54 protein-coding genes and 2 pseudogenes (1 of these 56 running past the window's edge) are annotated in these 57,671 nt (G+C 40.2%); 19 read left to right on the top strand and 37 right to left on the bottom strand.

Annotated features, from left to right (window positions below):
* The 6 genes from ACERCF_RS06170 to rbsD all read right to left on the bottom strand — a co-directional run.
* A protein-coding gene (locus tag ACERCF_RS06170) for a substrate-binding domain-containing protein (RefSeq protein WP_373624993.1) crosses the window boundary here: on the bottom strand, positions 1-985 show its 5' portion. The gene continues 26 nt to the left of window position 1, outside the view; only the first 985 of its 1,011 coding nucleotides appear in the window; it begins with the start codon at positions 983-985; the stop codon falls past the left edge of the window.
* Positions 986-1,016: 31 nt separating this feature from the next.
* Positions 1,017-1,934: a ribokinase gene (gene rbsK, locus ACERCF_RS06165; protein WP_373624992.1), complete on the bottom strand. Its 918-nt coding sequence runs from the start codon at positions 1,932-1,934 to the stop codon at positions 1,017-1,019.
* Positions 1,935-2,027: 93 nt separating this feature from the next.
* Positions 2,028-2,906, bottom strand: a complete 879-nt coding sequence (gene rbsB, locus ACERCF_RS06160; RefSeq protein ID WP_373611151.1) for a ribose ABC transporter substrate-binding protein RbsB — start codon at positions 2,904-2,906, stop codon at positions 2,028-2,030.
* Positions 2,907-2,928: 22 nt separating this feature from the next.
* Positions 2,929-3,897 carry a ribose ABC transporter permease gene (gene rbsC / locus ACERCF_RS06155; protein WP_373611152.1) on the bottom strand — a complete coding sequence of 323 codons (969 nt, stop codon included), beginning with the start codon at positions 3,895-3,897 and terminating at the stop codon, positions 2,929-2,931.
* A 9-nt stretch (positions 3,898-3,906) separates the two neighbouring features.
* A complete protein-coding gene (gene rbsA / locus ACERCF_RS06150; protein WP_373611153.1) occupies positions 3,907-5,403 on the bottom strand; it encodes a ribose ABC transporter ATP-binding protein RbsA in 1,497 nt (498 codons plus the stop codon).
* A 9-nt stretch (positions 5,404-5,412) separates the two neighbouring features.
* Positions 5,413-5,832 (bottom strand): D-ribose pyranase, encoded by a 420-nt coding sequence (rbsD, locus tag ACERCF_RS06145; protein WP_373624991.1) that lies wholly within the window; start codon positions 5,830-5,832, stop codon positions 5,413-5,415.
* 231 nt (positions 5,833-6,063) lie between these two features.
* Here rbsD and ACERCF_RS06140 point away from each other — a divergent pair, with 231 nt between their 5' ends.
* Complete coding sequence (locus ACERCF_RS06140) at positions 6,064-6,324, top strand: YfhL family 4Fe-4S dicluster ferredoxin (protein ID WP_334255928.1); 261 nt, start codon at positions 6,064-6,066, stop codon at positions 6,322-6,324.
* A 30-nt stretch (positions 6,325-6,354) separates the two neighbouring features.
* Here ACERCF_RS06140 and ygfZ read toward each other — a convergent pair whose 3' ends face one another.
* Together ygfZ and ACERCF_RS06130 are read right to left on the bottom strand one after the other, a co-directional pair.
* Positions 6,355-7,245, bottom strand: a complete 891-nt coding sequence (gene ygfZ / locus ACERCF_RS06135) for a CAF17-like 4Fe-4S cluster assembly/insertion protein YgfZ (RefSeq protein ID WP_373611155.1) — start codon at positions 7,243-7,245, stop codon at positions 6,355-6,357.
* A gap of 8 nt (positions 7,246-7,253) precedes the next feature.
* The gene (locus tag ACERCF_RS06130) at positions 7,254-8,117 is read right to left on the bottom strand and encodes a YicC/YloC family endoribonuclease (protein ID WP_373624990.1); all 864 of its coding nucleotides are present in this window, start codon (positions 8,115-8,117) and stop codon (positions 7,254-7,256) included.
* Between the two features lie 273 nt (positions 8,118-8,390).
* Here ACERCF_RS06130 and rph point away from each other — a divergent pair, with 273 nt between their 5' ends.
* Both rph and ACERCF_RS06120 read left to right on the top strand, forming a co-directional pair.
* Positions 8,391-9,107, top strand: coding sequence for a ribonuclease PH (gene rph / locus ACERCF_RS06125; RefSeq protein WP_373611157.1), 717 nt, complete (start codon positions 8,391-8,393; stop codon positions 9,105-9,107).
* 184 nt (positions 9,108-9,291) lie between these two features.
* Complete coding sequence (locus ACERCF_RS06120) at positions 9,292-11,592, top strand: TonB-dependent receptor (RefSeq protein WP_373624989.1); 2,301 nt, start codon at positions 9,292-9,294, stop codon at positions 11,590-11,592.
* Positions 11,593-11,744: 152 nt separating this feature from the next.
* Here ACERCF_RS06120 and ACERCF_RS06115 read toward each other — a convergent pair whose 3' ends face one another.
* The 4 genes from ACERCF_RS06115 to ACERCF_RS06100 form a co-directional block, all read right to left on the bottom strand.
* Complete coding sequence (locus ACERCF_RS06115; protein ID WP_373611159.1) at positions 11,745-12,446, bottom strand: LutC/YkgG family protein; 702 nt, start codon at positions 12,444-12,446, stop codon at positions 11,745-11,747.
* Between the two features lie 13 nt (positions 12,447-12,459).
* Complete coding sequence (locus tag ACERCF_RS06110) at positions 12,460-13,869, bottom strand: LutB/LldF family L-lactate oxidation iron-sulfur protein (RefSeq protein ID WP_373611160.1); 1,410 nt, start codon at positions 13,867-13,869, stop codon at positions 12,460-12,462.
* A gap of 1 nt (position 13,870) precedes the next feature.
* Complete coding sequence (locus ACERCF_RS06105; protein WP_373611161.1) at positions 13,871-14,602, bottom strand: (Fe-S)-binding protein; 732 nt, start codon at positions 14,600-14,602, stop codon at positions 13,871-13,873.
* Positions 14,603-14,739: 137 nt separating this feature from the next.
* On the bottom strand, positions 14,740-16,344 hold the full coding sequence (locus ACERCF_RS06100; protein WP_373624988.1) for an L-lactate permease: 1,605 nt from the start codon (positions 16,342-16,344) through the stop codon (positions 14,740-14,742).
* Between the two features lie 290 nt (positions 16,345-16,634).
* Here ACERCF_RS06100 and ACERCF_RS06095 point away from each other — a divergent pair, with 290 nt between their 5' ends.
* Positions 16,635-17,390, top strand: a complete 756-nt coding sequence (locus ACERCF_RS06095; protein WP_373624987.1) for an SIMPL domain-containing protein — start codon at positions 16,635-16,637, stop codon at positions 17,388-17,390.
* Positions 17,391-17,431: 41 nt separating this feature from the next.
* Here ACERCF_RS06095 and ychF read toward each other — a convergent pair whose 3' ends face one another.
* The 3 genes from ychF to ACERCF_RS06080 all read right to left on the bottom strand — a co-directional run bounded on the left by ychF (position 17,432) and on the right by ACERCF_RS06080 (position 20,176).
* Positions 17,432-18,523, bottom strand: a complete 1,092-nt coding sequence (gene ychF / locus ACERCF_RS06090) for a redox-regulated ATPase YchF (protein WP_373611165.1) — start codon at positions 18,521-18,523, stop codon at positions 17,432-17,434.
* Positions 18,524-18,636: 113 nt separating this feature from the next.
* Positions 18,637-19,221 carry an aminoacyl-tRNA hydrolase gene (pth, locus tag ACERCF_RS06085; RefSeq protein ID WP_373611166.1) on the bottom strand — a complete coding sequence of 195 codons (585 nt, stop codon included), beginning with the start codon at positions 19,219-19,221 and terminating at the stop codon, positions 18,637-18,639.
* An 85-nt stretch (positions 19,222-19,306) separates the two neighbouring features.
* Positions 19,307-20,176 carry a D-alanyl-D-alanine carboxypeptidase family protein gene (locus tag ACERCF_RS06080; protein WP_373624986.1) on the bottom strand — a complete coding sequence of 290 codons (870 nt, stop codon included), beginning with the start codon at positions 20,174-20,176 and terminating at the stop codon, positions 19,307-19,309.
* Between the two features lie 220 nt (positions 20,177-20,396).
* Between ACERCF_RS06080 and prfC the strand changes: the two genes are divergently transcribed.
* The 9 genes and pseudogenes from prfC to ACERCF_RS06040 all read left to right on the top strand — a co-directional run bounded on the left by prfC (position 20,397) and on the right by ACERCF_RS06040 (position 28,651).
* Complete coding sequence (prfC, locus tag ACERCF_RS06075; RefSeq protein WP_373624985.1) at positions 20,397-21,977, top strand: peptide chain release factor 3; 1,581 nt, start codon at positions 20,397-20,399, stop codon at positions 21,975-21,977.
* A gap of 104 nt (positions 21,978-22,081) precedes the next feature.
* Complete coding sequence (locus ACERCF_RS06070; RefSeq protein WP_373624984.1) at positions 22,082-22,342, top strand: type II toxin-antitoxin system Phd/YefM family antitoxin; 261 nt, start codon at positions 22,082-22,084, stop codon at positions 22,340-22,342.
* Complete coding sequence (locus ACERCF_RS06065) at positions 22,339-22,734, top strand: type II toxin-antitoxin system VapC family toxin (RefSeq protein WP_373611171.1); 396 nt, start codon at positions 22,339-22,341, stop codon at positions 22,732-22,734. Before ACERCF_RS06070 ends, ACERCF_RS06065 begins: the two co-directional genes overlap by 4 nt.
* An 11-nt stretch (positions 22,735-22,745) precedes the next feature.
* The gene (locus tag ACERCF_RS06060) at positions 22,746-23,507 is read left to right on the top strand and encodes a phosphodiester glycosidase family protein (protein ID WP_373611172.1); all 762 of its coding nucleotides are present in this window, start codon (positions 22,746-22,748) and stop codon (positions 23,505-23,507) included.
* A gap of 134 nt (positions 23,508-23,641) precedes the next feature.
* A complete protein-coding gene (locus ACERCF_RS06055; protein ID WP_373624983.1) occupies positions 23,642-25,228 on the top strand; it encodes an ABC transporter substrate-binding protein in 1,587 nt (528 codons plus the stop codon).
* 110 nt (positions 25,229-25,338) lie between these two features.
* On the top strand, positions 25,339-26,271 hold the full coding sequence (locus ACERCF_RS06050; RefSeq protein WP_373624982.1) for an ABC transporter permease: 933 nt from the start codon (positions 25,339-25,341) through the stop codon (positions 26,269-26,271).
* Positions 26,272-26,279: 8 nt separating this feature from the next.
* Entirely contained in the window at positions 26,280-27,062 is a 783-nt protein-coding gene (locus ACERCF_RS06045) for an ABC transporter permease (RefSeq protein WP_373624981.1), read from the top strand.
* 5 nt (positions 27,063-27,067) lie between these two features.
* Positions 27,068-27,148 (top strand): annotated as a pseudogene (locus tag ACERCF_RS12525) (ABC transporter permease); the annotation flags it as partial.
* A gap of 90 nt (positions 27,149-27,238) precedes the next feature.
* The gene (locus ACERCF_RS06040) at positions 27,239-28,651 is read left to right on the top strand and encodes an ABC transporter ATP-binding protein (RefSeq protein WP_373624979.1); all 1,413 of its coding nucleotides are present in this window, start codon (positions 27,239-27,241) and stop codon (positions 28,649-28,651) included.
* Between the two features lie 103 nt (positions 28,652-28,754).
* Here ACERCF_RS06040 and rlmB read toward each other — a convergent pair whose 3' ends face one another.
* The 6 genes from rlmB to ribF form a co-directional block, all read right to left on the bottom strand.
* Complete coding sequence (rlmB, locus tag ACERCF_RS06035; RefSeq protein ID WP_373624978.1) at positions 28,755-29,495, bottom strand: 23S rRNA (guanosine(2251)-2'-O)-methyltransferase RlmB; 741 nt, start codon at positions 29,493-29,495, stop codon at positions 28,755-28,757.
* A 53-nt stretch (positions 29,496-29,548) separates the two neighbouring features.
* Positions 29,549-30,916 (bottom strand): CDP-diacylglycerol--serine O-phosphatidyltransferase, encoded by a 1,368-nt coding sequence (pssA, locus tag ACERCF_RS06030; protein WP_373624977.1) that lies wholly within the window; start codon positions 30,914-30,916, stop codon positions 29,549-29,551.
* 68 nt (positions 30,917-30,984) lie between these two features.
* Entirely contained in the window at positions 30,985-31,383 is a 399-nt protein-coding gene (locus tag ACERCF_RS06025; protein ID WP_373625002.1) for a tannase/feruloyl esterase family alpha/beta hydrolase, read from the bottom strand.
* Between the two features lie 18 nt (positions 31,384-31,401).
* On the bottom strand, positions 31,402-31,917 hold the full coding sequence (locus ACERCF_RS06020; protein ID WP_373624976.1) for an alpha/beta hydrolase family protein: 516 nt from the start codon (positions 31,915-31,917) through the stop codon (positions 31,402-31,404).
* 259 nt (positions 31,918-32,176) lie between these two features.
* Complete coding sequence (gene ileS, locus ACERCF_RS06015) at positions 32,177-34,987, bottom strand: isoleucine--tRNA ligase (protein ID WP_373624975.1); 2,811 nt, start codon at positions 34,985-34,987, stop codon at positions 32,177-32,179.
* Positions 34,988-35,086: 99 nt separating this feature from the next.
* On the bottom strand, positions 35,087-36,049 hold the full coding sequence (gene ribF / locus ACERCF_RS06010; protein ID WP_373624974.1) for a bifunctional riboflavin kinase/FAD synthetase: 963 nt from the start codon (positions 36,047-36,049) through the stop codon (positions 35,087-35,089).
* A gap of 189 nt (positions 36,050-36,238) precedes the next feature.
* On the opposite strand from ribF, the gene nadR reads away from it, so the two are divergent.
* The 4 genes from nadR (at position 36,239) to ACERCF_RS05990 (ending at position 39,602) form a co-directional block, all read left to right on the top strand.
* Positions 36,239-37,513 carry a multifunctional transcriptional regulator/nicotinamide-nucleotide adenylyltransferase/ribosylnicotinamide kinase NadR gene (gene nadR / locus ACERCF_RS06005; protein WP_373611184.1) on the top strand — a complete coding sequence of 425 codons (1,275 nt, stop codon included), beginning with the start codon at positions 36,239-36,241 and terminating at the stop codon, positions 37,511-37,513.
* Between the two features lie 11 nt (positions 37,514-37,524).
* Complete coding sequence (locus tag ACERCF_RS06000; protein ID WP_373611185.1) at positions 37,525-38,229, top strand: metallophosphoesterase family protein; 705 nt, start codon at positions 37,525-37,527, stop codon at positions 38,227-38,229.
* A 119-nt stretch (positions 38,230-38,348) separates the two neighbouring features.
* A complete protein-coding gene (arcA, locus tag ACERCF_RS05995) occupies positions 38,349-39,065 on the top strand; it encodes a two-component system response regulator ArcA (RefSeq protein ID WP_373611186.1) in 717 nt (238 codons plus the stop codon).
* A gap of 18 nt (positions 39,066-39,083) precedes the next feature.
* Positions 39,084-39,602 carry a porin family protein gene (locus ACERCF_RS05990; protein ID WP_373611187.1) on the top strand — a complete coding sequence of 173 codons (519 nt, stop codon included), beginning with the start codon at positions 39,084-39,086 and terminating at the stop codon, positions 39,600-39,602.
* 87 nt (positions 39,603-39,689) lie between these two features.
* On the opposite strand, the gene serA is transcribed toward ACERCF_RS05990, so the two are convergent.
* The 9 genes from serA to tsaA form a co-directional block, all read right to left on the bottom strand.
* Positions 39,690-40,919: a phosphoglycerate dehydrogenase gene (gene serA, locus ACERCF_RS05985; protein WP_373624973.1), complete on the bottom strand. Its 1,230-nt coding sequence runs from the start codon at positions 40,917-40,919 to the stop codon at positions 39,690-39,692.
* A 36-nt stretch (positions 40,920-40,955) separates the two neighbouring features.
* The gene (gene rpiA / locus ACERCF_RS05980; RefSeq protein WP_334253744.1) at positions 40,956-41,615 is read right to left on the bottom strand and encodes a ribose-5-phosphate isomerase RpiA; all 660 of its coding nucleotides are present in this window, start codon (positions 41,613-41,615) and stop codon (positions 40,956-40,958) included.
* A 146-nt stretch (positions 41,616-41,761) separates the two neighbouring features.
* Entirely contained in the window at positions 41,762-43,096 is a 1,335-nt protein-coding gene (gene glmM / locus ACERCF_RS05975; RefSeq protein WP_373624972.1) for a phosphoglucosamine mutase, read from the bottom strand.
* A gap of 15 nt (positions 43,097-43,111) precedes the next feature.
* Positions 43,112-44,638 (bottom strand): threonine ammonia-lyase, biosynthetic, encoded by a 1,527-nt coding sequence (gene ilvA / locus ACERCF_RS05970; RefSeq protein WP_373611190.1) that lies wholly within the window; start codon positions 44,636-44,638, stop codon positions 43,112-43,114.
* 136 nt (positions 44,639-44,774) lie between these two features.
* Positions 44,775-45,323, bottom strand: a complete 549-nt coding sequence (slyD, locus tag ACERCF_RS05965) for a peptidylprolyl isomerase (RefSeq protein WP_373611191.1) — start codon at positions 45,321-45,323, stop codon at positions 44,775-44,777.
* Between the two features lie 104 nt (positions 45,324-45,427).
* Entirely contained in the window at positions 45,428-45,568 is a 141-nt protein-coding gene (locus tag ACERCF_RS05960; protein WP_373611192.1) for a hypothetical protein, read from the bottom strand.
* Positions 45,569-45,639: 71 nt separating this feature from the next.
* On the bottom strand, positions 45,640-46,095 hold the full coding sequence (locus ACERCF_RS05955) for an aquaporin (protein ID WP_373625001.1): 456 nt from the start codon (positions 46,093-46,095) through the stop codon (positions 45,640-45,642).
* A gap of 183 nt (positions 46,096-46,278) precedes the next feature.
* On the bottom strand, positions 46,279-47,034 hold the full coding sequence (locus ACERCF_RS05950; RefSeq protein WP_373624971.1) for an SIMPL domain-containing protein: 756 nt from the start codon (positions 47,032-47,034) through the stop codon (positions 46,279-46,281).
* A 60-nt stretch (positions 47,035-47,094) separates the two neighbouring features.
* The gene (gene tsaA, locus ACERCF_RS05945) at positions 47,095-47,832 is read right to left on the bottom strand and encodes a tRNA (N6-threonylcarbamoyladenosine(37)-N6)-methyltransferase TrmO (protein WP_373624970.1); all 738 of its coding nucleotides are present in this window, start codon (positions 47,830-47,832) and stop codon (positions 47,095-47,097) included.
* Positions 47,833-47,891: 59 nt separating this feature from the next.
* Between tsaA and ACERCF_RS05940 the strand changes: the two genes are divergently transcribed.
* Positions 47,892-48,800, top strand: coding sequence for a 1,4-dihydroxy-2-naphthoate polyprenyltransferase (locus tag ACERCF_RS05940; RefSeq protein WP_373624969.1), 909 nt, complete (start codon positions 47,892-47,894; stop codon positions 48,798-48,800).
* 74 nt (positions 48,801-48,874) lie between these two features.
* Here the strand turns inward: ACERCF_RS05940 and ACERCF_RS05935 are convergent, their stop codons facing one another.
* The 4 genes from ACERCF_RS05935 to rpsU all read right to left on the bottom strand — a co-directional run bounded on the left by ACERCF_RS05935 (position 48,875) and on the right by rpsU (position 54,159).
* Positions 48,875-49,864 (bottom strand): DUF3298 domain-containing protein, encoded by a 990-nt coding sequence (locus ACERCF_RS05935; protein ID WP_373624968.1) that lies wholly within the window; start codon positions 49,862-49,864, stop codon positions 48,875-48,877.
* Positions 49,865-49,958: 94 nt separating this feature from the next.
* Positions 49,959-51,833 carry an RNA polymerase sigma factor RpoD gene (rpoD, locus tag ACERCF_RS05930; protein ID WP_373624967.1) on the bottom strand — a complete coding sequence of 625 codons (1,875 nt, stop codon included), beginning with the start codon at positions 51,831-51,833 and terminating at the stop codon, positions 49,959-49,961.
* Between the two features lie 208 nt (positions 51,834-52,041).
* A complete protein-coding gene (dnaG, locus tag ACERCF_RS05925; RefSeq protein ID WP_373624966.1) occupies positions 52,042-53,790 on the bottom strand; it encodes a DNA primase in 1,749 nt (582 codons plus the stop codon).
* Between the two features lie 153 nt (positions 53,791-53,943).
* Positions 53,944-54,159, bottom strand: a complete 216-nt coding sequence (gene rpsU, locus ACERCF_RS05920; RefSeq protein WP_006252283.1) for a 30S ribosomal protein S21 — start codon at positions 54,157-54,159, stop codon at positions 53,944-53,946.
* A 241-nt stretch (positions 54,160-54,400) separates the two neighbouring features.
* On the opposite strand from rpsU, the gene ACERCF_RS05915 reads away from it, so the two are divergent.
* Positions 54,401-55,654 (top strand): O-antigen ligase family protein, encoded by a 1,254-nt coding sequence (locus tag ACERCF_RS05915; protein WP_373624965.1) that lies wholly within the window; start codon positions 54,401-54,403, stop codon positions 55,652-55,654.
* A gap of 319 nt (positions 55,655-55,973) precedes the next feature.
* On the opposite strand, the gene rfbB is transcribed toward ACERCF_RS05915, so the two are convergent.
* From rfbB to ACERCF_RS05900, 3 genes and pseudogenes are all read right to left on the bottom strand, one after another.
* Positions 55,974-57,047, bottom strand: coding sequence for a dTDP-glucose 4,6-dehydratase (gene rfbB, locus ACERCF_RS05910; RefSeq protein WP_373624964.1), 1,074 nt, complete (start codon positions 57,045-57,047; stop codon positions 55,974-55,976).
* A 249-nt stretch (positions 57,048-57,296) separates the two neighbouring features.
* On the bottom strand, positions 57,297-57,515 hold the full coding sequence (locus ACERCF_RS05905) for a hypothetical protein (RefSeq protein ID WP_373624963.1): 219 nt from the start codon (positions 57,513-57,515) through the stop codon (positions 57,297-57,299).
* Between the two features lie 57 nt (positions 57,516-57,572).
* Positions 57,573-57,671, bottom strand: a pseudogene (locus ACERCF_RS05900) (IS1595 family transposase); the annotation flags it as partial.

Below are 57,671 nucleotides of genomic sequence, written 5' to 3'. Positions count from 1 at the left end.
GAATAGAATTCCGTAACACCAATTCTGGCTCTAGCATTATGGTTTGGAAATCCGTTGTTTGAGAGCGTATCCGCTTTAACAAGGTTTCAACCGCAAGTTGCCCTAATTCCGCTTTAGGCTGGCTGATGGTAGACAGCGGTGGTGAGAGATATTTTGCAAGTTCAATATCATCATAGCCAATAATTGAAATATCTGTCGGCACACTTAAACCGTGCTGCCAAATGGCCTGGTAAGCACCCAGAGCGATGGTATCACTACAGGCAAAAACTGCCGTTGGTTTTTCGGGCTGAGCAAGCAACTTATTCATTCCTTCCACACCACCTGCAAAATCAAAATGGCTTTCAATAATCCAATTTGGATTAAGCGGAATATTCGCTTCCGCTAGAGCTTTTTTGTAGCCCTCTAAACGATTTTTTGCCAATGATTTTTTTAGGCTTCCTGTAATAATCGCAATTTTAGAATGCCCTACATCAATTAAGGTTTTTGTGGCAAGATAACCACCAGATGTTGAATTTTCAAAGATTTTATCCGCATTTAATTCAGTAAACCACCAATCTAAAACCACTGTTGGCAGTGGAATATTGAGGCTTTCATCAACATTTAACCTTGCATCGCCACACATTAAGAGCAAACCATCCACTTTACGTTGAATGAACGTTTGCAAATGGTGTTGTAAACGTTCCGCATCGCCATTGGTGGTAGCAATAATCAGATTATAGTGATTTTGCTGGCAATAACGCTCAACACCTGCCATCACTTCCGCGAAGAATGGGTTGCTCGTTGCGGTAACTAGCATACCGATGGTTTTAGTTTCATTCACTTTCAGGCTGCGAGCCAAGGCAGAGGGCGTATAATTGAGCTCTTTGACTACCCTCTGCACTTTTTGCCGAATTTCCTCACTTACAAATCGACTATTATTGATAACGTGAGAAACGGTCGAAGTTGAAACCTGTGCAAGCCGTGCAATATCTTTCATTGTTGCCATTTGCAAAATTTCCCTAAAAGACGACCGCTTGTTACTGCTTACTCAAAAAATCTAAGGTTTCTTGACGAGTAGGAATTGATGGCTGAGCCCCTTTTCGGGTGACGCTAATTGCGGCTGCTGCGTGTGCAAAACGAATTGCCTCATTAAGCGGTTTATCTTCCAACATTGCAGTGACTAATGCACCATTAAAAGTATCGCCTGCTGCGGTGGTATCAACGGCATTTACACGAAAACCTGCCACAATTTCCCCTTGCTCACTTTCGCTCACAAAAACGCCTTTTGAGCCGAGTGTAATTAGCACTTTTTCAATGCCTTTTTGATGGAAGGCTTGAGCGGCTTGTTTTGCACTTTCTTCATCCACGACTTTCACGCCCGTTAAAATTTCCGCCTCAGTTTCATTTGGGGTAATCATATCTAACAGACTTAATAATTTATCAGGTAATTCTCTAGCTGGTGCAGGGTTCAACACAACTTGTGTATTATTTTCTTTGGCTATTTTTGCTGCTTGAATAATCGCTGGTAAAGGGGTTTCTAGCTGCATTAATAAGCAATCTGCTTGAGCAATTTCCGATTGAAATTCCGCCACAACAGCTTCATCTAAATGTCCATTTGCTCCGGCTGAAATCACAATGCTATTTTCGCCAGATTCTGCCACTTGGATCATTGCAATGCCTGTCATTTCATTTGCTACAGATTTGATCGGTTGAGTGTTAATACCATCTTTCTCAAAAGCGGTTTTCATTGCTTTGCCGATGTCATCATCGCCAATACAGCCAATAAAAGAAACCTTCGCCCCAAGTCGAGCCGCTGCAACGGCTTGATTTGCACCTTTTCCACCATAAGCAATGTGGTAGCTATGCCCTGTTAAGGTTTCGCCCGGTTTAGCAAAATAGGGAACGGAAATAACGTGATCAGCGTTAATGCTGCCGAGAACGGTTAGGTTTTTCATATTATATCCTTGATATATGTAGGGGAGGGTCTTGTTCCCTCCCAAACAATATAACTACTACGGACAGGCACAGGACCTGTCCCTACGCTATAATTATTTTGAAATTACTTTTAAATCTACGGGGATTTTTGCTTCTACTTTTTCGCCTTTAATGACTTTATCCGCAGTTTCCACACCTAATGAACCGATTAATTCTGGTTGTTGTGCGATAGTTGCACCTAATTTGCCACTTTCAACCGCTTTTACGCCGTCATCAGTGCCATCAAAACCAACGATTAATACCTCTTTCTTCACTGCCCCCACTGCACGCAATGCACCTAATGCCATTTCATCATTTTGTGCGAAAATCGCTTGTACATCGCCTTTGCTTGATAATAAATTTTCCGTTACATTCAAGCCTTTTGTACGATCAAAATCAGCGGGTTGAGATGCTAATACATTGAATTTATGCGCATCAATCGCTTGTTTAAAGCCCTCTCCACGCTCACGTGCAGCTGATGTACCCGCAATTCCTTCTAATTGGATAACTTTTGCGCCTGCACCCAATTTTTGTGCGATGAAATCACCCGCCATTTTACCACCAGCTACGTTATCTGATGCGATGTGGCTGACTACTTCTCCTTTGGCTGCACCACGATCTAATGTAATTACAGGGATGTTATTACGATTTGCAATTCTCACTGCATTTCCAACCGCTTCTGAATCTGTTGGGTTAATCAATAACACTTTAGCCCCACGCACGGTTAAATCTTCCACGTTAGAAAGCTCTTTTGCTGGGTCATTTTGAGAATCTAGCACCACTAATGTGTAGCCTAATTCATCCGCTTTCTTTTGAGCCCCATCTTTAAGGCTCACGAAAAATGGATTATCTAAAGTTGATACCGCTAATGCGATTGTCTCTTTCGCTGAAGCAGTTGCCGCTACAGAGAAACTCAACATAATAGCTGAAGCGAGAGTTGTTAATTTTTTCATAGAAAATCTCCTTTGAAGATGATTATACTTTTTTAGTGCCTAAATAATTATCAGCTAATACTGCTGCTAAAATCACTAACGCTTTAGCAATCATCTGATAATATGAAGAAATATCCAATAAGTTAAGGGCGTTGTTTAAGAAACCAATGATTAATGCCCCAACTAATGTACCCATTACACGTCCTTTACCGCCCATTAAGCTCGTACCACCTACCACTACTGCGGCGATTGCATCAAGCTCATAAGAAACACCTGCTGTTGGCTGTGCAGAAGAAAGACGCGAAGTGATAATTAAGCCTGCTAGTGCAGATAAGAAACCACTTACAGCAAATACGAAAATCTTGATTTTATTTACATTAATGCCTGAAAGGCGGGTTGCAGATTCATTACCGCCTAAAGCGTAAATATAGCGACCTATCGGTGTGTGTTTTAAAATATACCAAGCCACAGTAAATACAACTGCCATAATCCAAATAGGAAAAGGAATGCCAAATAAATACCCTGTGCCAATGAAAGAAAACGCGTCTGCTTGGTCAGAAAAACCGGTGCTGATTGGTCGTCCGTCAGTATAAACCATTGTTAAACCACGTAATAACGTCATTGTCACTAAGGTAGCAATAAAGGCTTGCACTTTGCCTTTTGCCACAATCACGCCACTCATACCGCCAAAGGCTGTTCCTAGTAATAAAACTAATGGAATGACAAGGAAAATCGGCATTTCCGACCCCACTAATGAGGCTGCCACTGCACCTGTTAATGCCAAAACCGAACCTACTGATAAATCAATCCCTGCAATTAAGATGACAAACGTCATTCCCACTGCAATAATCGCATTCACCGAAGTTTGGCGTAGAATATTTAAAATATTATCCACGCTGAAAAAATCAGGGTTAATCATTGAAACAATAATGATCAAAATAAATAAGGCAACAAAAGAGCGTTGCTCTATTAAAAATCTGCCTAGTTGAAATTTATTTGCTTGAGTTGTCATAAGAACACCTTAATTTAATACTGTATTTTTACCGATAGCTGCTGCCAGTAATTTTTCTTGAGTCGCTTCTTCACGAGAAAATTCTGCACTAATTCTGCCTTCGTGCATTACTAATATGCGATCACTCATTCCAAGCACTTCCGGCATATCAGACGAAACCATCAAAATACTTAATCCATCTTTTTTAAACTCATTGATTAATTGGTAAATCTCTTTTTTCGCCCCAACATCAACACCACGAGTCGGCTCGTCTAAAATCAACACATTCGGGCGGGTCATCAACCCTTTGGCGATTGCCACTTTTTGCTGATTACCACCGGAAAGCAGCCCGATTTGTTGCTCCCGATTCGGGGTTTTGATGTTAAACATCTCAATAAAATCATCGACCGCCAGTCTTTCTGCATCGTGTCTGATTGACCCACCTTTTGAGAAATGATCGAGAGAGGTCAAAGACATATTCTCTTTTACCGACATTCCTAAAATCAGCCCATCGCCTTTACGATCTTCTGAAATATACACAATGCCGTTATCCAATCCATCTTGCGGGCATTTATTGGAAATTGCTTTTCCTTTTAGCTCAATCGTGCCAGCCGTTTTCGGTAACGCACCATAAAGCACTTTCATTAACTCAGTACGCCCTGCTCCCATTAAGCCAGAAATGCCTACAATCTCGCCTTTGTGTAACTGGAACGATACATCATTTACACCGCTTCCACTTACATTTTTTACATCAAGAAGAAGTTCACCACGCTCTTGCTGCAAATGAGGGTATTGCTCTTCTAAGCGGCGACCAACCATCATTTCAATCAATTTATCTTCATCAATATCCGCAATCACTTGCTCGCCAATAAATTGACCATCACGAAGCACAGTAACATCGTCGCAAATTTGGAAAATCTCTTTTAGGCGGTGTGAAATATACACAATGCCTCGATTTTCCGCTTTCAGCTCGTGAATTACCTTAAATAAGGCTTCGGTTTCGGTATCCGTTAAGGCATCAGTTGGCTCGTCCATAATAATCACTTTAGACTCAAAACTGAGTGCTTTAGCAATTTCTACCATTTGCTGTTCGCCAATCGATAATTCAGAACAGAGCTGATGACTGCTATGTTTCACACCAAGTCTAGCAAGCAATTTATCTGCCTCTGCGTACATTTTTTTCCAATCAATCGATCCCCAAGCGGTTCTAAATTCACGTCCAAGAAAAATGTTTTCCGCAATGGTTAAGTTACCGACTAAGTTAAGCTCTTGGTGAATAATGCTAATGCCTGCTTCTTGAGAATGTTTCGGGCCTTTAAAAGTAACTTCTTGACCTAAATAAGTGATTGAGCCTGCATCTTTACTGTAAATGCCCGTCAATACTTTCATTAAAGTCGATTTACCTGCACCATTCTCACCCATTAATGCCATTACTCGCCCTGCATACACAGATAAGCAAGCATTACTGAGAGCTTTAACGCCCGGGAAAGATTTATCAATCCCATTCATTTTTAATAAGGTTTCCATCATTCCACCTTAAAACGGTACACCTGAATATAAAATAATGTTGGCATAAGGTGAGCATTCGCCTGTACGCACAACCGCTTTGCTATAGTGTGTTTGCTCTTTGAAAATTTCGTGATTTACATAATCTACTTGAATTTTATTCTGTTGAAATTGCTCAAGTTGAGCTAAACGCTCTAACAAATCCGCTAAAATCTGCGGATTTTTTTGCTTAATTTCTTCTGCAATCAGCACTCGCTCAACAAATAATTCACTAACTACCACATCAAATGTCTGTAAAAAACTCGGTACACCTGCGGTTAAAGCTAAATCTATTCTCTCCACTTCATTTGGAATAGGCAATCCTGCATCACAAATCGTCAAACTATCTGTATGACCAAGTGTGGCAATGTTGTGTGAAAGTTTTGCATTAAGATTTGTTGTTTTTTTCATCTCAATTTCCCTTTATCTCGCTTCATTATATTTGGAAAACACTCCATCGAAACGTTTCGATGAGATCATAAAAAATTTTCTGCTAACGATAAACAACCAAATTGCAAAAATGTGAAGTAGTTCAAATTATTTTGCTTTATAATAGGCAAAATCTAGTTACAAGCGGTCGGTTTTGTAAATTTTTTTGCAAATCTAACCGCTTGTTTAATTTTATTTTCTCAACACAAACTTATGGCTTTATTAATTACTCACAAATGTACTAACTGCGATATGTGCTTACCCGAATGCCCGAATGATGCGATTTCGGTGGGCGATGATATCTATGTGATCGACCCTGTATTATGTACAGAGTGTGTTGGGCATTACGACAAGCCAACCTGCCAAAAAGTTTGTCCGATTACTAACTGCATTATTACCGACCCTGATCATATTGAAACCGAAGAGCAACTTTGGGAACGCTTTGTGATGATCCATCACCCTGATAAGATATAAAAAACGGTCATATTACTATGACCGTTTCTTTTACTCGCTTTCTTCCAAACTATACGGCAGTTTTGCAATCTGTAAACTCACGCCGTTTACTCTAAATTGAGCATCAAGTTCTACATCTTTGTTTAGCACAACTTGCACCCATAGCGTGTTGTCATGCGTTGAGCTGGCTAATACTGTGCCTGTGCTTTTCCAGTTTTCGCCCAGTTGCATTTCTACTGCGGAACTTGGTTCTGGTAGAGCAACTTCGCCTTCAAATTTGCCAGCAAGGGTAAATAACGCTCGTTTATTTGCCCCACGATATTTAGCTCGGGCTACGGTTTCTTGTCCGATGTAGCAACCTTTAGTGAAAGAAATCGCATTTTCCAGTAGCTGTAAATTTGCAGCCTGTGGAATCAGCTCAAATTGGTTGGCTTTCAATAAGACAGGAACGCCGTCTTGAATGTCCATTAACGTCCAAAGGTTCTCATCAGCTGTTGTTTCAAGCACTTCGCCCCAGACAATCGCTCGAGACTGCCCTGTAGTTAAACGTAAAGCGGTCGAATTTTCGCTTAATTTTGCAAATGCTGCTTCACCTGCCATACCATAAAGTGGGTTGTCTAATTCCGTGAAGGTCACTTTTGAAAACACCGCATATTTTTTAAGTTGGGTCAAGGCTTCAGGCAATAAACTGCGGTGAATGACCGCCATAAATTTCTCATTTTCTGCACGATACAAACGCAGTAACGCACTCATTTTGCCTTTCGGATCACAATGGCTGGTTAGCGTATGTTCGCCCACCGAAATTTTTGCCACATCGCAGGTTAATTGCCCTTGCAGATATTTCTCAGCATCTACCCCTGCGATTTCAATTAAACGATACTGAGAAAGCGGCACGCAGAGATTTGGGTAGCCCTGGCTCACTTGCTTGAAATTCATTGCCATAATCTGTCCTATTCTAAATTCTGAATTTGCTCACGCATTTGCTCAATGAGCACTTTGAGTTCCACTGCAGAATTGGTTACTTCCGCATTAATTGATTTTGAGGCAAGCGTGTTCGATTCACGGTTCAGCTCTTGCATCATAAAATCAAGTTTACGCCCAACCGCACCACCTTTTTTCAGGATATTGGTGGTTTCTTTCACGTGCAGTTGCAAGCGGTCTAATTCCTCCGCCACATCAACACGTTGGGCGAGCAGTACCATTTCTTGCTCTAAACGTTGTGGATCGAGCTGTAAATTCAACTCATCAAAACGCTGTTGTAAGCGATCTTTCTGCCATTGCAAAATCTCAGGCATTAGCGCCTGTACTTTCGCCGCTTCAACCGAAATTGCCTCTAAACGCTGTTGAATTAAGGCTTGTACATTTTCGCCCTCTCTCGCACGCATTGCGATAAAGTCCGCTAAAATCTGCTCAAATCCCTCTAATAGATCTTGAGCGATTTGGTTTAAATCTTGGCTTTCATTATCCACTACACCCGGAAAACGTAATACATCAACGAGGTTGATTTCGCCTTCATTCGCCGTCTCTTTTAACCATTTTAATGATTGAACCACTTGCGTTGCGTAGTCTTTGTTTAATGCAATTTCACTGTTTTGTGTTTTGCTTAAATCAATGCGTAAACTGCACTCTACTTTGCCACGAGTTAAGGCTGAACGCAGACGTTCACGCAAGGTCATTTCAAGGTTTCGAAACTGCTCTGGCAGGCGAAAATAGGTTTCTAAAAAACGTTGATTTACCGAGCGAATTTCCCACACCGCATTGCCCCACTCTTTCTTGATTTCTAAATGGGCAAAGGCTGTCATACTATAAATCATTGGTATTCCTCATATTATTGTAACCCTCTCCCCTTTGTGGGAGAGGGACAGATTTTTATTCGTTCAGAAGAAAAATCAGAGAGAGAGAGGAATTTGCAAAAAATTTCATAAAATCAACCGCTTGTTACCCCTCTCTCTGCTCGTTTCACTGAACGCTTCAACAAGCGCGCTCTCCCACAAGAGGAGAGAGCAAAATAGACTTGATAAAGAAAACTCACATTCTACTGTTTTCTTTGTTAAAATGGTAAAAATTTTAGCAAAAAGGAAAAGGAAATGCGTCCAAATAATCGAGCAAATAACCAAGTGAGAGAGATTAAAATTACCCGCAACTACACTCGTTACGCTGAAGGTTCAGTCTTAATTGAATTTGGTGAAACCAAAGTGCTATGTAACGCAACGGTGGAGGAAACTGTTCCTCGCTTTTTGAAAGGTCAGCAACAAGGTTGGATAACAGCTGAATATGGAATGTTACCTCGTGCGACCCACTCTCGCACACAGCGTGAAGCCGCAAAAGGCAAACAAGGCGGACGCACAATGGAAATTCAACGCTTAATCGCCCGTTCTTTACGTGCGGTAGTAGATTTAAAAGCCTTAGGCGAACGTACTGTAACGGTAGATTGTGATGTAATCCAAGCCGATGGCGGCACTCGCACCGCCTCTATCACTGGAGCTTGCGTGGCGTTATATGATGCAATGAATAAATTAGTGGCAGACGGCATACTTAAAACCAATCCGATGAAAGGCTTGGTAGCAGCAATTTCGGTGGGGATTGTAGAAGGCGAAGCGGTGTGCGATTTAGAATATGTGGAAGATTCCAACGCTGAAACCGATATGAACGTGGTAATGGTAGAAGATGGTCGCTTAGTCGAAGTGCAAGGCACAGCCGAAGGCGAGCCATTCTCTCACGAAGAGTTACTCACTTTATTAGATTTAGCAAAACAAGGAATTAACCAGTTGGTTGATGCACAGCGTAAAGCGTTGACTGAATAATCTCTTCCCTATTAATCTTACTAAAGAATCTACATTAGGCGTAATTGCCTGATGTAGATTTTTTTATTCCCCTTACTCTTAAATAACCATTATTTTTTTATAGATATATTGCCTTCTTTTAAAAATCAATGTAAATTTCGTTTTCCATTATTTATTTATGGTTTTTACTTTTGAGGTTTGAAAAATGTTTAAGAAAAATAATCTTGCGGCTGCAGTATTTATTGCAATTAGTGGGATCAGTTATGCAAATGAAGCTGTATTGGAGACAATCAATGTTGATGGCAGCATACCTTCAACAAAAGGAAAATTACTCGGCGATGAGTTAAATAGCAATGAAGCTATTGTTGATGAAAAAAGACTAAAACAAGGTGGCGTTACCTTAGGTAATGCCCTTTCTGGTGAATTAGGGATTCACTCTAGCCAATTTGGGGGTGGAGCAAGCACGCCAATTATTCGTGGGCAAGAGAGCAAAAGAGCGAAGATCTTACAAAATAACGGTGAAAATTTAGATATGTCGGGAATGTCACCCGATCATGCAGTTACCGTTGATGCCTTACTAGCTAAACGCATTGAAATTTTACGTGGCCCAACAACCCTGCTTTATAGTGCAGGAAATACCGCTGGTGTGATTAATGTTATTGATAACAAAATTCCAACAGCCATTCCGGAAAAAGGCTATGAAGGGCAATTTGGTGTACGCTTTGGTTCAGCGAGTAAAGAGCGTTTAACCTACGGCGGTTCAACCTTTGCACTGGGTAACAATCTTGCACTGCGTGTACAAGGTATGTATAACAAAGCCTCTGCATATTATGCTCCGAATTTTACCATTGAAGGAAAACCATATCACCGAGTGCCAGACAGCGATGTGCAGTCCCAAACAGGTACAATCGGGCTTTCTTGGATTGGCGAACGTGGGCATATTGGTTTAGCCTACACCGACCGCAAGGATAAATATGGATTGGTTGGGCATACGCATAAATATGATCACCACACCATCAGTATTATTCGCCAAGCAGTAATGTTTGCGAAAGGCTATTTACGCTTCTACCCACACTTAGCAGAAGAAGGCGATATTGATTACAACAACCCGGGCATTCGTTTACTTCACACCCATATTCCTGGTGGTTCGCACTATGGGCAAGATAACCACGAGCACGGTAAACCTTGGATTGATATGCGTTCCAAACGATTTGATCTTGATGGAAGTTTAAAAAATCCACTGCCGGGCTTTGAAACATTAAAAATCTCAGGAAACTATGTTGATTACTATCACGATGAAAAAGATGGCAAACGGGTAGAGAACTACTTCAAAAATAAAGGTAAAAACTTACGCCTTGAGCTTGTGCATAAAGAATGGAATGGCTTGAAAGGGGCTGTTGGTGTGCAATACACCGACCAATTAACCTCCGCATTAGCCCTTGAAGCCTCACGAGCAGCAAGAGTGTTTAATAAGCAACCTTTACTTAATAACCCAAAAACAAAATTGTGGAGTGTGTTTGCGATTGAACGCTTAAACTTAGGCGATTTCACCTTTGAATTAAGTGGGCGAGCGGAACGCCAAAAAATTTCAATGGATTATGATGTGAAATTAATTGACCGTTGGTTAGGTTTCAACACTCCAATGCCAAATCTAGATCCGCACAAAGATAAGGGTTACTCCTACGGATTTGCAACCCATTGGTATTTTGCCCCGAACCATAAACTTACGTTAAATGCCGCTCATCAAGAGCGTTTACCGAATGCACAAGAACTCTATGCTCACGGTAAACATATTGCCTTAAATGCCTTTGAAGCAGGCAATAAAAACTTAACAAAAGAACGTTCTAACCAAGTTGAGCTTTCATTAGCCTATGTTGGTGATAAATGGGATTACAAATTTAATGTATTCCACACTCGTTACGGTAACTATATTTACCCATTAACCCTTAACGATAATCGTGGGCCGAAGTCCTTTACCGATGAATATAACTTAAAAGTAAATCGTTACTATCAAGGAGAAGCACGCTTTAGCGGCGTTGAAGGAGAAATTGGTTATCTATTTACACCAAATTATCGCTTAGCCGTATTCGGGGACTATGTTCGTGGAAAGTTAGTCAACTTACCTAATATTGCAATGAGCTACAATATTTGGACAGGTGAAGTTGACAAATGGGCATCTCAGCCGGATATTTCTGCACCTCGTATACCACCATTACGTTTAGGAGCAAGATTTAATGCAAGCTTCAACCAAAACTGGTCTGGAATGCTTGAGTATTACCGTGTTTTCGATCAAAACAAGGTTTCAAAATATGAACAGCCAACAAAAGGTCATCACCAAGTTAATCTCGGTGTAACTTACAGCAATCAGTTTAATCAGACGGATTACCAAGTTTTCCTGAAAGTGGATAATCTGCTCAATCAGAAAATGTACCAGCACGCCTCTTATCTACCACATATCCCACAAATGGGTAGAAATGCAATGCTTGGTTTAAATGTAAACTTCTAATTGCAAATTTTTGGCAAAAATTATTCACAATTCTTGTAAGGATTGTTCACAGCTTTGCTGCCGTAGGCTTTGCCAACGTTCAAAAGCGATGCTTTTTGTAACCGCTTGTAAAGACTAATTACAAGCGGTTATTTTTCTACATTTTTTACCAATTACAGATCGTCGATCACCAGATAAATTTTATTCACCGGGCCGTGTACACCAACAACTTTAATCAACTCAATATCTGCAGTAGCAGAGGGACCTGAGATAATGTTCACACAAGATGGCATTCTTTCACCTCGTTGTGCTTTTTCATGCAGGATTTGAGCTAATTGTGCCACACGAGGTAGCACTGTGCTTTTGCGTAATACCACCACCGATTTTTCAGGCAGTAAGCTCACCGAACGACCGAACTCTTTATCAGAGAATAACACTATACCGCCAGACTCCGCCAATCCATATTCGCCATATACCACACCTATATTTGCATTTTGTGCTTTCTCGAAGTTAGTTTCTGATTGGTTGAAATCCCAAATATAGCTGTCTTCGTACTTCGCTTGAATAGCTGAAGTGATACCCAGATCTTTTAAACGTTGATCGTTATTGATGATCACACTTGCTCCCCCATATTTTTCACAGATCTCGATGATCAATTTAGGTACATCTGCTTCTTTCGTCTCTATAACATCTGCCATCATTACTCGAGCAAAGTCAATAAACTCTTGGCAAAGTTGTGGTTGAACAAGATCAGTTAAACGTGTAATAGCGTGGTTATTTTCCAACACAGGCATTGGTTCAGGCACATTCTGGCGTGGTCTACCCATACGCTGTGCTAATTTATTTAAGAAATTTTCACGATTTTGTAAATCCATCTTAATTTTCCTCTTAACCTCTGTTGTTGAACCAATCACGGAAGCTCTCTCCCTCAGGTTGAGGTAAATCACGGGCTTTTGTCCATTCGCCTAATGCACCAAAATTCACAGGAGCTTTACCGTTTTTAATGAATTTGCTTGCGACTTTTGCCCCTACATTCATACCTACTTTCCAAAGTGCCGGGTGTGAATTAGCAAAATTGAAGCCGAAAATAGATAAGCGTTCTGCCATTGGCGTTAAACCTGCCTCGGCAATTTTCTCACGGTGTTTTAAGATTAACTGTGCAAGTGGGATTTTCACTGGACAAACACTGTTACAAGCGGTACAGAGTGAACAAGCATACGGTAGTTCTTTAAACTCTTCGTAACCACCTAATAGTGGTGAGATTACCGAACCAATCGGGCCCGGATAGATTGAGCCGTAGCCGTGTCCGCCAATTTGGCGATAAGCTGGGCAAGTGTTCAAACACGCACCACAGCGGATACAGCGTAAAACCTCTTGGAATTCACTTTCTAAGATTTTTGAACGGCCATTATCCACAATCACTAAATGGAACTCTTCAGGACCATCTGTTTCGCCTTCAAGGCGAGGACCGGTTAGCCAAGTGTTGTAAGCCGTTAATTTTGCCCCTACCGCACTGCGGGCAAGCATTGTAATTAACACATCAACTTCCTTGAAAGTTGGTGCAATACGCTCCATACCCATTACCGCGATGTGTGTTTTTGGCACGGTGGTTGCCATACGCAAGTTACCTTCATTGGTAACTAAACAAACAGAACCTGTTTCCGGCACCGCAAAGTTACAACCTGAAATACCAATATCCGCTTCTAAAAAATCTTCACGAATTTTTTGGCGAACGAATGCTGTCATCTCTTCTGGGGTTTCAGAGCCTTCATAGCCTAATACATCGTGCATTTCTTGGCGGATTCTATAACGGTCTTTGTGGATTGCTGGCACAACAATATGAGAAGGTTTATCTCCCACAATTTGTAGTAAATATTCGCCTAAATCGGTTTCAACTATTTTGATGCCTTCAGATTCTAAAACGTGGTTCATACCGATTTCTTCGGTAACCATTGATTTTGATTTTACGATTTTCTTCGCATTTTTAGCCTTTGCCACGTTTTTGATGTAATCGGTGGCTTCTTCGGCAGTCTCGGCAAAGAAGACGTGTCCGCCGTTTTGGGTGACTTTTTCACTTAATTGGTAGAGATAAGCATCAAGGTTCGCTAAAACGTGATTACGGATTGCTTTCGCATCATCACGCCACTCTTCCCAGTTACCAAGTTCATCAACCATACGCTGACGGTTTGCACCGATAGTTTCTTGAGCTTTCACTAAGGCTTTACGAACAATTTCGTTATTTACTTGTTGCTCAACACGTTGCTTGAACGGCAGGGTATTAGTTTGTAAATAAGACATATTATTTTCCTCCCTGCATTAACACTTCGGAAATGTGCATTACTTTGATCTCTTTACCTTCACGGCTTAAGCGACCACCAATGTTCATCAAGCAACTCACATCAGCCCCGATTAAATAATCAGGCTCGTCTGTATCAATATTTGCGACTTTCTCTTTTACCATTTCGCCCGAAATTTCCGCCATTTTTACCGAGAATGTACCACCAAAACCACAGCAAGTTTCTTGGTTTTTGATTGGTAATAACTCCAAACCTTTCACATTTTGTAATAAGGCGATCGGTTCGTCTTTAATGCCTAATTTACGGAATAAGCTACAAGACGGATGATACACGGCTTTACCAGGTAAGTAAGCACCTACATCAGTAACACCTAATTTATTGACGATAAAATCGGTTAAATCGTGAAAACGATCTGCCACTTTCTGTGCACGGGCAACCCATTCTGATTCACCAAAACGCTCAAAATGCTCAGGGTAAGTTTTAATCGCATAAACACAAGAACCTGCAGGGGCAACGATCGGATAATCATTCGCTTCAAAGGTTTCTATCAAGTTTTTCATACCCGATAGGGCTTGTTTGGTATAGCCGCTATTAATTGCAGGTTGCCCACAGCAACCTTGTTTTTCTAAGAAAGTGATTTTGCAACCTAATTTCTCTAATAAAAGCACAGTGTTTTTTGCAACTCCTGCTTTCATCACATCTGCAATGCAGGTAACGTAAAAATTAACGTTCATAGAGAACTCCCACAATAAAAATAAGAATTAAACTCAGACTGCCCTATTTAAGACAGAGAAAGGAAGGGGGATTTGCAAAATATTCGCAAAATCTGACCGCTTCCTTTTTTATTCACTAAATACTAATTGTCTAGTTATTACACAGTATAGAAGAGTGGCACAATAAATAGTGCTGCAACTGCTGCAATAACACCATACACAATCATAGGTACAACTGTTTTCTTAATGATGTTACCTTCTTGTTTCTCAATACCTGTTACAGAACATACTGCTACGATATTATTGATACACACCATATTACCCATTGCACCACCAACTGATTGTAATGCAAGAATTAAGGTTACTGATAAACCAACTTGTTGGGCTGTTGCGTATTGTACTGTACCGAAGGTTAAGTTAGATACCGTGTTAGAACCCGAGAAGAACGCACCGATTGCACCTAAGAATGACGCAAATAATGTCCAAGATTGACCTGTAAATTCTGCGAAACTTCTACCGATAACTTGTACCATTGACTCTGAACCGCCAATTAACATTAATTTTACCATAATAATCGCACCTAAAAGGGCTAAGAATGGCTTTTTAACTTGGTTAAATGATGTGCCGAAAATATCTTTGGTATTTTTACCTGATACCGAGAAAATCGGTAAACAGATTAATACCGTAATCACGAACGGAATTAACGCCGGTACATAAAGTAATTTATAGCTGGTTGCAACATTCGTGCCTAAGATATTTTTCAATGCGAAAATTAAACCTTGGCTGATTTCAAAGTTAGCAAAGCCTACTGAACTTGTAATCCAAGTTGTTGCATCATTTAACCAAGTTTTAAACGGAATTTGTTGAATACGGGTAATCACTAAGATAAAAATTAACAAACCTGTTGGTAATAATGCTTTCGCAACTTCACCTGTTGTGGCTTTTTCACCGGCTAAATTATTCTCTACTTTAGCCAAGCCGATCCCTGCATTTGCCACAAATACAGACACCAATAAACCAATTGCACCCGCCACTAATGAAGGGAATTCATAGTTAAATTGAGCAATAATGATATAAGGAACAACACAAGCTAAAATACTAATGTAGATAAACACGATATTCTGACGAATTTCTTTCCAGCTCACGATTAAACGTAGTGCCATAATCGGAATAATTAATGCCGCAATAGCGTGAATTAATGCTGTCATAGAACCAATTTCAAGCACTTGAGCATCTGTCAATAAGCCATCTTTTAATAATGGACCCATACCGAACCACGTTGGTGTACCTACTGCCCCGAATGATACCGGTACAGAGTTCATCACAAGCGCCAACATTGCCACTTGTAATGGTTTAAAACCTAAACCAACTAAGATAGGCGCAGCGATAGCTGCCGGCGTTCCGAAACCTGACGCACCTTCAATCATAAACGCAAATGCCCAACTGATAATCATTAATTGTGCGATTGGATTTGGATTAATTGCCCCTAACCATTTACGGATTGTATTGGTTGCACCTGATACTTCAGAGAAGCGGTTAAATAAAATTGCACCAAAAATAACCGTAATTGGCGTTAATACATCGCCTAAACCTGCAATAATATTTGCAAAGATTAAGGTAGTATCATTACCAAAATAGGTAAGTTGAAGAATAAAAATGAGTAATGCGGTTAGTGGAAGAGCCACATAAGATGGCAACGCATTGCGTTTTACCATTAAATAAATAAGTAAAACAATCGGAAAGACGCTCAGAAATAGAGCCATAGAACACCTCTTTTATGATTATAAAATGACCTTACTGGTCTGACAGGTGCGCATTTTACTCCTAAAGCAATCTAATGTAACTTGGTTGTTACAAATTTGTGATCTAATTCAAATTTTTAAGGTTCGTATGATTAAAAAAAAGACTAATTTTTTTATGAATAACCCCCAATAGTTATTCATTTTTGGAGTTTATTTTGCAAAAATTTTATAAAAATTGACCGCTTGTTATCTATTTTTAAATTCAATCAAATATAATAAGTCAAAATTATTTTATTCTTTAAGGAAGTGTTATGTCTTTAACCTCTAACAACCGCTATCTTGCCATTTTTGGCGTTATTTTGGCTATCGGCTTAATGGCAGCCGCCTTTATTCTCGGGCATCAATTCAAAAACTTACAGCAAACAGGCGTTATTACCGTAAAAGGTCTTGCCGAAGCTGAACATAAAGCCACGCTAGGTACTTGGCGAGTGTCTATTTTTGGTTGGGGTTTAACCTATAACGATGCAATGAAAGCCAATCAGCAAAACTTAAATCAAGCAGTGAAGTTTTTGAAAGAGCAAGGCTTTTTGGATACGGAGCGTGAAATTACCGAGCTTTCAGTAAATGAAAGAACCGAATATTATGTGGACGAATTTGGTAAAGATCGTTCTCGCAAAAACGGCTATAACGCGACACGTTCAATCGTTCTCTCTACCAAAGATTTAGTCAAACTACAAAACGCCTTATCAAAAATCCAATTCTTACGAGCGGAAAATGAAGCGATTGATTTTAGCCAGCCCGATTATTATTTAGAGAATTTGGAAGGAATCAAACGTGATTTAATCGCAAAAGCAACACAAGATGCCTATGTACGAGCAGAAGAATTTGCCAAAACCAGTAATGTAAAGGTTGGCTTACTACGTTCAGCTTCACAAGGTTCTTTTGATATTAAATCCAGCCGCCCGAACACAGAAGATAGTGATGATAGCTATGGCGGAAGTTACGATACTTCAACTATCGATAAAAAAGTACGTTTAGTCGTAACCATTCAATACGCAATTAACTAACAAAAAAAGACCGCTTACGAGCGGTCTTTTTTCGGAAAATTTTACACATTGAAACGGAAGTGCATTACATCTCCATCTTGAACGATATACTCTTTTCCTTCTAAACGCCATTTACCTGCTTCTTTTGCTCCAGCTTCGCCTTTGTGGTCGATAAAATCTTGGTAAGCAATTACTTCCGCACGGATAAAGCCTTTCTCAAAATCGGTGTGGATAACTGCTGCTGCTTTTGGTGCGGTTGCCCCTACTGAAACCGTCCACGCACGCACTTCTTTCACGCCTGCAGTAAAGTAGGTTTGTAGGTTAAGTAAGCGGTAGCCCGCACGAATTACACGGTTTAAACCCGGCTCTTCAATGCCTAAATCTTGTAAAAACTCGACTTTTTCTTCGTCATCAAGTTCTGCAATTTCAGATTCAATTGCTGCACACACAGGCACAACCACCGCTCCTTCTTTTTCAGCAATTTCACGCACACGATCAAGATATGGGTTATTCTCAAAACCGTCTTCGTTTACATTTGCGATATACATCGTTGGTTTTAGGGTTAAGAAGTTGTAACCTTTAATCGCGTGAAGTTCGTCTTTATCTAAATCGACCGAGCGAATCATTCCAGCATTTTCAAGCACAGGTAAGATTTTCTCCATAATCGATAATTCAAATTTTGCCTCTTTATCGCCGCCTTTTGCACGTTTTTGTAAACGCTGAATGGCACGCTCGCAGCTGTCTAAGTCAGCTAATGCTAGCTCGGTATTGATGATTTCAATATCATCGGCTGGGTCAATTTTACCTGCAACGTGAACAATATCATCATTTTCAAAGCAACGTACAACGTGCCCGATTGCATCTGTTTCACGAATGTTGGCTAAGAATTTGTTACCTAAGCCTTCGCCTTTACTTGCCCCTGCCACTAAACCTGCAATATCCACAAATTCCATTGTGGTTGGTAATACACGCTCTGGTTTTACAATTTCTGCTAATGCGTCTAAACGCGGATCAGGCATTGGCACAACACCTGTGTTTGGCTCGATGGTACAGAACGGATAGTTCGCCGCTTCAATACCCGCTTTTGTTAATGCGTTGAAAAGAGTTGATTTACCCACGTTTGGTAAACCGACAATACCACATTTAAATCCCATTTTTTGTTCCTTTAAATTACAAAATTTTGTGTAAATTTGACCGCTTGTAGAGGCAAATTGCAATTTGCCCATCAATCGAGTGAATTGGGCGAATTACAATTCGCTCCTACATTCTATGCTTTAAAACTATTTAAACGATTTGTTGCTTTGACTATGCCGTCTTTCAGCAAAATGTCAGTACAGCGAGCTGCTTCATCAACCACCGCATTAATCAGATCTTTTTCTGCTGGAGCGGGCTTGCCTAGCACATAAGAGGCTACCATATCTTTATGTCCCGGGTGTCCGATGCCAATTCGCACACGGTAAAACTCTTTGTTATTGCCAAGAGCTGCAATAATATCTTTCAAGCCGTTATGCCCGCCGTGTCCGCCGCCTTTTTTTAACTTAACCGAACCAGGCGGTAAATCAAGTTCATCGTGAGCCACTAAAATTTCTTCAGGCTTAATACGATAAAAATTAGCTAATGCCCCTACCGCTTTTCCACTTAAATTCATAAAAGTGGTTGGCACTAATAAACGTATTTCGCCTTGAGGAGTATTAATTTTAGCCACTTTGCCAAAATATTTGGCTTCTTCTTTGAGGCTTACATTATACATTCGAGCAAGTTCATTAATTAGCCACTCACCAGCGTTGTGGCGAGTCTCTTCATATTTTGCTCCAGGGTTGGCAAGCCCGACAATCAATTTAATTTCTGACACAATCTTGTCTCAATTCTCTAAATTAAAAAGCAATAGTTAAAAGGCGATATTGTAGAGAAAAACCGCTGTTTTCTCAAGGTAGCCATTAATCATACTGCCTGTACGGGTTTGGTATACATTGATATTTCGCCAACATCGACTCGGTAAAATCAGAGCGTGATGAGGCATTGCTATTATTCAAGCTCACTACGCCAATTTGTTTCCCTCTACAATCGCCTTTTGCAATAAAGGCTAAATTATAACCCGCTTCACGAGTGTAACCCGTTTTGCTGACTAAGGCTTGGTATGATTGAGAACGAACCATACTGTTAGTGTTCCTCATTGACAAATAGCGACCACCTGCATACACACTCACTAATGGTGAGTTAGAAAGCTGCTGAATTTCAGGTTTACTTGCTGCATAGCCTGCTAATTTTGCGAGATCGACTGCCGTTGAAACATTATTAGGAGACAATCCCGAACTATCGCCAAAGTAGGTTTGCGTCATACCAATTTCTCTTGCTTTGCTGTTCATTCTAGCTAAAAACTGAGCTTTATTTAAATGCGTGGCGTGAGCCAGTGCATGTGCAGCATAGTTATCTGAGCGGACTAACATCGCTTTTAATAATTCGCTACAAGCAATGTTGGTATTTTTGGGTAAAGGGCTAGTTGTGCCTTTAATAAAATCTGCATCAGAAGGCAAAATTTGTGTTTGGCAGCTTGATCCGTAACGATTTTCTTCTAAAAACACCACTGCGGTCATCAATTTAGTGACAGAGGCAATCGGGCGAACTAAGTTAAAGTTCTTTCCTTCCAAAAATTTTTTCTGCTTTAAGTCAAACACCACATAAGCTGAATTTTCAGTTGGGATATAAGCCGCTTTCGCTTTAATACGAGGGCTTGGCTTCTTTGCCGGCTGGGAGGAACAAGCACTCAGCACCAAAGCTGCAAGAATAACGGGAATAAATTTTTTCATAAAAGATTCGTCGAAATAATAAAGTCAAAGTTTGGTATTTTACTCGCTTTCTTGCGTTGTGCCATAGCAAGCGGTCGATTTTTACAAAATTTTTGCAAATGCTATTTGCAAAATTCTCTCAAAATTTAACCGCTTGCCCTCTTCCCTCAAATCAGCGAAAATATCAGCGAATTTTCGGCGGACTTTCCGCCCTTTTTATTTTTTAGTTATCGAGAACAAAATGTCATATCCACAAGAAATTAATAAACGTCGCACCTTTGCGATTATTTCCCACCCCGATGCGGGTAAAACCACCATTACCGAAAAAGTATTGCTTTACGGAAATGCCATTCAAACCGCAGGTTCGGTAAAAGGTAAAGGCTCGGCACAACACGCAAAATCGGACTGGATGGAGATGGAAAAGCAGCGTGGTATCTCCATTACCACCTCTGTAATGCAATTCCCTTACAATGATTGCTTGGTAAACCTGTTAGATACGCCCGGACACGAAGACTTCTCGGAAGATACTTACCGTACTTTAACCGCTGTAGATAGCTGCTTAATGGTTATCGACTCGGCAAAAGGGGTTGAGGAACGTACCATCAAATTGATGGAGGTTACCCGCCTGCGTGATACGCCAATCTTGACCTTTATGAACAAGCTCGACCGTGATATTCGTGATCCAATGGAGTTATTGGACGAAGTAGAAAGCGTTCTGAAAATCAACTGTGCACCTATTACTTGGCCGATTGGCTGCGGTAAGTTATTCAAAGGGGTTTATCATATTTATAAAGATGAAACCTACCTTTACCAAACAGGTCAAGGGCATACTATTCAAGAAGTTCGCATTATTAAAGGCTTAGATAACCCAGAGTTAGACCAAGCCGTTGGCGATGATCTAGCCCAACAACTGCGTGATGAATTGGAGTTAGTACAAGGTGCTTCTCACGAATTTGATCACGATGCCTTCATCAAAGGCGAATTAACGCCAGTATTCTTCGGAACGGCATTGGGTAACTTCGGGGTAAATCACTTCTTAGATGGTTTAACCGAATGGGCTCCTGCGCCACAATCTCGTGAGTCAGACAGCCGCACTGTTGAGTCAAGCGAAGAAAAATTTAGCGGTTTCGTATTCAAAATCCAAGCGAATATGGATCCAAAGCACCGCGACCGTGTTGCCTTTATGCGTGTTGTTTCAGGCAAATATGAAAAAGGAATGAAGTTAAAGCACATCCGTATTGGTAAAGATGTAGTGATTTCTGATGCTCTTACCTTTATGGCTGGCGACCGCTCACACGCAGAAGAGGCTTACGCAGGCGATATTATCGGCTTACACAATCACGGCACAATCCAGATTGGCGATACCTTTACGCAAGGCGAAAACTTGAAATTTACTGGTATTCCAAACTTCGCACCAGAATTGTTCCGCCGCATTCGCTTGAAAGATCCACTTAAGCAAAAGCAGTTACTAAAAGGCTTGGTGCAACTTTCGGAAGAAGGAGCGGTGCAAGTATTCCGTCCACTCATTAATAACGATTTAATCGTAGGTGCGGTGGGTGTGCTACAGTTTGACGTGGTGGTTTCACGCCTAAAATCGGAATATAACGTAGAGGCGATTTACGAAACCGTAAACGTGGCAACCGCTCGTTGGGTAGAATGCTCTGATGCGAAAAAATTCGAAGAATTTAAACGCAAAAATGAGGCAAACTTAGCCCTAGATGGTGGCGATAACCTCACTTACATCGCTCCAACAATGGTAAATCTAAACCTTGCACAAGAACGTTATCCAGATGTAACTTTCTTTAAAACAAGGGAGCATTAATCATAAAAGCTCGGCACTAAAAGTCGAGCTTATTTTTTGCTCAAAATTTGACTAAACTAGAAAATAAAACTAAACTAAGAAATCAAACTAAGGAGAATAATAAGATGCACGCACCGATTGAAACTATCAATATACACGAAGCCAAAACCCATCTTTCTCGCATTGTAGAAGAGGTGAAGAAATTTGGTAAGCCGATGATTATCGCCAAATCAGGTAAAGCTCAGGTAAAAATTGTCCCTTTAGATGACAATACTCCACAAAAACGTTTTGGTTTTATGAAGCAATCAACTTGCAAAATCCCTGATAATTTTGACCGCTTGTATGAAAATGAAATAGCAGCAATGTTTGGTGGGGAAAACGAATGAAAATCTTGTTAGATACCCATATCTTACTTTGGATGGCTTGGGATAAAAAAGACAAATTTTCGTCACAAGTGCTTGAATTATTAGAAGACCCGAATAACGAGCTCTATTTTAGTTTAGCGAGTTTATGGGAAATTTCGATTAAATCTTCGCTTGGTAAGCCTGATTTTGATGTTGATGTATCGGCATTCGAAAATGGTTTAGTTAATGCTGGTTTTCGCACTTTACCCATCACGTTAGCACATATTTTAAAGCAATCAGAGTTACCGCTAATTCATCGAGATCCTTTTGATAGAATGCTTATCGCTCAAGCAGAAATTGAAAGGCTCTTCTTTTTAACTGCAGATAATATCATTTTACAATATCACAAGCCTTTTATAATGAATGCCAGCTAATCTATTTTGCTATGAAAAAATATTTCCTCCCCTTATCACTCTTTCTAGCGAGCTTTTGCTACGCCGAAAACCAATGTATTGAGTACTCAAACCAATCTCCTGTTCATATTACACGAGTGGATCTCAACTGCGGCAATATTCAACTGATTGGCTCACAGAAAAGTGATAGTGAATCTACCGTATCTCAATTCGCTCAGAAATATGAAACTGATGTTGCGATTAATGCCAATTTTTATTGGAAAGATTACACCCCTATTGGTTTAGTCGTAACTCAAGGCAAACGCTGGTCAAAATATAACGATGTGAGAAATCGAGTGATTTTTGCGTGTGATAAAGCAAATAAATGCTTAATTGAAGATAAAAATAAAGCGACTCCCCACAACCCAAAATGGCAAGTTGCTATTAGCGGCTGGCATTGGTACAACGCAAAAAGTAAAAAGTTTGAGTGTGCCGATACCGACAAAGTAGGTTGTGTTCAAAGTATTTTTCACGATAAACACCCTCGCACCCTGCTTGGTTTGAACGACGAGAAAAACTGGCTCTATCTTGTTGTGGTTGAAGGAAGACAGTTTGCCTTCGGAGGCGTAACCCTAAATGAGCTAGCAGAAGCCGCTCATAAACTTGAACTCACAAGGGCAATCAACCTTGACGGTGGCGGAAGTTCAACGATGGTAATTGGTAACAAGCGGGTAAATTCACTGCCTGTTTTACAAAAGGAAGAACGTAAAGTTGCCAATCATTTTGGGATAAAAATTCTTCCTGTGCAAAAATAAAATTCACTTCACACTCTTGATCATTAAATAACCAATTAAAATACTCAACTAAAAATAGCTCCACTTTTTTTATGGAAATATGCTAAAGTTCCGCCGTTATAGTAATCCCTTATTTTTTTATGGAGACAAATAGAATGAAAAAATGGTTAATTCCATTAACAATGGCGGCATTTTGCGTTGCAGCTTGTGATGATAAGAATAATGCACAAGCAAAAGTAGAGCAACCAGTGGCACAACCTGAGCAATCGAAAAAAAATCCAGAAACTTTACCGCTTGTAACTATTGTTGCTCCTTGGGAATTAAATAGCTTAGATTTAAACCAATCTGGCGTGATTTTCCAACGTATGAATATTGCTGAAACCTTAGTTGAAGCCAACCTTGAAGGGCAATTAGTAGAAGGTTTAGCAACTAAGTGGGAAAGTAATGCTGATGCTACAGTTTGGACATTCTCTCTGCGTACTGCAAAATTCCATAACGGCAAGCCTTTAACCGCACAAGCGGTCGAAAAATCATTAAAAATTGCACTTTCAAAACCGGGTGTTTTGCAAAAAGCCTTTATCAAAGAGATCAAAGCGCTTGATAACAACCAAATTCAATTTGAATTAACGAAATCTTTTGTGCCGTTCCCTTCTTTCTTAACCCACTACACCACCTTAATTTTGACGGAAGAAAGTTTTGATGAAAAAGGCGATGTGGCACAGGTAATCGGTACTGGTGCATTCAAAGCAACGAAAATTGAACCCCCACAAAAATTAGAAAGCATTCGTTTTGATGAATATTGGGGCAGTAAACCACAACTTCAGCAAGCGAATTACTTGGCAAGCAGCCGCAGCGAAACCCGTACTTTAATGGCACAGAGCGATAAAACCTCGTTAGTCTTCAACTTAGATAAAGCGAGCGTGGCACGTCTAAAAGCTGATCCAAATTTACAGTTGATTAACACCTCTATTGCTCGTACCACTCAGCTCAAAATGGACGTTGCAAAGCCGTTCTTTAATGACTTAGCCATTCGCCAAGCCTTATCGCAAGCAATTAACCGTAAAGCGATTGCCGAGCAGATCTTAAAAATTCAAGATGGAATGGCAGACCAAATTTTACCGAAAGCGTTTGCTGACTGGCGTGTTGCAACAACTGAACCAACCTTAAGCCACGATGAGACAATTGCAAAAATTAAGGAAAACTTGACCGCTTCCGGTTATGAATATAATGCAGAAGGCAAATTAACCAAAGAGGGCAAACCGTTTAGCTTCACATTGAGAACCTATTCAGATCGCCCTGAATTGCCGATTATTGCGACTATTTTACAAGCTGAATGGAAGAAAATCGGGGTTGATGTGAATGTATCTGTCGGTAACTTCAGTGAAATTCCGCTAGGGCATCAAAATGGTACTTTAGAGATGGCTCTTTATGCGTTCAACTATGCGAAAACCCTCGATCCGTTCGCCTTATTAGTGCAAGACTTTGCTAATGGTGGAAGCGATTGGGGAACAATGAACTGGCGTAATGAAACGCTAGATCAAGCCCTAAAACAACTTGAAACAGAAATCGATCCTGCAAAATCGAAGCAATCAAAGCAACAAGTGAGCCAAATTATTCACGATGAATTGCCGATTATTCCGATTGTGTACGACCAACAAACAGTTGTAGGGCATCAAGGTATTAATGGCTTGACACTTGATCCGTTTGAAAGACGTTTTTATTTGGAAAAGTTAAGTAAATAATTTGCGTAGGGACGCACTGCGTGCGTCCATAACGTCATATTTTCTATATTTGCGGACACACGCAGTGTGTCCCTACATCAAAAATCATTACCTTTTAAACTATAAAACAAATGCTAAAAATCCTCCTCCGCCGTCTTACCCAACTTTTATTAGTGATTTGGTCTGTCGGCACATTAACTTTCATTATTACCCGCCAACTGTCGGGCGATATGGCATACCGTATTGCCGCTAGCCGCTATGGTTATGACCAAGCGGATAGTATGGCAGCCGAAGCGGTGCGTGCCGAGCTTGCCTTAGATCAGCCTTGGTGGCAGAGCTATTTCAGCTGGTTAGGCGATTTATTACAGTTCAATTTAGGCAAATCGTTGGTAACTGGCGATTCTGTCTGGTCTGAAATTCAGCACCAATTCGGGCATACCTTAAGCCTTGCGGTTGTGGCACTTATCTTAGCAATCCTGATCGGTCCGACACTTGGGTTACTCGCCGCTCGCAAACCAAACGGATTTTTTGACCGCTTGACGTTGGTATTCAGCACATTATTCCGCTCTGTGCCAGCCTTTATAATCGCTATCGGTTTAATTACGCTTTTTTCAGCACAGCTTAAATGGTTACCTGCGGGCGGATACGGTAGTTGGCAGCATTTTATCTTACCAGCTTTAACTCTTGCCATTGGCTTGAGTGCAGTTTCGGTGCGAGTTACTCGTTCTGCGATGGTGCAGGTAAAAAATGCCGAGTTCTACCAATTCTCGCAATTAAAAGGACTAAGCCGTTGGAAAACCTTTGTGCGACACGGTTTACCCAACATTGCCGTGCCTGTTATTGCTTACCACGCAGTACAGCTTGTCTATTTAATTGAAGGGGTTGTGGTGGTAGAAAGTTTATTCGCTTGGCCGGGCAGCGGACACGCATTGGTTCACGCCATTATTGCCCGTGATGTACCGATGATTCAAGGCACAACCTTAGTAATGGGCGGATTATTTGTTGTATTAAACACTCTTGCTGATCTACTCAGTGCTTGGATTGACCCACGAATTAAGCGATAGGACAGAAAATGAAAATTTCAACTTCACAATATTTAGGCGGCGCAATCCTATTGATTATGCTCGGGTTCGCCTTCTTACAACCTTATTTTTATCCGATGGATATCGGCTTTCAAGATTTAACCAATACGCTTTCTAATCCAAATGAATTAGCGTGGTTCGGCACAGATCATCTTGGTAGAGATATGCTCGCTCGCCTTTCCTCTGCGATTCGCCTCTCTTTTGGTTTATCGCTCTTTAGCGTGTTTTGTGCTTTAGTAGCAGGCTTGATTACGGGCATTATGGCAGGCTTTTTTGGCGGTTGGATTGACCGTATTTTCAGCTTTATTTGTGATTTAGTGATGGCTCTGCCGGGCTTACTATTAGTGCTACTCTTTGCTGCCCTCTCTCCAGGTTCGTTCTGGACACTTTACTTAGGGATTTCTCTGGTAATGTGGGTGGAGTTTTTCCGTGTGATCCGCTCAATCAGTTCAACAATGGCAAGCAGCTCAGAAATTCAAGCCTCTCTCTTAATGGGAATGGGCTGGCTTTACAGCTTCAAACGCCATTTATTACCACGTTTATTACCAATGATTGCAACCTTATCTGCATTCTCGCTCGGCAATGCGATTTTAGCCCTCGCAACACTCGGCTTTGTGAGCGTAGGATTACGCCCACCAACAGCAGAGTTAGGCCTGATGATGACAGAATTATTCCCTTATTACTATGAAGCTCCGATTATCTTTTTACAGCCTGTCGTGGCGGTGTTTTTAATGGTACTTAGCCTACAATTATTGTCTGGGAAAGTTAAATAATTANTCCGATTATCTTTTTACAGCCTGTCGTGGCGGTGTTTTTAATGGTACTTAGCCTACAATTATTGTCTGGGAAAGTTAAATAATTACGTAGGGGCGGGTCCTGTGCCTGCCCGAAAACTCCTATTATATTTATGGGCGGGCACAGGACTCGCCCCTACAGTAATAAAATAAAGATGAAACTACTCAATACCCAAAATCTCTCTGTTAAAACTACAAGTGGTTTAGAACTTGTTAAACCAATCAGTTTACAATTAGAAACAGGTAAAAATATTACAATCTTAGGCGAAACTGGTTCTGGCAAAAGTTTACTCATTCAAGCCATTATGGGTTCTCTTCCTGAGGGGCTAATTGCAAGCGGTGAAATTTCTGTCGAAAATTGCAAAATTTCTGCTGAACCTGACCGCTTGCAAACGCTTTGGGGCAAAACCTTAGTAATGCTGCCACAAGAGCCACGCCGCTCGCTCAATCCAATTATGGCAATCGGCAAACAGTTATGGGAAAGTTTTCACTATGTGGCAGGGAAATCATCTCCCCAAGCGAAAACGGAAAGCCAAACCTATTTAGCCAAACTCGGCTTGAAAGAGTCGGTGGAAAGCTATCCCCACCAGCTTTCCGGTGGTATGGCACAACGAGCTTCTTTTGCTATTGCAACCGCTGCTGGGGGAAAAATTTTACTTGCCGATGAGCCGACCAAAGGGCTTGATCCAACGAGCAAAGGTAAAGTAATTGAGCTGTTGAAATCCGCTTACCAAAACGGTGGCGGCTTATTAACTATAACTCACGATATTGAAGTTGCCGAGCAACTTGGAGGCTACATTCTGGTAATGAAAAAAGGCGAATTGTTGGAACAAGGTGAGGCGGAAGCACTATTAAGCAATCCTCAGCACGCTTATACCAAAGCCTTAATTGCAGCAGATCCAAAACATTGGCAACCCTTGCAAGATTTGCAAAATTTGAGCCAAAAACAACCGCTTGTATCGGTTAAAAATCTGAGTGTCGCTCGTGGCAAGAAAACCCTGTTTAACAATCTCTCCTTTGATTTGCACAAAGGCGAAGTGCTAGGCATTATCGGGCATAGTGGCATTGGTAAAAGCTCTCTTGCTGATGTATTGTGTGGTTTGCTAAAACCAAAATCGGGAGAAGTAAAATGGCACAGCCAAAGCCACAAAAAGCACCAAGTGTTAAAGCTCTACCAAGATCCACCGGAAGCCTTTGCTCCGAATGTCAGCCTACAAACTTTGCTTGATGATGTGATCAACAAACATCACTTAGATCGTAAACCAATCCCAAGCTTGTTAGAGCAACTCTCACTTAACCCTGAGATTTTGCAACGCAATGCGGAAAATGTCTCCGGTGGCGAGCTACAACGGGTGGCGATTTTACGAACGTTATTGCTCGACCCTGTATTGTTGTTTGCTGATGAGGTAACTTCTCGACTTGACCCAATCACGCAACAAGAAACCATTGAATTGCTGATAAACCAATGCCGTGCCAGAAATTGCAGCTTGATTTTAGTCAGCCACGATCCTTATCTAATTGAAAAATCGTGCGATAAGGTGATTAATTTGGAAGAGTATGTAGGGTAACAAGCGGTTCAATTTCTGAGATTTTTTGCGTCTCTACAAACAAAAATGCGAAGACACTATTTTGTTACATTAGTTCTTCGCATTTTTCCTTACTTATTCTTTATTATAGAGCCAGTTTCTGCCGCACAATTTCAAACAAGCAAACGCCTGTTGCAACCGATACATTCAATGATGATACCGAGCCTGCCATTGGAATGCTGATGAGTTGGTCACAATGCTCACGGGTAAGGCGACGCATTCCGTCACCTTCTGCCCCCATAACTAACGCAATCGAGCCGGTTAATTTTGCCTCATAAATGCCCGATGTCGCTTCGCCTGCAGTCCCTACAATCCAGACATTATGCCGTTCTTGTAAATCTCGCATTGTGCGAGCCAGGTTGGTTACACGAATAAGCGGCATTACCTCTGCCGCCCCACAAGCGACTTTGCGAGCGGTTGGTGTAAGCTGAGCAGATTTATCTTTCGGCACAATAACCGCATCAACCCCTGCTGCATCAGCGGTACGCAAACAAGCCCCTAGGTTGTGAGGGTCAGTTACACCATCTAAAATCAATAAGAGCGGGTTTTGCTTTTGGCTTAAGATTTGCTCTAAATCGTGTTCATTCAGCTCTTTTTGTGGCACAACTCTAGCAATAATGCCTTGATGTACTTCGCCTTGCGATTTGTTATCTAACGTTTGGCGATTAACCTGCTGAACCGAAACACCTAAGCGTTGTAGCTCGTTTAATAACGGCATTAAACGTTTATCCTCACGCCCTTTCAGCACCAGCACTTCAATTAAACGCTCCGGGGCATTGTCTAAAAAGGCTTTCACGGCGTGAATGCCATAAATTTGTTCACTCATAATTTTCCTTAATAATCGGGCGAACACATCGGTTCGCCCCTAAAGTAAATACTTTACAACAACATCTTCACAATTTTATCGAGTTTTACTCTGCCAAATTTTTTCAGCAATTTACGCACATTTTCAGGGTAATCTGCTAACACTTCTAAATCGCTATAGTGGCTTAAAATCTGTGTGTGTTGGCGAATTTGGCTCAGTTCCATTTCCGCTTTTTCGCTGAGTTCAGCTTTTGGATCAGAAATTAAAATCGCATTTTCAGCATCTAATCGCCACGCACGAGGGTTTAAGTTATTGCCTGTGAGCAAAATATAGCGGTTATCAACCCATACACCTTTAAGATGATAGCTATTTTCGCCATCTTTCCATAAACGAATAGTAAGCTGCCCATTTTGAATATAAAAATTTAATCGCTTAGCGAAAGCCCGTAAATTCTTTTCATACAAATAAGGCAGAGCTGATGCCATCGTAAATTTTTCATCAGGTTTGGTGTAGAAATCATTAGCGGTTTTGTCGCCCACAATAATTTCAACCGATTTACCATTTGCCAGTAACCATTCAATGCGGGTTCTTAACGAAAGCGGGAAATTGAAATAAGGCGTACAAATCGTTAATTTTTGTTCTGTTTGGTAGAACAACGCCTCAATCACTTTGTTAAGCTGATTTCTACGGCGACCTAAGCCAAATAATGGTGAAACGAGCAAGTCGTCACTTTTCGTAATACCATTAAATTGATATTGCTCACGGCTTAGCTGTTTACGAAAAGCCTTAATCTGTGTGCGAATATCAACCGTCTTAGCACGATTTGTTTGATCTAAATGTTTGACTGCTTCATTCGGTAAAATATGTTGCTGAATAAAACCTACCCAACTATCTGCAAGTGCTTTATTTTCAATAACGTGGTAGCGGTCGTAACGGTAGCGATCTAACTGATGTAAATAAACGTTATTAATGCTTGCTCCGCTATACAAAATCGTATCGTCAAACACGAAACCTTTTAAATGCAACACGCCAAACACTTCTCTCCCGTTAATCGGCACGCCATAGAACTCAATTTCTTGATCTTGAGGCAAATCTTGCTCAGATTTAAATTTTGTGTACCAATCGGCATTCGAGAGACTTTCCACTTCACCAATACGTCCACGTTGGGCTCTGTGCCAATCAACCAAGATTTTAATTTCTAAATTTGGGTTGCTTCGTTTCGCATCATAAAGAGCGGTTAAGATCTCTTGCCCAGCTTCATCTTTTTCAAAATAGAGAGCGGTTAAATAAATGCGTTCTTTCGCCGCTTGAATCAGCTGTAAAATTTGCTGTTTAAACGCTTGGCTTGACTTAAGAAAATCCACTTGTTCTGCCGTTTGTGGCAAGAACGGTAAACTTTCTATCAGCTTTTCGGCTTTGCGTTGTTTATTCAAAATTAACATTAATGATTCCCGATTTTTAATAACTGCCCGCTATTTTACACCGAAACAATTAATAAAGCGATTTTACATTAACGGCACTCGTAGCTTTCGGGGTTGTTTGGCTCGCCTTTGGTGTAATAAGCCGCTTTCGGGTAAGGACAAAGTCGGATCTGTTTTGCCTTATTCGGATATAATTCGCCTGCTTTGGCAATGATTTGCTCTGGAGATTTACCCTTCTCCACCCAATTTTCAAGAGCGGTGAGCATATCAAAATCATTCACTGTTGCCCCTCGCCCACAATGGTTCATTGCAGGCACAAAAAACAATTTTGCAAAATTTTGCGGATTTTCGACCGCTTGTTGTAGGCTCTGATACCAATCTCGCAAATCAACCGCCGAAAAAATCGGGTCTGAAACGCCTTGATAAATCAGCATTTTTCCGCCTCTTTGCTCAAAAGTTGAAAAATCTAATTTATCCGCATCGTGAATACCGCCAACCGATTTTACTTACTCGCTGGCAAGATCTAAATCCACTTCAAGTGGGTCAAAATTAGGCTGGCGAGGCGTTAAATAGTAATGAGTTAAACTTTTTAGCCCCATTTTAAAGCTGATGCTATTTGGTTCAGCGGTTTTGCTATCGCCTAATTTCCAATCCCGCCAGCCTTTTGCATTCACACCTGAATCGTATACCCAAGGACTGTAAATTAACTCGTCTTGGCTATTTTTTGCTCCACTAAGAGTGGTTTCAATAAGTGTAGCTTTCTCTTTTCCAAGCTCATTTTCTACCATTTCAGGCTTGAAATCGCACTTTTCCCACGCATTAATTAAGCCATCTTCTAAACCATCGAGTTTATCGTAACGCTTAAGAATGGCGTTGGCAAGAGTATCGAGATCCTGCTGTGTTAAGGATTTTGCTAAAATTTTCTGCCCGTCTTGATTGGTTGGAGCGGCTGCCAATAACGCTCGGTTATCCCATACCTCCGCCAAAACAGAAATAGGCTGGTAACTCTGCTGATTTTTCAACCCATTCGGCTTTGTAAATGTCGGTTTGGTAAATCGAGGAAGATTTGAGCTGTTGGCATTGCTCAGAAGAAGCCACTGCCGTTTGAGTAAACATTGAGATAAAAGAGAGGAAAATCAGTATTTTTTCATTTTAATTATTCTAGGTAAATACAAGCGGTTGTTTTTTAGGAAATTTTTGCAAATTTTAGAATGGGTGTCTATCTATCGTTGAAAAAGCTAAGGCAGGGAGAACCCTGCCTTAGAATAATTAATTTTGTGATTAAGCAAACAAACGTTTTTCGCCTTCGCCTGCAACGTTTTCCACACAACGTCCACATACTTCTTCGTGGCCTGCGTGTGTGCCGATATCGGTTGCATAGTGCCAGCAACGAGGGCATTTTTCGCCATCTGCATTTTCTACTTTTACTGCTAAGCCAGCTAATTCGCCTTCAGCAATATCCGCTTCTGCAAGTGGTTTTACAATCGCTTGTGAAGTAATTAATACAAAGCGTAATTCATTGCCTAGTTGCTCTAATAACGGACGAATTTCATCATTCGCATATACTGTTACTTTCGCTTCTAAACCTGCACCAATCACTTTATCTTTACGAGCTTGCTCTAACACACGGTTTACTTCCGCACGCACTTTTAAGATTTGCTGCCAGTAAGCATCGTCTAATTCATCTTGCTCGGTTAAAGCAAATAAATCTGTGTAAAACTCTTCGGTAAAGACAAATTCGCTTCTGCCTTCAACCTGTGGCAAGTAGCCCCAAATTTCATCTGCAGTAAATGAAAGAATTGGCGCAATCCAACGCACAAGGGCTTCTGCAATGTGCCATAACGCAGTTTGGCAACTACGGCGAGCAAGGCTATCTGCTTTGGTGGTGTATTGACGGTCTTTGATAATATCTAAGTAGAATGAACCCATCTCAATTGAGCAGAAACGCATTAAGCGTTGCACAACGGTGTGGAATTGATAGTTATCATACGCCTCTTTAATTTCATTTTGGGCTTCTAAGGCACAAGCTACCGCCCAGCGATCTAATGCGATCATCTCTTCCGGTTTGACGAAATCACGTTTCGGATCAAAACCGTTTAAGTTCGCTAACAAGAAACGTGCGGTGTTACGAATACGGCGGTAAGATTCCCCAGCACTATTTAAAATGTTGTGAGAAACGGCAATTTCGCCTGTGTAGTCGGTTGAAGCGACCCATAAACGTAAAATATCTGCACCGTTTTTGTTCCACACTTCGCTTGGCACAATCACATTACCGAGTGATTTAGACATTTTTCTGCCTTTTTCATCTACGGTAAAACCGTGAGTTAAAACTTGTTTGTATGGTGCTTTGTCATTCGTTGCGGTAGAAAGCATTAATGATGACATAAACCAACCACGATGTTGGTCTGAGCCTTCTAAATACATATCTGCTGAATTGCCGTTGAACTCTGGGCGTTGTTCTACCACAGAGGCATAAGTTGATCCTGAGTCGAACCATACATCAAGCGTATCTGGCACTTTGCGGTAATCTCTCGCTTCATCACCTAAAAGCTCTGCTGGGTCTAAATCCCACCACGCTTGAATGCCTTTTTCTTCCACACGTTTTGCCACTTCTTCGATTAATTCAAGCGTGCGTGGGTGTAATTCTTCGGTTTCGTTATGTACGAACATTGCCATTGGCACGCCCCAAGTACGTTGGCGTGAAATACACCAGTCTGGACGATTTGCCACCATATTATCAATACGGGCTTCACCCCAACTTGGAATCCAACGAACGGACTTAATTTCGCCTAATGCTTGTTTGCGTAAGCCTTGTGTTTCCATACCGATAAACCATTGCGGAGTTGCACGGAAAATAATCGGGGTTTTATGACGCCAGCAGTGCGGGTAGCTGTGTTTAATGCGAGATAATTTTAATAACGCCCCAACTTCTTGTAATTTCTCAACGACTTTATCGTTAGATTCAAATACACCTAAGCCAGCAAAGAATGGAGTTTCCGCTTTGAATTTACCGTCATTTGAAACCAAACCTGCCATTTCAATGTTGTATTTGCGAGAAACCACAAAGTCGTCCGCACCGTGATCAGGAGCAGTGTGTACTAAACCAGTACCGCCATCGGTGGTAACGTGATCGCCTAACACAAACGGCACGCTATAGTCATAGAATGGGTGGTTAAAGCGTAATAATTCTAAGCTCTCGCCTTTTGCTGTGCCTAACACTTCAAAGGTTTCAACGCCTGCTGCTTTTGCAACATCTTCGACTAAATCGACCGCTAGTAGCACTCGTTCGTCATTAAATTGCACTAACGCATACTCAAGGTTTGCATTAATTGCGATCGCACGGTTAGACGGAATTGTCCACGGAGTTGTAGTCCAAATCACCGCAGAAATTTTGCCGTTACCTTTTGCATTGAATTTTGCTTCAATCTCTGCAGAATCCACCGCTTCAAAACGCACATAGATTGATGGAGAAACTTTGTCTTCATACTCCACTTCAGCTTCTGCAAGTGATGAACCACAATCTAAACACCAATGGACTGGTTTTGAACCTTTGTATAAATGACCGTTTGCAATCACTTTACCTAACGTGCGGATAATACTCGCTTCAGTATGGAAATTCATTGTCAGATATGGATTATCCCAATCGCCTAAAATTCCCATACGGATAAAATCGGCTTTCTGCCCTTCAACTTGTTCTTTTGCGTAATCACGGCACGCTTGGCGGAACTCGGCTGCTGAAATTTTTTCATTTGGCTTGCCGACAATGCCTTCTACTTTTAACTCAATCGGTAAACCGTGGCAGTCCCAACCCGGCACATAAGGGGTATCGAAACCTAATGCGGTTTTCGATTTCATAATAATATCTTTTAAAATTTTATTTACTGCGTGGCCTAAATGTAGATTACCGTTCGCATACGGAGGACCATCGTGCAAAATAAAGGTTTTCTTACCTTTAGAAGCAGTACGAATTTTTTGGTAGAGGTTTTTGTCATACCAATTTTTTAACATATCAGGCTCGCGTTTAGCGAGATCCCCACGCATAGGAAAGCCTGTTTCAGGCAGATTTAAAGTGTTTTTGTAATCAACTGTCATTTTTATTTTCCAATTTTAATCAAATATTGGTGATTGTAGGGGCAAATTGCAATTTGCCCCTACCTGTATATTCCGAGCTCAAGAAACTAAATTGCAACGTTATTTTGCAAATTCCTTAAAAAATTCAACCGCTTGCACTCTGTCATTCTCAATCTGCATTTTTAATTCTTCAAAGCTATTAAACTTAGTTTCACTACGTAGTTTTTTCAGAAAAACGACTTCAATCGCTTCGCCGTAAATAGATGAATTGAAATCAAAAATATGCACTTCTAATAGCGGTTTTGTGCCGTTGATAGTTGGGCGGTTTCCCACATTGGCAATGCCGTTATAGCTACCTTGCTTCGTGTTTACTTTTACCGCAAATACGCCTTGAATTGGCGTAACTAGGCGGTTAAGCATAATATTTGCGGTTGGAAAGCCAATCGTTCTGCCGAGCTTGTTGCCGTGAGCCACTCGCCCGTGAATAGAATAGGGTTTACCTAATAGTCTTTCGGCTAATTCTAAGTCGTTATTTTGTAAGGTTTCTCGCACTAAAGAGCTACTAATGCGCTCTTCATTTAAGCTGTGAGTATGGCTTTCTTCCACCACAAAACGGTATTTTAAGCCTGCATTGCGTAAGGTTTCAAAATTACCGATGCGTTTTGCCCCAAAACGGAAATCATCGCCAACACTTAAGTAGCGGACTTTCAAGCGTTTCGCTAATAAATCACAGATGAAATCTTCTGCTGAAATTTGGGCGAATTTTTCGCTAAAACGAACGCATAACACGAAATCCACGCCCGCTTCTGCTAAATATTTTAGTTTATCACGCAGACGCATTAGCCGTGCGGGCGGGTGACAAGCGGTCATATTTTCACTTTTTTTTGCAAAAAATTCTCGAGGTTGTGGCTCAAAAAGCATTACGACAGAGGGTAAATCCATATCTAACGATTTATCACATAAACGAGATAAAATGTTTTGATGCCCGATATGCACGCCATCGAAATTACCAATAGAGAGAACACAGCCTTTGCTTAACTCGCTATATTTATCTAAATTGTGGAAACCTCGAATAAGCTGCATAAAAATATAAACCGTTTTAAAGTGAAAATTGCTGTGATTATAGCGAGAAATCAGCAAAAAAGGAAAAAAAATCCTATCTGTTATCAATTAATGCACGAATATAACATTAGCACGGCTTTTTTCGAATAAAAAGATATTCAAATGCTACATTTTACTATATGATGGCAATCAAAAATCGGGGGAATAACTATGACAGACTTCGCTTATCTTCAACAAAAACGTAAACAGCTTAAACTTAAAGTCAATGATGTTTGTGAACAAGCTGGTGTAACACGAGCCTATTTTAATCAGCTAGTGAGCGGTAAAATTAAAAATCCGAGTGCGAATAAACTAAAAGCATTGCATTCAGTGTTAGAAATTGTCGAAGATAGTAATCAGCGTTCTGGTGTCATTTTTGGTAAATTTTACCCGATCCATACTGGTCATATTAATATGATCTATGAGGCATTCAGTAAAGTTGATATTTTGCACGTTATTGTGTGTACCGATTCTGAGCGTGATTTACGCCTTTTCCAACAAAGTAAAATGAAGCGTATGCCTACCAATGAAGATAGACTTCGTTGGGTACAGCAGATCTTCAAATATCAACAAAAACAGATCTTTATTCATCATTTAGTTGAAGATGGTATTCCAAGCTACCCAAACGGTTGGGAAGGCTGGTCTGCTCGAGTGAAACAGCTATTTGCGGAAAAAAATATCAATCCGACTATTGTGTTTAGTAGCGAAACGCAAGACAAAGAGCCATACGAGAAATATTTAAATTTAGAAGTGCATTTAGTCGATCCTGCCCGTGAATCTTTTAATGTCTCTGCTACTCAAATTCGTAATAACCCGTTCCAATATTGGCGTTTTATTCCGAAAGAAGTTCGCCCGTTCTTTGTGAAAACCATCGCCATTTTAGGCGGTGAAAGCAGCGGTAAATCCGTTCTAGTCAGCAAATTAGCCAATGTGTTTAATACCACTTCGGCGTGGGAATATGGGCGTGAGTTTGTGTTTGAGCAACTCGGTGGCAATGAGCAAGCAATGCAATATTCTGACTATCCGCAGATGGTATTAGGGCATCAGCGTTATGTTGATTATGCGATGAAGCACGCTCACAAAGTTGCAATTATTGATACCGATTACATTACAACACAGGCGTTTTGTATTCAATACGAGGGCAAAGCTCACCCATTCTTAGATTCAATGATTCGTGAATATCCGTTTGATGTCACCATTTTACTTTCAAACAACACTAAGTGGGTGGCGGACGGCTTGCGTAGTTTAGGCTCGAAAAAGCAACGCCAGCAATTCCAACAGTTATTGAAAAAATTACTGGAAAAATACCGAATTCCTTATATTGAAATTGAATCGCCAAGTTATTTAGATAGATATAATCAGGCAAAAGAGGTTGTTGAGGCGATTTTAAACGAAGAACCGATCCCACTACAATTTAAACAATATAACCTTAACGATAAAGAGTAACGGAATACAAGATGATACTTTTTGCAGGCGATCCGCACGGTAGCTATGAGCATCTTTACCCTGTTTTGCAACAACAAACAGAGGAAGTGGCACTAGTCATTCTAGGTGATCTCCAACTTACTACCTCCGATGAATTAGATAAACTTTCGCAATATTGTGATATTTGGTTTATTCACGGCAACCACGATAGCAAAACTGTTGCTGCCTTTGATTCTATTTGGAATAGTCATTGGGAAGAACGCAACATTCACGGCAAAGTAGTGGAAATTCAAGGAGTAAAAATTGCAGGGATTGGCGGTGTGTTTCGAGGACATATTTGGATGCCGCCAAATCGCCCGATGTTTTTTGACCCTATTCATTTTTGCCAATATACTCCGCAAGAGAAAATTTGGCGTGGCGGTGTACCATTAAGACACCGTTCTTCTATTTTTCCTTCTGATTTTGAAGTATTGGAAAATGAAAAAGCGGATATTTTAATTACGCACGAAGCACCAAAGCCACATCCGCAAGGCTTTTCAGTAATTAATCAATTGGCTAAAAAATTAGGAGCAACTAAGATTTTTCACGGACATCATCACGATAATTTTCACTATGATAATCAAAATACCAAATATAGTTGTCATATTTATAACATCGGTTTTCGTAGCCTTGCTGATATTAATGGACATTACTTAATTTTAGGCGTTGATGATAGAGAGAAATCGCTAAAAATTTGATTGAATTAAACAAATTGCCATTTTTATGCTTTCCATTTCGCAATTTATAAGTAGAATTTAAATAATTTGTAACATAAAGGTTATAAACAGAATTTATAAATTAGATCAGAGGTTAAAAAATGAAAATCCCACAAATCTTAATTGTTGAGGATGAATTAGTCACACGGAATATGCTCAAAAGTATTTTTGAGGGTGAAGGTTATCAGGTATTTCAAGCATCTAACGGCGAAGAAATGCATGCTGTATTGAACACGCAAGAAATCAATCTTGTATTAATGGATATTAACTTGCCGGGCAAAAACGGCTTAATTTTAGCTCGTGAAATTCGGGAGAACCGTAAACTGCCTTTAATGTTTTTAACGGGGCGTGATAACGAAATTGATAAAATTTTAGGCTTAGAAATTGGTGCTGATGACTATATTACTAAACCATTTAACCCTCGTGAATTAACCATTCGTGCAAGAAACTTACTACAACGCACTATGGGCGAAAAAAATGAAACAAAAGAACAATCTGAAGTTGAGAGCTACCGTTTTAACGGTTGGACATTAGATATCCACAGCCATAACTTAATTAATCCGGAAGGCGAAGCAACGAAATTACCACGTAGTGAGTTTAGAGCCTTATTACATTTCTGTGAAAACCCGGGTAAAATCCAAACTCGTGAGGATTTACTGAAGAAAATGGCAGGACGTGAATTAAAACCTCACGATAGAACGGTTGATGTAACAATCCGTCGTATTCGTAAACATTTTGAAGATCATCCAAATACGCCGGAAATTATCGTAACCATTCACGGCGAAGGTTATCGCTTCTGCGGTAATATTGAATCTTAATCAAAGAGGAGTCATATAATGAAAAAATTAACTGTTGCAGCACTTGCTTGCTTATTCTCTGCAAATCTGTTTGCAGCTCCAGTTGGCAATACATTTACGGGTATTGGCGTAGGTGTTGATGTAACCACAACCAAATACAAAGTCGATGGCGTGAAAGGTAAAGATTCAACAGGTCCTGTGTTAGTGGTTGATTACGGTATCGATCAAGGCAATAACTTTGTAGGCATTGTGCAAGGTAAAGCAAAAGTAGGTAGCACCAAAGTATTTAGTGATGTAAAACAAAAAAATAAATACACCGTTGCTTATCAGCAAGGTTACCGTGTTGGCTCAGACTTACTCCCTTATGTAAAAGTTGATGCAAGCTCAAGCAAAGTCGGTAGTGAAACCTATCGTGGCTTCGGCTTCGGTGCAGGGGCAAAATATGCGGTATCAAGCGATGTTGAACTGGGTGCAGAATACACCCGTGATAACTTAAAACGTAGCGGTACTAAATTAAAAGGTAATGCGTTTACCGCAAATGCAACTTATCGCTTCTAGTATCATTAATCGGTTGCAAAATTCTTTAAAAATACAACCGCTTGTAACAAAAGAGCCTGAATATTCTTCAGGCTCTTTGCTTATCTATTAATACAACACACGGGCTCGAATTGTACCTTCAATAGCTTTTAAGCGTTGTAATGCGTCATCAACATTATCGCATTCCACATCAATTACAACATAACCAATAGTTGGGTCGGTTTGTAAGTATTGAGCGGCGATATTCACATTCGATTCCACAAATACTTGGTTGATTTGGTTTAAAATACCCGGGCGGTTTTCGTGAATATGCAATAAACGTTTGGTTTTACTGTGAATAGGTAAAGATACCTCAGGGAAGTTCACCGCTGATAGTGTCGAGCCGTTATCTGAATATTTCACAAATTTATTCGCCACTTCTGTGCCGATATTTGCTTGTGCTTCAGAGGTTGAACCACCGATGTGTGGGGTTAAGATTACATTATCAAACTTACATAGTGGCGATACAAAGGGATCGTTAATTGAAGCAGGCTCTTCTGGGAATACGTCAATTGCCGCACCACGCAATGAGCCGTCTTCAATACGAACAGCTAATGCATCTAGATCAACTACAGTACCACGAGCGGCATTAATTAATACAGAACCTTCTTTTAGTTGTGCAATACGCTCCGCACTCATTAGATTTTTGGTTGAGTTAATTTCAGGAACGTGTAGTGAAACCATATCGCAGGTTGAAAGCAAGTGTTCTAACGTTGGCACTTGTTGAGCATTACCTAAAGGCAGCTTATTTTCCACATCATAGAAATAAACCTGCATACCAATGGCTTCGGCAAGCACACTTAACTGAGAACCGATATGACCATAGCCCACGATCCCCAATTTCTTACCACGCACCTCATTTGAACCAGCAGCAGATTTGTTCCATACCCCACGGTGAACTTCCGCATTCGCTTTTGGCACTTGACGCATTAATAAAATCATCTCAGCTAATACTAATTCCGCCACCGAGCGAGTATTTGAGAATGGTGCATTGAAGACAGGGATACCACGTCTTTTCGCCGCATTCAAATCCACTTGGTTTGTGCCAATACAGAAACAACCAATCGCAATTAATTTCGGAGCTTGAGCCAGCACCTCTTCGGTTAAAAAGGTACGCGATCGAATACCAACAAAGTGTGCATCTTTAATTGCATCAATTAACTCTTGACCGTCTAATGCCTTCTTATGCACTTCAATATTGGTATAGCCTGCTGCTAAAAGCACATCAATTGCATTTTGATGCACGCCCTCAAGCAGAAGAAATTTGATCTTTGATTTATCCAAAGAAATTTTAGCCATTTTTTGCTCCTAGTATTATGTGTTTGCGATAATAAATTATTCTAATATAACTGCACCTTCAGGTGTACCAACAATAGTAACATTTGCATAACGTTGGGCGAAAATACCATTTGTTACCACACCTGCAATATTATTGATTGTATGTTCCATTTTCAATGGTTCGATAATTTTAAAATTATGCACATCTAAAATCACATTGCCATTATCCGTTACAACCCCTTCTCTATATTCTGGTGAGCCACCCAGAGCCACTAACTGACGAGCAACATAAGAGCGAGCCATCGGAATCACTTCTACAGGTAATGGAAAGGTTGAACCTAACACATCCACCTGTTTTGAGCTATCTACGATACAGATAAATTTTTTCGCCAACGAACTTACGATTTTTTCACGCGTTAACGCCGCTCCACCGCCTTTAATCATTGCACCCTGTGGCGTAATTTCATCTGCACCATCAATATAAACATCAAGCTCGCTCACTTCATTGGCACTAAACACTTCAATGCCGATATCACGCAGACGTTCTTCAGAAGCTTTTGAAGCGGCAACTGCCCCTTTAATTTCTTCTTTTATTGAAGCAAGTGCATCAATAAAGCAGTTTACCGTTGAGCCACTGCCTACACCAACAATCGTATTCGGTTTTACAAATTTTAATGCAGCTTGTGCTGCAATTTTTTTCATTTCTTGCTGATCCATTTTTGTCTCCACTTACTTGTAGGGGTAAATCATTATTTGCCCTTTTTGGTTGGGCGAGACATATTTCGCCTCTATATCTATTCTACACATATATGCAACAAGCGGTCATATTTTGCAAATTTTTTACAAAATATAACCGCTTGCGATTAGTTACGTTTTACTGCTTCAACAATCTCTTCTGCACAGCTTTGAGCCAGTTGAGCATCTTCACATTCTACCATTACGCGAATTAATGGCTCAGTGCCCGATTTACGCAATAAAATACGCCCTTTGCCAGCCAAGCGTTTTTCCACCTCAGCCGCTACCGCTTTTACTTCCTCGTTTTCAAGTGGATTTGCCGCCCCTTTCTCAAAGCGAACATTTAACAACACTTGTGGGAATAATGGTACAGCTTTTGCTAAATCATTGAGACTTAATTTATGGCTTACCATAGCCGCTAGAACTTGCAGAGAAGCAATAACGCCATCGCCTGTGGTGTTTTTATCTAATACGATAATATGCCCTGAGTTTTCACCACCCAGTTTCCAGCCTTTTTCTTTAAGCTGTTCTAGCACATAGCGGTCGCCCACATTAGCACGAGAGAATGGAATAGCTAACTGTTTTAATGCTAATTCCAAGCTCATATTACTCATTAATGTACCAACCACACCGCCTTGTAATTTGCCAGAACGAAGGGCTTCACGGGCTAAAATAAACAGAATTTGGTCGCCATCCACTTTGTTACCTAAGTGATCCACCATAATTAAACGGTCGCCATCGCCATCGTAAGCTAGGCCAACATCTGCACCTGCTTCAATAACGACTTTTTGTAATGCTTTAATATCCGTTGCACCGCATTTTTCGTTGATGTTTAAACCGTCTGGTTTAGTACCAATCTCAAGTACTTCTGCCCCTAACTCACGCATTACGTTTGGTGCGATATGGTAGGTTGCACCGTTAGCACAATCCACTACGATCTTATAACCTTCAAGGCTTAATTCAGACGGAAAAGTTCCTTTACAAAACTCAATATAACGCCCTGCAGCATCATTGATACGGCTTGCACGCCCTAAATTAGCTGAATCGACACAATCCATTGGCTGATCAAGCATTGCTTCAATCGCTTCTTCGATTTCATCAGGTAATTTTTCACCTACTGATGAGAAGAATTTGATCCCGTTATCATAATATGGATTGTGAGAAGCTGAAATCACAATACCCGCTTCAGCTCGGAAAGTACGGGTTAAATACGCAATCGCAGGGGTTGGCATAGGGCCTACGAACACTGCAGATAAGCCTGCTGCAGTTAAACCTGCCTCAAGTGCTGATTCCAACATATAGCCAGAAATACGAGTATCTTTACCAATCAATACCTTTTTTGTGCCTTGTGTTGCCAGCACTTTACCTGCTGCCCAGCCGAGCTTTAAGGCAAATTCAGGAGTAATTGGAAATTTGCCTACTTCACCGCGCACACCATCTGTGCCGAAATATTTACGAGCCATTTTAATTCTTAACCTTTATTTCAAAAAATATTGATATGCCGGGCTATTGCTTACATTCTGGAAACGGTAGCCAAGCTGTTCTAAATGTTGGTGCAATTCTACTTCATCACCCTGATTTAATGCAAATGCCGCAAGAATATCACCATAATCCGCCCCGTGAGCACGGTAGTGGAAAAGCGAAATATCCCAATTTGTCAGGGTCTGTAAGAATTTTAACAATGCCCCTTTCTGCTCAGGGAACTCAAAACTGTAAAGTTGTTCATTTGTAATCGAAGTTGCTCTACCGCCCACCATATAACGGATATGGGTTTTCGCAATATCATCATCAGACAGATCCGCCACATCATAGCCATTTTGTTGTAGATCTTTGATAATCTCCTGTTTTTCTTCTGAGCCTGCAATTCTCACACCTACAAATACGCACGCATTTTTATCATCTGAGTGGCGATAATTAAATTCTGTTACTGCACGATTACCTAAAATCTCACAGAACGTTAAGAAACTGCCTTTCTGTTCAGGAATTGTTACCGCCAACAATGCTTCACGTTTTTCGCCAATTTCGCAGCGTTCAGATACAAAACGCAAGGTGTGGAAATTGACATTTGCCCCAGAAAGGATACAAGCTAGATTTTTCTCTTGTAGCTGATGTTCTTTCACATATTTTTTCAAGCCAGCCAATGAGGTTGCCCCCGATGGCTCTGAAATCGCACGCACATTCTCAAAAATTAACTTCATTGAGGCACAGATTTCATCATTATCCACTAGCACTACGTCATCAACATATTGTTGGCAAAGGCGGAATGTTTCATCACCAATACGGCGAACAGCTATACCGTCAGCAAATAACCCCACACGTTCTAAATCGGTTGGCTCACCTTTTTTCAGAGCGTGATACAAACAAGCAGAATCTTTAGACTCCACACCAATCACTTTAATATTCGGTAAAATCTGCTTAATAAGCACTGCAATACCTGCAATTAAGCCGCCACCGCCAACAGGGGCAAAAATGTAGTCTAAATCTGCTTTCTGCTGAACCAGCTCCAAGCCAATCGTGCCCTGTCCTGCAATCACATCTGGGCTATCAAATGGGTGGATAAAGGTCATTCCCAGTTCGGTTGAAAGCTCAATCGCTTTGGCTTTTGCCTCGTCAAAATTTGCCCCATAGAGCAACACTTCGCCACCGTAACCACGCACCGCATCGACTTTAATTGCTGGTGTATTTTGTGGCATTACAATTAAAGCTCTTAAACCTAAATGTTTCGCTGAAAGTGCCACACCTTGAGCGTGATTACCTGCAGAAGCAGCAATTACACCTGCTTCTTTTTGTGCTTTGGATAAATTCGAAATCATCGCAAAAGCCCCACGCAATTTAAAACTATGCACAGGCTGGCGATCTTCACGTTTAATAAAGACATTATTGCCTAAACGTTCAGACAATTTTTCCATTTTTTGCAGCGGGGTAACTTGGGCGAGATCATAAATGTTCGAGCTTAAAATCGAACGTAAATAATCGATAGATTCGTTTTGTTTGCTTTCACTCATAAGATAGGATTTTGAATATTGTTATAAAGACATTGGTAAATTTTCCGAAAAAATGAACCGCTTACCAGTGGCTTTATAGGTAAAAACTGCACATTTAAAAAAGGATCTCCCTCCAAAACGGAGGGAGATGTAAAAATTAGTGATGACCACCGCAGCCACAACCACCGTGGTTATGATGATGGTGATGATCGTGATCATGACCGCCACAGCAACCGTCGTGACCACCGTGAACGTGTCCGTGAGCGATTTCTTCTGCTGTTGCTTCACGCACGCCAACCACTTCCACAGAGAATAATAACTCTTGGCCGGCTAACATATGGTTACCATCAACAACCACTTCATCACCGTCCACTTCAGTAATCACAACAGGTAATGGGCCTAAGTCTGTGTCTGCGATAAAACGCATACCCACTTCTAGCTCATCTACACCCATAAATACATCTTTTGATACACGTTGAACCATATTGTCGTTATATTCGCCGTAGCCTTCTTCCGGTTTTACACGCACTTCAAATACATCGCCAACCGCTTTGCCTTCCAGTGCTTTTTCTAAACCTTCAACTAGGTTGTTATGACCGTGTAAATACTCTAATGGTTGATTTACTGGCGCTTCATCCACTAACACACCATCTTGAGTACGCACTTGGTAAGCAATGCTTGGTACTAAATCTTTAGTAATTTTCATTTTGAATCCTTTAATTCGCTTAGTTAATAAAAATGGCAAGCCATTGTAACGCTTTATTTTATATTTGCAATCTATCGGCGAATTTTAACCGCTTGCAATCAATATTAATCGATAATATCAGGGGTTACCGCATCAACCACATCAACAGCCGTTCCTACAACACCGCCAACAACTGAAGTAACCAAGCAACCACTTAATAAAACTGTAGCAGAAATTAACCCACACAATTTAATGAATGTTTTCATTTTACAATCCTTACAAAAATGAAAAACAGCCCTAACCAAATGATTAGAGCTGCACAACAATTTAAGCTAAATTATTTCTCTTCAGCAATAAAGCGATAAACTACTGCACCGATGATTGCACCTACGATTGGAGCAACCCAGAATAACCATAATTGTTCAATCGCCCAGCCACCTTGGAATAATACCACACCAGTTGAACGAGCAGGGTTTACAGAAGTATTTGTTACTGGAATGCTGATTAAGTGGATTAAGGTTAAACCGATTGCGATCGGGGCAAAACCTGCCGGTGCACATTTATCGGTTGAGCCCATAATGATGATTAAGAAGAACGCAGTTAATACCACTTCAATTAATAATGCTGCCATTAAGCTATAACCGTGCGGAGAGTGTTCACCGTAACCATTGATTGCAAAGCCAGCTGTTGCATCAAAGGTTGGAATACCTGCAGCTAGCACAGCACTACCACAACCACCGAATACTAACCAGAATGTGCCGAAAAATTCAGCAAAATATTTTTCATTTTTAATCCTTACCCATCAGGGCAAATAACACATAAATATTTACTTTCCGAAAATGCTATAAATTATAGCCAATAAAAAATATGAGTATCACAGTAAGCCATACATACTCATATTTCTTGTGTAGTAGTATAGACAAGTTTCGTTATCAAATTAAAGCGAAAATACACGTCTATACAAAACTATACAATTCTATTCAAAATCAACGCTACCAGAAGCTGAGGCAGAAATTGTCGTTTTGCCAGCCTCTAATGGCATTACATCGGCAGATTTCCCCATTGCAGCTTGCTCTGTTGCATACATCGCACTTGCCATACGAGATCTGTATTCATAACCACCATCACTCGGTGTTTGTAAATTAACCATACTTAAACGATATTTTTTTGCACCTAAGGCTTTTTGGATAATCTCCGCTTTATCTTGGAATTTTTTGATCACCTCAAGCAACATCTCTTCTTCTAGCGAAGCTACTTTCTCAGGCGATACGCTGAAATAAATAGATTGAATAGCCACATCTTTACCTAAATTTTCTAACACCTCAGCCATTGCCTCGAAATCTTTACTTTTTAGGCTCACGCTACCATAGGCTTGCCAGCCATCAATATTGCCTTTGCTATTGTAATTGGCGTTATTGCTAATGCCCTCAGCCTGTACCTCAATCGCAGGGTGCTTTTTCGCAATTTCCAATACTTTATTTAAATTTTGCGAAACGCTTTTTTTAAGTTCAGGTAATGATTTCCCTGATTTTTGGCTGTAAACCGTTGCTTGCATTAAATCTTGCTTAACGCTGCGAGTTACTTTAGTTGAAAAACTAAAATTTGACGTATTGTTTTTCTCTGTTGAAACCACTGTACCAATAGATGCTACTTCAGCCGTAGCCGTTTCTGCAGAAGCCGCTATGGTCGCTACTGCAAGCGGTAGAATTGTGAGAAAATTTTTCAATTTCATAATCAGTCCTTAAAGGGGTTAAAACTCAGTTATTAGATCTCGCCAGTTTCAGAAAGTTCATTACTCAATCGAAAGTACGAGTACTTGCTCACTATTCTCTATTTTCCAGCGAATGTTATAACCAGCAAGGTTCATTCCATAAATTCTATCGGATACTTTCCCTTGTTGATAAGCTGGGCGGGGGTCTTGGGCAATCACATCTCGAATAAAGGTAAGTGGTTGCTTAATACCAAATTTTGCAAAATTTTGGCAAAATTTGACCGCTTGTTGGGCTTCTTCGCTAAATACAACGGTTAGTTTCCGCTTTGGCTTGTCTTGTGCAAAGCCCGAAACTGCATCAGGTTCGCTATCTGCATAGGCGATGTAAGGTTTAATATCAAAAATGGGGGTGCCGTTTACTAAATCCACGCTGCCTAACTTCAAATACACTTCACCATTCTCAACAACAACCTCTTCCAGTTTTACTTTTGATAAGCCTAGCAGATTAGGGCGATGAGTAGCACGGCTGGCAAAAACCCCCACTCTCTCATTTCCGCCCAAACGAGGCGGACGAACGGTGGCGTGCCAATCTCGTTCAGGAATATGATGAAACTGAAACATTAGCCAAATATGACTAAATTGCTCCAAACCTCGTACTGCATCAGGGCTATTATAGGGTGGAACTAAATGCAAAATACCTTTGCCTTCCGCCACTAAATTAGGCTGACGAGGTACAGAAAATTTTTCATCATAAGGGCTTTCAACAAAACCAATAGGGTTTAATTGAACTGGGGATAATTGCATAGAGGTAGAGTTCATCGGGCTTTTTTCTGTTAAAATAATGACAATTTACGATTATTTTAAATGAAATATAAACGATGAACAAAAATTCTCTTTTTTCGATTTGGTTTACCACCGCACGCCCGAAAACCCTACCACTGGCGTTGGCGTCGATTATTGTGGGTTCAGCCCTTGCACATTGGGCAGGAAAGTTTGATTTTATTACAATATTGCTGGCTTTTATTACCACTATTTTGCTACAGGTTCTATCCAACTTTGCGAATGATTATGGCGACCACGTTAAAGGCTCTGATACCAAAGAGCGAATTGGTCCACTTCGAGCCATTCAGCAAGGGGCAATTAGCAGAGAACAACTTAAAAAAGCAGTGATTATTTTAAGTCTGCTTTCTTTTATTTCAGGCGTGGCATTAAGTGTTTATGCGTTTGAAACCATTCAAGACTTGTTCTTTTTTATCGGGCTGGGCGTGATGTCGATTGTTGCCGCCATCACTTATACTGTTGGCAAAAAAGCCTATGGCTATTTAGGGCTGGGCGACTTATTCGTACTGATTTTTTTTGGCTTTGTGGCTGTTATCGGCGTGTTTTATCTGCAAGCCCATAGCGTACCGCCAATGATTTTTCTACCTGCTTTCGGTTGCGGATTACTTTCTGTTGCGGTATTAAATATCAATAACTTGCGTGATATTAACCAAGACAGACAAGCTGGCAAAAATACGCTGATTGTCCGAATTGGCAGCCAAAACGGGCGAAAATACCACGTTGTCTTATTGGTACTAGCGGTCATTTCTTATCTGATTTTTGCCATTTCGGAATTTGAGCATTGGTATAGTTTCATCTTCTTGCTTGCTGTGCCACTACTCGCAAAACACGCTCGTTTTGTTTATCAGCACCGAGATCCAAAAGAACTTTACCCGATTTTAGGGCAAATGGCAGGGTTGGCATTAATCACTAACTTGTTGTTTAGTTTAGGGATTGTGTTGGGATAAGTTGCAAAATTTCAGCAAAAATGAACCGCTTGTAATAACGATTACAAGCGGTTTTTTTTAACTAAAACTTACAATTAATTTTCAAGTTCCTCTGCAAAGAGCCCATCTTTTTCGCCACGTTGATAATCTGGATTGAGTAACTTGTTGATGCTATGCCAATCCGCTTCTACTTCTGTATCGCCTTCCGCATAAGCCCCTAATTCGTATGGTGGGTAAACGAAGACAATGCCACTTGATGTGAAATAGAATTGCTCGGAAACACGGAACTCTTTTTGATTTCCACGTCCATTATAGTTACCATTTTCATCCACTCGCTCACGGCTGTGAATTTCCCAAAGCATTTCTTTTAGTTGTGCTTGATTTTTTTGGCTGATTAAATCATTTAATCCAATGACCGCTTTTTTATCTAAATCAACATTAATATATTGAGTAAAATGCATTCCGTGAGCACCGCCTGTGTAGGTATAATGGGTCATCAAGAAAGTCGCAATATTATTACGTTGCCCGATAAAAGTGCTGGAAATATATTCATCATAGCCAATAACAGGCTTGCTTTTCACACTTTCAACCAAACCTTGATAAACCTCTTCATAGTGTTTTTTAAACTCTTCTTCGGTTAGGTTTTTCAGCTTTCTGCCAGCTTCTTCATTGTAATCATAAGCCTGATTAATCAAAAGTTGGTTAAGCCAATCAAAATTGGTTTTTGGTAGAGATACAAACGAACTAACCGTACTTTCTTCTATTGCAAATTCTTCTTTCGGATCAACTTGATGCTTAATCACTTCTTTTTTATCGAAGATTTTTACAATTTCAACCTGTAATGCTGTATTTTGTTGAGCTTTCTCGAGTTCCGCTTTTAATTTTTCATTCTCCGCTTTAACTCCTGAAAGTTCGTTAACTTCGGCTTCCTTTTTTGCTAACTCTGACTGAGCATTTTTTAATTCTGTGCCTAAGTGAACAATTTGTTTTTCAGCTTCTAGTACTGTTTGTGTCATTTTGCCGTCTTCACAGCCACTCATCACAAATACCGAGCTAACTAAAAGTGCTAATAGTGATTTTTTCATATATCTCCCTTATGGTAAAAAATGCGATAAAAACAACCGTTTGTTCCCAATCTTAAAACAAAAACCCCTGCACCACAAGGTACAGAGGAACTTATTAATCGTCTAAGAAACTGCGTAAGGTTTCCGAACGGCTTGGGTGGCGAAGTTTGCGGAGTGCTTTCGCCTCAATTTGACGGATACGCTCACGAGTCACATCAAACTGTTTGCCGACTTCTTCGAGTGTATGGTCGGTGTTCATATCAATACCAAAACGCATACGCAACACTTTCGCTTCACGCGGGGTTAAGCCCTCCAACACTTCGTTGGTTGCCATACGCAGGCTTTCTGCGGTAGCGGAATCCAATGGCAATTCAAGGCTTTCGTCTTGAATGAAATCCCCTAAATGTGAATCGTCATCGTCACCGATTGGGGTTTCCATCGAAATCGGCTCTTTGGCAATCTTCAATACTTTGCGGATTTTATCTTCCGGCATTCCCATACGCTCAGCAAGCTCTTCCGGTGTCGCCTCACGCCCCATTTCTTGCAAACATTGGCGTGAAATACGGTTGAGTTTGTTGATAGTTTCAATCATATGCACCGGAATACGAATTGTACGGGCTTGATCGGCAATCGAACGAGTTATCGCCTGACGAATCCACCAAGTCGCATAGGTTGAGAATTTGTAACCACGACGGTATTCAAATTTATCTACCGCCTTCATCAAGCCTATATTCCCTTCTTGGATTAAGTCCAAGAACTGTAAACCACGATTGGTATATTTCTTCGCAATAGAAATCACTAAACGTAAGTTAGCTTCCACCATCTCTTTTTTCGCACGGCGGGCTTTTAGCTCACCATTGGAAATACGCCTGCCAATTTCACGGATTTGTGCAATCGTTAAGCCTGAGGTTTGCTCTAAATTTTGTAAGTTTGCGATATTAACACGAATATTATCGACATAATTAGCTAATTTGGGTGCTGCATTCTTCTTCGCATTAATCGCTTTTTCAATCCACGCTTCGCTTAATTCGTGCCCTTGGAAGGCTTTTAAGAAGTCCGCTTTTTTCATACCCGAATATTCAACCGCATAGCGTTGAATTTGGCGTTCTTCTGCTCGTACTTTCTTCATTAATCCTTGCATAGAGGCAACTAATAGATCAAACTGTTTTGGCACTAAGCGGAATTCACGGAAAATAGTTGATAAAATTTCGATCTGTTCTTTTGATTTTTTACTTGTTCTACCGTGTTTTTGAATTGCTAACAACACTTTTTCGTGTTGGTGACGCAGAGCCTCAAATTTTTCACGGGCTAATTCCGGATCAATAGAGTTATCATCACTGCTGTCCGAGCTGCTATCGCCATCTTCATCTTCACTTTCGTCATCGTCCACATCAGAGACTTCATCAGATTCTTCATCCTCATCTAAATCAGGATCAATTTCATCTAATGGAGCATCTTCCAAAATATTAGGATCAACAAAGGCAGTAACTAAATCTGCAAGGCGCATTTCACCACTTTCAACCTGAGCATAGCATTCTAAAAGCCCTGTTAATGCCTCTGGATATTCTGCAATCGCACATTGTACTTCGTTAATCCCTTCTTCAATGCGTTTTGCAATATCAATCTCACCCTCACGGGTTAAAAGCTCTACTGTCCCCATTTCGCGCATATACATACGCACAGGGTCAGTGGTTCTGCCCAGTTCTGATTCTACAGTAGAAAGCACTTTTGTCGCTTCTTCTACCACATCTTCATCAGCGATATTTTCAGAAAGGAGTAAATCATCCGCATCGGGGGCAACCTCTAAGACTTGGATACCCATATCGTTAATCATCTGAATAATATCTTCAATCTGCTCTGCATCCACTAACTCTTCCGGTAAGTGATCGTGAACCTCAGAAAGCGTTAAATACCCCTGCTCACGCCCTTGTGCGATCAGAAGTTCTAATTGGGATTGCTGTTCTAATTGTTGATCTGCTTGGTTTTCCATAGTTTATCCGTTTATTTATGCGAGCAAAAATAGTAATGGATTATACCACTAAATTCGGCTTGGCTTGGTAAATTTGCAAAAAATTTATGAATTTTACTCACAATCCTTGTAAGGATTGTTCGCAGCTCCGCTGCCGTTGGCAAAGCCAACGTTTAAAAAGCAATGCTTTTTTTGACCGCTTGTTGTGGACTCACTCAGTGTATTCGTACTATTGAAACATTAATAAAACGTACTCTTTTTTCTCATCATCGGTTAAACCCACCATTCGGTCTTTGGCAATTAGCTCTTCTTTGCGTAATTCCACTAATTTTGCATAGAGAAAATCGAGAGTTTCAATAAAGGTTGTCTCAACATTTTCCAGCAACACTAAATGCTCCCAGCTTGCGAGTGTTTCAATGATTTTATATTGGGGATTCTCTCGATAATGTTCAAGTATCCCTCCCATACTAATGCCTGCATTTTGCTGACAAATCGCCACAATATCCGTTAATAATTCAAAGCCTGGTTCTTTTAAGGCGTTCAGAGAACTCACATCAGGCACAAATTTCACTAAATACGGGTTTTGCAATAATAAGGCGATTAGTAATCGCATCGGCGTTCGTTTAATTTTAACCGCTTGATGATCTGCTCTCTCTTCCGCTTTTTTATTCGGCAATAAGGCTTCTATCTGTGTAGGGTCGAGAATACCTAACTTCTGCCCTAAAATATTGCGTAAATAAACCCGCAACATTTCGCCTGGAATGCGGTTAATTAGCGGCACGGCTAAAGCTGCGAGCTTTGATTTCCCTTCTTTTGAGGAGAGATCCACATCAGCCAGCAAACTATCGAACAAGAAATCACTTAGAGATTTAGCATTCTCTGCCAAATACTGCTCAAATCCCTCTTTGCCTTGTGAGCGAATAAAAGTGTCTGGGTCTTCCCCATCAGGCAAGAAAATAAATTTGAGCTGACGACCATCTTGCAAGTAATGCAAGGCATTTTCTAACGCTCGCCACGCTGCGTCTCGCCCTGCTCTATCGCCATCATAGCAACAGATAATTTGCTCAGTACAACGGAACATTTGCTGAATTTGCTCGCCTGTGGTGGCTGTTCCAAGTGAAGCTACGGCATTATTGACCCCAAATTGAGCTAGAGCCACTACGTCCATATATCCTTCAACCACAAAGAGATAATCAGGATTTTCATTCACTTTAAGTGCTTGATATAAGCCGTATAACTCACTACCTTTGTGATAAATGACGGTTTCAGGCGAGTTCATATACTTCGCCCCTTGCTCATCGTTCGGCAGCACTCGACCACCAAAGGCGATCACTCGCCCTCGCTTATCCCGAATAGGGAACATTACCCGATTGCGAAATTTATCGTAAATTCGACCGCTATCATTTTTGGTTAAAATGCCCGTATCGAGCAATTTTTGGGTTTCTTCAGACGATTGCCCAAAAGTACGCAAGGCGGCATCAAAGGCATTCGGAGCAAAGCCAATTTCGAAACGTTCGATAATCTCCGCCGATAAACCACGTTGTTGCAAATAGCTCTGTGGCTCAATTTGATGAGCGAGATTTTGCTGGTAAAACTTCGCTACAGATTCCATCAATTCATAGAGGTTACGCTTAGTTTTAAAATTCGCTTGCGGTTTGCCATCACGATTAAGCATATTCTCTCTCGGCACTTCTAAGCCGTGCATAGCTGCTAGTTCTTCAATCGCTTCGGGGAATTCTAATTTGTCATAATCCATCAAAAAAGTGATGACATTACCGTGCACACCACAGCCAAAACAATGATAAAACTGCTTCGATTGGCTAACCGAAAAGGAAGGAGTTTTCTCGTGATGAAAAGGACAACAGGCTTGGTAATCTCGCCCTGCTTTTTTGAGCTTAACTCGACTGTTGATGACCTCAACAATATCGGTACGAGCAATAAGATCATCAATAAATGAACGTGGAATTGTGCCTTTCATTGATTTCCTCCTGCTCTTGGTTGATACAAGCGATTACATTTTACAAATTTTTTGCAAAAAATGACCGCTTGAAATAGAAACGTTAAAAACACCAAAACCGTGAGCCTAACAGGAATCACGGTTTCGATATATTTTTGCCAATTAGCGAGCTAATTAGTATAAACGTGTGTTGCGTGCGTTCTCACGGAAGTTACGTTTAGCGTGGCGTTTAGCAAGTGATGCTTTTTCACGTTTACGAATTGTAGTTGGTTTTTCGTAGAATTCACGAGCACGAACTTCTGCTAAGATACCTGCTTTTTCGCAAGAGCGTTTGAAACGACGTAATGCAACGTCAAATGATTCATTTTCACGAACTTTAATTACTGGCATATGCCATCACCTCAGAAAAATAGAATTAAATTATTAACCGCACACAATTTTGGCGGCATAGAACAAAAAAGGTAGTGCATTCTACCTCAACAAAAAAGCAAAGTAAAGAGCAGATTGAGGCTGAAATGCTAAGTTTATTGGATACAAATCAGAAGCAAATTTATCTTAAAAAAAGAGATGGATAGGCTTCAAGCTATTAATGTAAAATGGGGGACATCCTCCCATCATTTAGGTAAATTTTATGTTGTTAAATTTCAAAAAAATAGAAAAAAAACATATCATTTTTTTCTCTAACCTGTTAATTGCATTGTTTTTTGTCAACGTTTTAACCTTTAAAAAGGGTTACAGCTATGTACCAATAACGCTAGGTACCATTGCAACACTGACTTTCTTATACTATCGCTTAAAACTCAAAGTAAAATGGCAGTGGGATCAAGAAGACAAATACCTGATTTTGGCACTTATTGCCTATTTTTTCACTTTTGTACTATCTATCATTTTTAATGGTGATGGAATTAGGATAATTGATAATCCAAGCAGGATATTACTCTTCATTCCATTGATTTTTTTCTTTGCTCTTTACCCAATTAAAAAAAATGTACTCTTTCACCTCATACCAATTGGTTCATTTATTACTGGGATATTAGCGATTTACCAGAAGTTTTTCCTAGAATTACCAAGACCATTTCCTGGGATGATGAGTATCCAAGCGGGGGATATTGCTATCTCATTAGCGATGTTTAGTATAGTTATTTCCCTATATTGGTTTAGTATAAATAAAAATGGGCTTGGTATTTTATATATAATATTTTCAGTATTTGGGTTAGTTGCAAGTATCCTTTCTGGAGCTAGAGGAGGCTGGGTTTCTTTTCCATTCTGCATTCTTTTCATTTTAGCCTGCTATTATAAAAATCTTAATAAGCAGGCTCTATTATTAATCATATCTATATTCACTATTTCTATTTTAATATTTATTACAAGAGCTGAATTTGAATTCGCAGAAAGATATAGCTCCGCAAAAACAGATGTAAAAAATTATTTTGAAAAAGGAATAAAAAATTCTTCACAAGGAGCTCGCTTAGATATGTGGGAAAATGGGATTATCGCGATCAATGAAAAGCCATTGCTAGGTCATGGTGACTTAGGATATGACCAGTTCAGAGATAGGCAAATAAGAGCTCAAAAAATGGCAGAGACCAGCTCATTTAGTAGTCTCCACAATCAATATCTAGAAGCATTTGTTAAAAGAGGAATTATTGGCTTTACAGCCTTAATGGTAATTTTAATTGTCCCATTGGCCATTTTTATACAGCGTCTAAAAAGCAATAATAACTATACTAAAAGCATTGCTGTATTAGGAATAGTGCATATTATATCACATATGTTCTTTTTCTTAACTCAATCTTTCTTTACTCATACTTCAGGTACAATATTCTATTTCTTTATGCTAATTTTGTTATATCATGCGATCAAGCAGAAAGAAAATATCAATTAAAAATAAAGGCAGAATTTACTTTCTGCCTTTATTTATTTTCTTACCTTGCACCAAACCCTGTCAGCATTGTTTTTAATGTTTTAAAAATAATTAAAATATCCAACCACAGAGAAAAATTTTTGTAGAAGATCAGGTTTGATCTTCTACATATTATCCTCTATCATATTTTTTATCTTTTTAGGTAAATTTTTCATTTTTTATTACAGTAATTATTGTTCTAAACTCATTTATGCTTTTAAGCTCGATTAATTACTTCATCAAGTAAAGATCTTCTTCAGTTAATTTATGTTACATACTTTTCGCACAACCTAACCGCTTGTCACTTAATACCCAAGCGTTCACGATTATAAGAGCCGTCTAATACTCTGCTCCACCACTGTTTATTATTCAAATACCACTCGACCGTTTTACGAATTCCACTTTCAAAACTCTCTTGTGGTTTCCAGCCCAATTCACATTCAATTTTACTCGCATCAATCGCATAACGAACATCATGTCCCGGCCGATCAGTCACAAAAGTAATCAAATCCTCATATTTAGCCACGCCGGCAGGTTTATTTGGCACAAGCTCTTCGAGTAAGTAACAAATGGTTCTAACAACCTCTATATTAGCTTTTTCATTATGACCGCCAATATTATAGGTTTCCCCCACTTTGCCTTCTGTCACAACTTTGTATAACGCCCGAGCGTGATCCTCAACAAATAGCCAGTCACGAATTTGCTGCCCGTTACCATAAACCGGCAATTTTTTGCCCTCTAAGGCATTTAAGATCATTAAAGGAATCAGTTTTTCAGGAAAATGGTAAGGACCATAATTGTTGGAGCAATTTGTTACGATAGTTGGCAAGCCATATGTTCTCAACCAAGCACGGACTAAATGATCACTTGCCGCTTTTGACGCGGAATAAGGACTAGATGGCGAATAAGAGGTTGTTTCAGTAAAGAGTGCTGTTGTGCCTTCCAAATCACCATAAACTTCATCTGTTGAGATATGGTGAAAACGGAAATTTGCCTTTTTCTCTTCCTCTAAGCCATTCCAATAAACACGAGCCACTTCTAATAAAGTATAAGTGCCAATGATATTTGTGTGAATAAACTCACCTGCATTATCAATAGAGCGATCAACATGGCTTTCTGCCGCCGAGTGCATTACTGCATCAGGCTGATATTTCTCAAATGCTTGTTCTAGTCTAGCTTTATCACAAATGTCTATCTGTTCAAAAATATACCTTGGATTATTCTCAACCTCTCTTAAAGATTCTAAATTGCCAGCATAAGTTAGCTTATCTACATTTATAACCCTATCTTGAGTGTTATTAATAATATGCCTTACGACAGCAGAGCCAATAAAACCCGCCCCCCCCGTAATCAGAATTGATTTATCACTTAACATAAATGTTCCTTACTTATTAGCCTTTTCTTTGCTAACAAGAGAATTAAATAATACGAATAAGCATCCTAATACACCACCAGCTATGACACCCAATAATAAAATAATTACTGTCTTAGGCTTATCTTTATTTATAGGATAATCTGGCGAAGCCTGGTAACGGTATGCTTTTGTTTTTACAGTCTTGACTTTCTCCAGTAAAGGCTCTAATTGCTCAATTTGATAATAACGAGGCGGATAAACCAATCCTTTTTAATGTGCTACATCTATTTGAGCTTTTAAATATTTCTCACCTAGCATAAAAAGATAACTTCCCTCTGCTAATTGAGAATCTGAAAGTGAAATTTTAGTATCACTCAATGCAGCAGCTGCAATGCTAGAAACTTCAGCTTCACTCAATACTTTAGAATACTCTTTAATACCTGCTTTTACTGCTGTTTGGTAGGCTTTATTCAAATTCTCTAATAACACAGATTTATTGACAGATAAGTCTTGTTGAATAATTAATTTTGGGGCTGTCCTAGATAACTAACCTAAACCCCCTTTAACCAATTGTTTTAAAAGGAATATTTGAGATTTTAAGTCACTGTGATTAAAACGCCATTCGCATTCTTTCAAATATAGCTC

The organism is Mannheimia kashgarensis (assembly GCF_041807705.1).
In the GTDB taxonomy this organism is placed as follows: Bacteria; Pseudomonadota; Gammaproteobacteria; order Enterobacterales; family Pasteurellaceae; genus Mannheimia.
The sequence above is the reverse complement of the archived record's forward strand: the minus strand, read 5'-3'. Positions and strand labels throughout refer to the sequence as shown.

What these genes read in the sequence shown, in the direction of transcription:
- ACERCF_RS06080 (WP_373624986.1), bottom strand. Translation starts at nt 20,176, where the DNA reads ATGAAAAAATTTATTCCCGTTATTCTTGCAGCTTTGGTGCTGAGTGCT.
- nadR (WP_373611184.1), top strand. Translation starts at nt 36,239, where the DNA reads ATGACAGACTTCGCTTATCTTCAACAAAAACGTAAACAGCTTAAACTT.
- ileS (WP_373624975.1), bottom strand. Translation starts at nt 34,987, where the DNA reads ATGACAGTTGATTACAAAAACACTTTAAATCTGCCTGAAACAGGCTTT.
- ACERCF_RS06060 (WP_373611172.1), top strand. Translation starts at nt 22,746, where the DNA reads ATGAAAAAATATTTCCTCCCCTTATCACTCTTTCTAGCGAGCTTTTGC.
- ACERCF_RS06140 (WP_334255928.1), top strand. Translation starts at nt 6,064, where the DNA reads ATGGCTTTATTAATTACTCACAAATGTACTAACTGCGATATGTGCTTA.
- ACERCF_RS06065 (WP_373611171.1), top strand. Translation starts at nt 22,339, where the DNA reads ATGAAAATCTTGTTAGATACCCATATCTTACTTTGGATGGCTTGGGAT.
- ACERCF_RS05960 (WP_373611192.1), bottom strand. Translation starts at nt 45,568, where the DNA reads ATGAAAACATTCATTAAATTGTGTGGGTTAATTTCTGCTACAGTTTTA.
- serA (WP_373624973.1), bottom strand. Translation starts at nt 40,919, where the DNA reads ATGGCTAAAATTTCTTTGGATAAATCAAAGATCAAATTTCTTCTGCTT.
- ilvA (WP_373611190.1), bottom strand. Translation starts at nt 44,638, where the DNA reads ATGAGTGAAAGCAAACAAAACGAATCTATCGATTATTTACGTTCGATT.
- ACERCF_RS06095 (WP_373624987.1), top strand. Translation starts at nt 16,635, where the DNA reads ATGTCTTTAACCTCTAACAACCGCTATCTTGCCATTTTTGGCGTTATT.
- rlmB (WP_373624978.1), bottom strand. Translation starts at nt 29,495, where the DNA reads ATGAGTGAACAAATTTATGGCATTCACGCCGTGAAAGCCTTTTTAGAC.
- prfC (WP_373624985.1), top strand. Translation starts at nt 20,397, where the DNA reads ATGTCATATCCACAAGAAATTAATAAACGTCGCACCTTTGCGATTATT.
- ACERCF_RS06120 (WP_373624989.1), top strand. Translation starts at nt 9,292, where the DNA reads ATGTTTAAGAAAAATAATCTTGCGGCTGCAGTATTTATTGCAATTAGT.
- rpsU (WP_006252283.1), bottom strand. Translation starts at nt 54,159, where the DNA reads ATGCCAGTAATTAAAGTTCGTGAAAATGAATCATTTGACGTTGCATTA.
- glmM (WP_373624972.1), bottom strand. Translation starts at nt 43,096, where the DNA reads ATGGCTCGTAAATATTTCGGCACAGATGGTGTGCGCGGTGAAGTAGGC.
- slyD (WP_373611191.1), bottom strand. Translation starts at nt 45,323, where the DNA reads ATGAAAATTACTAAAGATTTAGTACCAAGCATTGCTTACCAAGTGCGT.
- rfbB (WP_373624964.1), bottom strand. Translation starts at nt 57,047, where the DNA reads ATGTTAAGTGATAAATCAATTCTGATTACGGGGGGGGCGGGTTTTATT.
- rph (WP_373611157.1), top strand. Translation starts at nt 8,391, where the DNA reads ATGCGTCCAAATAATCGAGCAAATAACCAAGTGAGAGAGATTAAAATT.
- tsaA (WP_373624970.1), bottom strand. Translation starts at nt 47,832, where the DNA reads ATGAACTCTACCTCTATGCAATTATCCCCAGTTCAATTAAACCCTATT.
- ACERCF_RS06070 (WP_373624984.1), top strand. Translation starts at nt 22,082, where the DNA reads ATGCACGCACCGATTGAAACTATCAATATACACGAAGCCAAAACCCAT.
- ACERCF_RS05915 (WP_373624965.1), top strand. Translation starts at nt 54,401, where the DNA reads ATGTTGTTAAATTTCAAAAAAATAGAAAAAAAACATATCATTTTTTTC.
- ACERCF_RS06100 (WP_373624988.1), bottom strand. Translation starts at nt 16,344, where the DNA reads ATGGCTCTATTTCTGAGCGTCTTTCCGATTGTTTTACTTATTTATTTA.
- rbsA (WP_373611153.1), bottom strand. Translation starts at nt 5,403, where the DNA reads ATGGAAACCTTATTAAAAATGAATGGGATTGATAAATCTTTCCCGGGC.
- ACERCF_RS06130 (WP_373624990.1), bottom strand. Translation starts at nt 8,117, where the DNA reads ATGATTTATAGTATGACAGCCTTTGCCCATTTAGAAATCAAGAAAGAG.
- ACERCF_RS06110 (WP_373611160.1), bottom strand. Translation starts at nt 13,869, where the DNA reads ATGTCTTATTTACAAACTAATACCCTGCCGTTCAAGCAACGTGTTGAG.
- rbsC (WP_373611152.1), bottom strand. Translation starts at nt 3,897, where the DNA reads ATGACAACTCAAGCAAATAAATTTCAACTAGGCAGATTTTTAATAGAG.
- pssA (WP_373624977.1), bottom strand. Translation starts at nt 30,916, where the DNA reads ATGTTAATTTTGAATAAACAACGCAAAGCCGAAAAGCTGATAGAAAGT.
- ACERCF_RS05940 (WP_373624969.1), top strand. Translation starts at nt 47,892, where the DNA reads ATGAACAAAAATTCTCTTTTTTCGATTTGGTTTACCACCGCACGCCCG.
- ACERCF_RS05990 (WP_373611187.1), top strand. Translation starts at nt 39,084, where the DNA reads ATGAAAAAATTAACTGTTGCAGCACTTGCTTGCTTATTCTCTGCAAAT.
- ACERCF_RS06105 (WP_373611161.1), bottom strand. Translation starts at nt 14,602, where the DNA reads ATGAACGTTAATTTTTACGTTACCTGCATTGCAGATGTGATGAAAGCA.
- ACERCF_RS06115 (WP_373611159.1), bottom strand. Translation starts at nt 12,446, where the DNA reads ATGGATTTACAAAATCGTGAAAATTTCTTAAATAAATTAGCACAGCGT.
- dnaG (WP_373624966.1), bottom strand. Translation starts at nt 53,790, where the DNA reads ATGAAAGGCACAATTCCACGTTCATTTATTGATGATCTTATTGCTCGT.
- arcA (WP_373611186.1), top strand. Translation starts at nt 38,349, where the DNA reads ATGAAAATCCCACAAATCTTAATTGTTGAGGATGAATTAGTCACACGG.
- rpiA (WP_334253744.1), bottom strand. Translation starts at nt 41,615, where the DNA reads ATGGATCAGCAAGAAATGAAAAAAATTGCAGCACAAGCTGCATTAAAA.
- ACERCF_RS06050 (WP_373624982.1), top strand. Translation starts at nt 25,339, where the DNA reads ATGCTAAAAATCCTCCTCCGCCGTCTTACCCAACTTTTATTAGTGATT.
- ACERCF_RS06055 (WP_373624983.1), top strand. Translation starts at nt 23,642, where the DNA reads ATGAAAAAATGGTTAATTCCATTAACAATGGCGGCATTTTGCGTTGCA.
- ACERCF_RS06000 (WP_373611185.1), top strand. Translation starts at nt 37,525, where the DNA reads ATGATACTTTTTGCAGGCGATCCGCACGGTAGCTATGAGCATCTTTAC.
- ACERCF_RS06045 (WP_373624981.1), top strand. Translation starts at nt 26,280, where the DNA reads ATGAAAATTTCAACTTCACAATATTTAGGCGGCGCAATCCTATTGATT.
- ACERCF_RS06040 (WP_373624979.1), top strand. Translation starts at nt 27,239, where the DNA reads ATGAAACTACTCAATACCCAAAATCTCTCTGTTAAAACTACAAGTGGT.
- rbsK (WP_373624992.1), bottom strand. Translation starts at nt 1,934, where the DNA reads ATGAAAAACCTAACCGTTCTCGGCAGCATTAACGCTGATCACGTTATT.
- rbsB (WP_373611151.1), bottom strand. Translation starts at nt 2,906, where the DNA reads ATGAAAAAATTAACAACTCTCGCTTCAGCTATTATGTTGAGTTTCTCT.
- rpoD (WP_373624967.1), bottom strand. Translation starts at nt 51,833, where the DNA reads ATGGAAAACCAAGCAGATCAACAATTAGAACAGCAATCCCAATTAGAA.
- ACERCF_RS05950 (WP_373624971.1), bottom strand. Translation starts at nt 47,034, where the DNA reads ATGAAATTGAAAAATTTTCTCACAATTCTACCGCTTGCAGTAGCGACC.
- rbsD (WP_373624991.1), bottom strand. Translation starts at nt 5,832, where the DNA reads ATGAAAAAAACAACAAATCTTAATGCAAAACTTTCACACAACATTGCC.
- ychF (WP_373611165.1), bottom strand. Translation starts at nt 18,523, where the DNA reads ATGGGATTTAAATGTGGTATTGTCGGTTTACCAAACGTGGGTAAATCA.
- ribF (WP_373624974.1), bottom strand. Translation starts at nt 36,049, where the DNA reads ATGCAGCTTATTCGAGGTTTCCACAATTTAGATAAATATAGCGAGTTA.
- ygfZ (WP_373611155.1), bottom strand. Translation starts at nt 7,245, where the DNA reads ATGGCAATGAATTTCAAGCAAGTGAGCCAGGGCTACCCAAATCTCTGC.
- ACERCF_RS05935 (WP_373624968.1), bottom strand. Translation starts at nt 49,864, where the DNA reads ATGAAAAAATCACTATTAGCACTTTTAGTTAGCTCGGTATTTGTGATG.